Source organism: Paenibacillus sp. RS8 (genome assembly GCF_041956825.1).
In the GTDB taxonomy this organism is placed as follows: Bacteria; Bacillota; Bacilli; order Paenibacillales; family Paenibacillaceae; genus Paenibacillus_AQ.
In genome coordinates this window covers 5,064,782-5,122,452 of sequence record NZ_CP168131.1, presented here as the reverse complement: position 1 = coordinate 5,122,452, position 57,671 = coordinate 5,064,782, and the positions used below count along the sequence as shown (strand labels likewise).

Here is a 57,671-nt window from a genome sequence, read left to right as displayed (position 1 = left end):
CAAAACGAAGTGTCCAGAATTGTTCTCGGAGCATAATATCTGCGATAGTTACGTCAGACATCCGTTCTTTATCAATATATGTGCCATTCGCGTCAATCCGGATCTTCTTTAATAATCCGTATTGATTTACATTTCGATGCCACCATTCTGGAGTATAAATGCCTCGCGCAGCTCTTCCGAAGTCTGCTGGGCTGGTCCAGGTTCCAAGTGACACACCGTTGAAAAGGAATTCAATATCCGACGGACAATCATCTCTCAAGCCTGGCGCTTCAGAAGCGATTTCCATTGAAATTTCAATAGCCTCGGGAGTTTGATCAGGAAACAGATAGTTAGGTGTTTTGTACTCGACGTAACCTCTCCCGAACCACAAAATACCGGCGTTGACCCGCTCAGGATCGAGAAAGTAGCGAGGGTCATCCCAAACCCCAATTTCTTGTTCTTGGGTACCAAGCCCACAGGTAGGATGGACATTAAACGAGGTATAATGACCGACTGATAAGGTCTGCTCTCTGATCCTCGGGGATTGACTAGCAATTGGCAGATCAATTTCAACTCTTTTTTGTTTAAGGAAACACATTTTGTGCGTTCCTCCGTTTAGGCGTACCCTGTGACTGCCGGTCAGACCGGCTTGTTCCAGCTTTCGGATATGCATGGTGACTATGGAGGGGCTAAGCTCTAGCTTAGCCGCGATCTCCTTTACATTCATTTCATTATCAGCGATGAGGCTCATAATTCTCCATCTGACTTCACTTGCAAGTGCTTCATACAAAGCTATGAATTTTGTTTCGCCGTTCGCTTTAATCATTATCATAATCCCCTGACTATAATTATTGAAATTATATATATATTAATTTAATAAATTTAGTGTACCTCATTAACCCCGATTTATTGAAAACACTTGAGTAATAGTGTTTAATTTTCTTAGTAGTTAATCAGTTTGAATTCTTATATATATGAATTTATTAATGAGGTGGAGAATTGAAATACAATAATCCGGTTATTAAAGGCTTCTATCCTGATCCGAGCGTTTGCAAAGTTAACGACACTTATTATTTGATCTGCAGTTCCTTTCAGTATTTTCCCGGTGTACCGATTTTGAGAGCAAAGATCTGGTGAATTGGACGCAAATCGGTCATTGCTTAACCCGGAAAAGCCAGATTCAACTGGAAACTGTGGGTAGCTCTGGTGGTGTATTCGCTCCCACCCTGCGTTACAATAATGGCCGATTCTACATGACGACTACGAATGACACTATGCGCCAAAACTTCTATGTATGGACTGACAATATTTACGGCGAATGGTCTGATCCGATTAGTGTCGATCAAGGCGGAATTGATCCGGATTTGTATTTTGAAGATGGTAAAACCTATTTCATGAGCAATGGAATAGACGATTATGATGTGAGTGGTATTGTTCAATGTGAAATCGAAATTGAAACCGGGCAGAAGCTGACACCAAGCCGTACAATCTGGCAAGGATCCGGCGGACGTTATTTGGAGAGTCCTCATTTATATAAAATAAATGGACGATATTATCTTCTAGCAGCTGAGGGTGGAACCGAATATGGTCACATGGAAACATATGCAAGGGGTGATTCTCCAACTGGCCCATTCACTGCCTATGCACATAACCCCGTATTGACTAATCGCAATTTGGGCGGTTACGAGCTCCAGGGCGTTGGCCACGGAGATCTGGTGCAAGACCATGAAGGAAATTGGTGGCTCTTTCATCTTGGATTCCGGCAGACTGGTCAGTATCTAACGTATCACCATTTGGGACGAGAGGTTTTTCTAACTCCGATTACCTTTGGCGAGGAGGGATGGTTTACAGCAGGGCATGAAGGTACCACTCTTATGAGTTTCGAGACTGATCGTATCGCGGACAGAATCATTCAGCAGGAGAAAAAAGACTTTACGTTCGAGAACACAGAATGGCATCTGGACTGGTGTTACCTGCGACATCCAATGACAGAAAGTTATCAGTTAGATACTGATAAAGTAAAGCTTAAAGGTACTGAAGTTACATTAGATATCCCGGCCTCCCCGACATTTATTGGTATTCGTCAAAAAGATTTTAACGCAGATATTTCGTGCGAAGTCAGCCTTACGAGCGGTGAGGCTGGAATTACGCTTTACATGGACGAAAATCATCATTATGATTTGGCCTTGCGTAAGCATCTAGAGGGTTACGAGATCATAGAACGGCTGAATATCGGAGATATCAAATCAATTGAAAAAATATTAAATATAGGCCAATGCAACCATGCCTCATTAGTCATTAAAAGCACCCCAACGCATTATCACTTCTACATGCAGGTAGACGCTACTGAGACCTTACTTGGTTCTGCGCAAACCAGATATCTCTCCTCAGAAATAGCTGGAGGGTTCACAGGTGTGCTGATTGGTTTGTACGCCACTGGAGATAGCCAAGATTCTAATGCGACATTCACAAAATTTAGCTGTAGTTATTCTTAAATTTCACTTTGAGCGATCTTATAATGACACTGGCAAGAACACCTAAAGATGATTGAAAAATGAATAAAAGTGGCAGTCACGAAGGCTGCTTTCCCCCGATTGACTGCCACTTCCTAATTAATATCCCATATCCTTTAATATTTTGGATAACGTGCTCAGACGCTCACCGATCATTTCATCATCATCGCTCAGCGCTTGACTGAACAGTTTAATATCTTCATTAATTCGCTCATTGTCCGTACAGATTCCTACGGTCATGGCATCCCCTTGCAAGCCAATTCGATCAATTATAGGCTGCTCAGTGTCATATAAATTCTCATATCGATACGCTTCCCGAAAATGTTCCAAAGACCGACAAATCAGAATGGACAAATCAAGAACACGATGGAGAGGGAGCTCCTCCGATTGTCTGGACCATTTTTCTCCAGTATATCTCCATACCTTAGCCGATATATCGACTTTTCCTCTATCGTTCCACTGGGCCAATCCAAGAGAAAGACCTTTTGCATCCGTATTTCCTGCCAATCGGCCGTCAACCTGCTCATAATTTTCCGATACAACAACAGGTTTATGTTTTAAAGTTGTAGGTATTTTCATATTATTTTCTTCCTCCAGTTACTATTTTACTAATTTACTAAACGACGGTTTCATCTTAGCTTGGATTTACTAGTTAGTCAATTCGTGGTTTATTATATCCTCTATCTCCGTATGGCTGTAACTTCTCTAACCATGGTTTTAGAATTTTCTTCCGTTCCCAGCGCATATCAGTTACCTTATCTATTTCCTTCTGTTCCAGTACCTCATACGTGAACGCATCGGCACCAAATTCTTTCCAATCCTTCTGGAGCTGGGCATTTGCAAATCTCCCTGAATCCAGCTGCATTTGCAGGGTAAGCCATTTGTTTTTCAAATTAGGATAGCTGTCGATAAAGATTTTGCCGTTGATTTGGTTTTTGATTTGAGCAACACCCATATAAATCTTAATTTGTTTGTACTCCTCGATCAGCTCTTTGCGTTTATTCATATCCATTTCATTCTCTCCTTATCGTAGTTATTGAATATTCATGGAATGATTATGCTCACTCTTACTTCTTTTCTTAACAACAATGGGAAGCAGAAAAAGCGCACCGATAACCACAAAAACACCACTCGTCATAAATACACCCATTAGGGAGAACGTATCCTTTAGGTAGCCGGAAATGAACATGCCAACGACCATCATTCCCATAAAAATAGGCATTATCGCTCCCGAAACCCGTCCAATAAAAGCGCCTTCGCTATTCCGCACAAGAAGTGTTTGAATCCCCCCTTGAATACAAGGATAAAACAAACCACTGATCACTAAAAAAATAATCGTCAGCCATATTTCCTTAGACGTACCCATTCCAACCGTACAGACGGCATTGACGAGCAAGCCTATCAACAGCAGTAGCTGTGGTCTTACTTTTTTGGCTATCGCGATTATGGCAGCTCCGCCTACTAACATGGATGCTCCATTAGCCATCACGAGCCACTGCAGAAATTGTTTGTCCTTATCCAAATTTTCGATGACTAGGAAGATTTGAAGCGGCTGAGTTAGTCCTGATGCCAATCCCACAGCCGAGAAAGTTAAACTAAGTGTTCTTAAGGGTTTACTCGAACCAATATAACGTAAGCCAGCCGTTAACTCATTGATGAACCCGCTGGCTTTTCCAGACTTCGGTTCCTCTTCATCCCGTGGAAGGGACGACAATATAAGCGAGGATCCCAGAAACATTACGGCTGTCAGAATTAGAGATACTTTAATTCCAAACATTATAAAAATAAACGTACCGATAACGGGTCCCAAAACTGTAAAGACAGCGACAAGTGTTTGGGACATAGCCATAACCCCCTGCAGTTGTTCAGCTGGTACATGTCTCTTATACAGTTTCATGGCCGAAGGCTGAGAAAATTGAGATAAACTTGCTGACACGAATGATCCGATGAGAAGTGCAACCCATCCGCCATTCATAACCGAAATCAGCACTACCCCGACGGACAAGCCAGATAACAAATCGCTCCATACCATGGTTCTCTTCGGTCGCCATCGGTCAGCAAAGGTCCCTCCAATCAGACCAAATATAAAGATCGGTGCAAATTCAGCAACCGATATCAAAGATACATCTACCGGATTATTATTTGTCAATTCAGAAACATAAAGAAGGACGGCATAATTCCGTATCCATATTCCGAGCTGCAACAACATACGGGAGAGAATAACTGTCCGAACATAACAATTGGAAAACATTTTTATACCCCTTATCCTTTACAGATTTTCACACCTTTTCGAAACTTCCTGACATGACAACCGGTTTATACTTTAACGTTGTGGTTATTTTCATTGCCTCACTCCAATTACTAATTTACTGATTTTATAATTTACTAATTCACTAAATCACTGCTTCAGTTTAAACAGGATATTATCGTTCGTCAAGTCGTTTTCGATATTCGATTTAAGTTTTTAAGGAACGTCACTTGCCTAAATCTAAAAAAGGAAACCCAAAGTCGTTAAAAATGACTGGGTTTCCTTCTCCATAGGAGCACTTTAATCTATTTTTCAAAAAATTCTTTAGCATATTCTACAACACCATGGACATCTGAAAGACCGCCATCTACAAGCTCAACGGCCATGAAATTATCGTCAGAAACTTCAAAGGGTGCCTCTATTCCATATTGACTAGCCTTTGTATAACCAAACTTCGGATAATACTTATCATGACCTAAAACAACAGCGCCCTTATAGCCAAGCTGTTTTGCGATTCTGTGCCCTTCAGTAATGAGCAGCTTCCCTATACCCTTGCTTTGCATTTCTGGTAATACAGCAACAGGTGCTAGCGCAATCAGAGTCTGGTCCCCCACTTTTATCTCTGTAAAAAGAATATGTCCTACGATTTCATTATCGTATTCAGCTACAAGTGACAACTCCGGAATAAACTTCGCTGATGTTCTAAGTCTATTTATTAAGTTGTGTTCATCATGGTCTGAGTAATCTGCCTTCTCAAATGCTTTTTGGACTACATGGTACACTTCGTTATTATCTTCAATTTTTTCTTGTCTAATGATTATGTCCATGAATTAACCTCCTCATAGTAATGACAAAGAAAAAAGTGAATACAGTCAATAGACTATATCCACTCCTATGCTTGAATTAGATGTATAAAGCATACTTTAAGAGAAAGAGCATGTCAAAAAAAGCATCCACTGGGACTTTTATTTGTATACTTGTGAGATTATTTCTGGCTAGCAAGGAATTCGTTAAGCTGTTTTTGCTTCTCAGCGATGACTTTGTCGAGGCCGGCTGATTTTTGGGCTACGATATATTTAGGCAACTCTTTGTCCAGATCGACCGACCCCGTCTCAAGCATTTTTTGATATTCTCTTAAAACGTTTGCAAGTGCCCCCACCTCTGATTTGACTGGTTCGCTGTCAAATGTGAAGCCAAGGGCCGGTGACGATTTGGCGCCTTCATTGAATTTTTTGAATTGCTCCCACTTGTCTGTTGCCTCTGAGTTCCAGACATAGTTCAGGAATTGATTACCCAGCTCCCAAGCAACACCTGGCGCGTACTGTCCTGATTTGTCAGTAGTTATCTAATTTCATGTATTTACTCTTACACTTCGATTCCTATACTGCTTTGGTGTTACACCCACATGCTTCTTGAATACTTTGATGAAATGCGCTTGGTCATAAAAAGTAAGTCGCGAACCAATCGATGAGATTATATCATTTGAAAGATCTAACAGTTTTTTGGCTTATTCTATACGTTCTCTTTGAATGAAATTCATCAGAGTCAACCCTAACTCTTCTTGAAGAGCTGTGATAAATAGTTTGGATTGAGTCTGGACACATCCGATAGCTGCTGTAATGTAATTTCTTCAAACAGATGAAAATAGATGTTATGTAATATAACACGAAGTAAAAAATAAGGCCGCATGTCAGAACCAAGGTTCAACAAACGGTCCTATGCAGCCACACAATAAAAGAGTTACTTTATAAACTTCTAGCCTCCATTCATTACGCCAGTATATTACCGGCTTATCGCCCTGCCATTCAACTGGAAGCCACACATAAGTATACTTGCTCGTATTATCAAAATGCCTTTTAAGCTTTCCCGGTAAGAGTATCGATTCTTTAGGTGATTTATTATTAACATTATTAAATATCAATTCCAAACGCGTTTTTATATCTCATAAATAAATGTTCCGCAGGTTACAATATGTGTTTCACCATTTGCTAGTTACAGTTCCATATATGCTGACATATTTCGCAATGGCATAAATTAAAGTACCTCCAGGTACAGGTTGAATAATAAAGGAATTTTCTCCAGATATACGTATGCCTCCAACTGTATCGAATAACCATTCACACACTGAACCCGGGGAGTAATGATTACGGATTGCTTCTCCATTCACCGACGTGGCCAAACATGTGGGCTATAGTCGACCCTATCTGTCACGAAAAGTTAAAAAGAAACTGGGCTTTGATTTAAGTGTTTTTATTAAACAGTGCAAGCTAGAAGAAGACAAAGATTAGCTGGCATTCTCCGACAAAAGGATTAGTGAAATAAGCACATACCTATGTTTCTCCAGTCAAAGTCATTTCCAGAAATCGTTTAAAGATAAATATGGGATTACACCGCTAATGTACCGGAAATCAGAGCTTCATCAGACCAAAAAGAGTAGAAGACAGATCAATCTGTCTTCTACTCTTTTGAATGCTGATTAACTGCAGCGTTACATTTAGTATTTTATTTCAGGTATATGCTATCCTAAATATCCTTTAACTAAGCCAAGCGGCAGTGGTTTGGGTTGCTCGCAGCTGGTGACCAGCTCCGCATACCGTTTAGAATCAGAACTTGTATGGAACGCATGCATAATCTCAAGTACATGATTGGCGAGTTCTCCGTTTGCACGCGGTGTTTCCCCTGTGTCGATGCAACGGGCCATGTCAGCTACGCCAATGCCTCTACTATTATCTGCATAGTTATAGATAAGCGGAATCTCCTGGAATTCCGGGCTGTGTGCCGGGCGTAGAAGGATCGGCCCTCCAAAGTTATTAGGGTCTGGTACGATCAAAGTTCCTTGCGATCCGTAGATCTCGATTCTCGGCAATGTGCTATGCCAAGTATCGAAGCTGGTGATTATCGTTGCCACAGCACCACTGTCAAACTCAATTGTTCCGGCAACATGTGTAGGCACCTCTACATCAATGACTTTACCAAACTTCTTTTCGCTAGTAATTGTTCTTTGGGCAAAGGAAGTTTTAGTGATGCCGCATACTGTCTTTGCTGGGCCCAGCAGAGACACTAGGGCAGTTAGATAGTAGGGCCCCATGTCAAACATCGGTCCGCCACCGGTTTTATAATAAAATTCCGGATCTGGATGCCAGCTTTCATGTCCATGACAGAGCATAAAGGCTGTTGCTGCCACCGGTTGTCCGATATAGCCGTCCGCAATCAGCTTGCTGCAGGTTTGCAGTCCACCTCCGAGGAAAGTGTCTGGCGCGCAGCCGAGGAACAGATTCTTTTCCTTCGCCAGGCGAACTAGCTCGGTGCCATTTTCAAGGGAAAGGGATAATGGCTTTTCCACATACACATGCTTACCGGCTAACAAGGCTTGTTTACACACATCAAAATGAAAATTAGGCGTTGTCAGATTAACAACAATTTCAACCTCTTCCGAAGCAAGTAATTGCTCTGTCGTCCACACATGAGGAACTCCATATTTCTCCGCTGCCTGCTCTGCTCTTTCTTTATCCAAGTCGGAGCAAGCATACACCTCAGTATTAACAAAGGTACCGTTCAAATTTTCAAAATAAATGCTGCTGATGTTTCCGCAGCCGACTATACCTACCTTCACTTTGCGCAAGATCATTCCCACCTTATCTCAGTTTTAGTTAGCCGCCCATAAAAAACCTTTTCGCATCAGTTCCTTGGCTTCCGGAATATCGAAAACATCGGCATGATGCCCAAGTGAATTATAGAAAACCTTGCCTTTTCCCCATTTCTTTGTATATACAACGGGCATTGTGATGACACCATTCGCTGAATGCTCACCCTCACTCATTACAAACGTAGTTGTTGCTAAAACATCTACCGCCGGATCCACATGTAAATAGTATTGCTCCGATTTCACCTTAAAGTCTTGGATGCCCTCCACAATGGCGCTTGAGCCAGAGTGTACTATATTGACTTCGTACTCTACCCCATCGTTAAATGGATGCGCCACCCACTGAGATCCGGTCAAAAATTGCCAATCTGTATTGTTACGGAAGGAGTCGCACATCCCTCCATGACAACCGGCAATTCCTACGCCAGAAGCTACAGCCTTCAGAACGGAAGATACCTGATCATTGCTGATTTCTCCCATGGTCCACACCGGTACAATAAGACTTAAGTCGGCAAGCTTTTCTGCATTGTTGAAGCTATCTAGTGTATCAGACACTTCAACCTCAAAACCCTCAGCTTCAAGTATGCCAGCGAATATCGCAGCTACTTCATTAGGTTCATGCCCATCCCATCCACCTTTTACAATCAATGCCTTCTTCGTCATGCTGCAATCTCCTTTTTATATGAAATCTAGCTTACTTCCATCTGATGAAATTGTAATCCAGATTGGAGATATCTGCTCGCCATTTCACTTGTGTGAATGGTCATTTTTTGCTAAGTTTTAAAGGTGAACATTCAATTCAATTCAAATCGCATGAACAGGAGATCCTATGAAAGCTTTTCACGAAAATAGAACCTATCATTCGAATTTTCCTTTCACAGTAATAGTGTCTGATAATATAGATTTCCTAGCCCACTGGCATAATGATCTTGAATTAGTCTATGTATTCGAGGGCTCCATTCGGATGGGAATCAATTCGGAAACGCGGGTCTTGGAAGCTGGTGACATGGCTATATGTAGCAGCGGAGACATCCATTACTATGAGAGCAAGGACGGCAGTTCTAAGATAATGATGGTTATTTTTAATCCTTCTTTAATCGGTTTTCCTGGAGGGTGGCCCCTAAATGTGAGACTGACCTCTCCTTTTATTGATAAGTGCTTAGTCATTAGAGAAGATGAAGTAGCTATCAACAACCGGCTTTCTGCCATTATGCAGGAGCTTATGCGCGAATATAATCAGAAACTTGAATATCATGAACAGTTAATCATTGGCTTGTTGCACGAATGGAGTGGACTCATTTTACGGCATGTCCCTTTGGATAAAATAAATCCACAGAAAGACAAAAGGCGTATTACTAACATGAAGGTTATGCAGGAGGTTCTTGAATATCTCGACGTCAACTATATGCATTCCATCACACTTGCTGACGCTGCACGCCAAGCCAATATGAGCCTCTTTTATTTCTCACGCTTCTTTAAGAGCATTTCAGGTATGAGCTATATTGTGTACCTCAGCAACATCCGGGTTAATCAGGCAGAACAACTGCTGCTGACCACAGACAAATCCATTCTGGAGATCGCACTGGAATGTGGTTTCACTAATATCCGTACCTTCAACAGAGTATTTAAACAAATTAAACAGCGGACTCCAAGTGAATTGCGTTAAATCATTTATTGCGTAAAAAAGCCTATGATCCTTTGGCTCTGATCATAGGCTTAATTTAATTTGTTTACCTAAAGGTATTATCCGTTGATGGTTAAGTACAAATAGTACGGCTTATGGCTATCAATAACTACTGGGCTCCTACGATGGGATGCGGAACATACAGTTCTTCTAGGAATAATATTTCTTCAGGAGATAATTTCACCGATAGCGCATCTACTGAATCTTCGAGCTGAGCGATTTTCGTTGAACCAACAATAGGCGCAGCTACAGAAGCTTTTTGCAGCAGCCATGCAAGTGCGATATGTGTACGCGGAACACCGCGTTTCTCTGCCAATGAGGCTACTCGCTCAACAATCAACCGATCTACATCAGCGGTTGAATCATACTTGGATTTTTGAATGAGATCGGTTTCGGATCTACGCGTTGCTTCCGACCAATCTCGAATCAATCTTCCTGATGCTAGAGGACTGTAAGGAGTTACCGCAATTTTTTGATCCTGACAGAGCGGCATCATTTCTCTTTCCTCTTCGCGGTAGATGAGATTAAGGTGATTTTGCATGGATACAAAACGAGTCCAGCCATTCTTCTCGGCCACATGTAATGCTTTTTGAAATTGCCAAGCATACATGGCAGAGGCACCGATATATCTGGCTTTTCCAGACTTCACCACATCATGCAACGCTTCCATGGTTTCTTCAATGGGTGTGTTGTAATCCCAGCGGTGTATGATATAGAGATCCACATAATCGGTCCCAAGTCTTTTCAAACTGTTATCTATTTCGCTCATAATAGCTTTTCGGGAAAGCCCACCACCATTTGGACCTGGACGCATCTGCCCCCAGACCTTCGTGGCAAGAACAATTTCCTCCCGATTCGCATAGTCCTTAAGCGCACGTCCGATAATTTCTTCACTAGAACCACTTGCATAAATATTAGCCGTATCAAAAAAGTTGATGCCGAGCTCTAGCGCTCTTTTAATAATAGGACGGCTGTTCTCCTCATCAAGCACCCATTGATGCCCTCCAGGCAACACCTCTCCAAAGCTCATACAACCAAGGCAAATCCGTGAGATGTCCATTCCCGTATTTCCAAATTTAATATATTCCACAGAGCATGCCTCCATTTCTAAGATTCTATAAGATTCAATTTCTAAAGTGCCTCAAACCATTCATCATTGACAGCTTCAAACCATTCCGTTTCCCCTGGCGTCATGGCCAAATGCACGAACCAGCTATCCTTTGTCGCACCGTGCCAATGTCTTACATTAGGTGGAATGTTGACCACATCACCTGTTTTGAGCAATTGGGCAGGCTTCCCTTCTTCCTGATACCACCCATTTCCTCCGGTGACTAACAGAACTTGACCAACCCGATGCGCATGCCAGTTATTTCGGGCGCCTGGAGCAAAAGTTACATTACCAATCGCGGTATTAAGCGGCGCTGGATCTGTAAACACCATTTGCAAATAAGCGTCACCCGTAAAGTTTGCTTTAACTTTTTCCCCTAATGGAAAAATAGTACTGTTGCTGAGCTGTTCATTTTTCATCATAAATTCCTACTTTCTGTCTATTATTATTGTTGAAAAAATCAAGTGCTACGTCCCTCTTATTCACCCACTGGAAAGTCAGTTGAAGCTGCTTGATCGGTCTGCGACTCGTAGTCAGCAACACGGGCTTTCAGTGTCGAAATCGTGCTTGCCAGTGCTTGAGATCCGAGTACCATTCGAATCGGTGCTGGTTCTAGTTCGACACTTTCAATGATGCGGGTAGCCATCCGCACAGGATCTCCAGGAGCTAAACTTTTAGAAGCATCCAACATGTTCAAAAAGCTATGTGCCGGATTCCCTTCGTATTCTGGCATTAGATCCGCAACCTGTGCGCTACCATATCGGAACTCAGTACGGGCGCCTCCTGGCTCTACCAATGTAATACCAATATTATAAGCAGCAACCTCCTGAGCCACTGACTCACAAAAGCCCTCAATGCCAAATTTGGTTGCATGATACAAAGAATTACCGGGAAAGGCTACCTGACCACCATAAGAAGAGATTTGAATAATGCGGCCACCACCCTGTGTACGCATATGCGGGAGAGCTGAGCGGATCAGCTGGATGGATCCCGTTAGATTGGTAGCAATAATATGATCAACTTCGGCATCAGAGAGTTCTTCAGCAGCCCCGAATAGACCATAGCCAGCATTACTTATGATAACGTCGATACTTCCAAGCTTTTCAAAAGAATCATCGACAAGATTACGAATAGCAGGAACATCGGTCACATCTAGAATCTCGCAACAGAAGGTTTCAGGATACTTCTTTATGAGGTCGGCGACCTTATCTTTGTTACGAACAGTGCCAATAACCTTGTCATCCTTCTCAAGAAGTTGTTTGGTCATCTCATAACCAAAACCACTACTGACACCTGTAATTAGCCATGTACGATTGTTCATAATCAATCCCTCCTAAACTTCTTATTCCGATTTAGCTGCTGCTTCATTCACACACCGCAGAGCATTTAGACTACGCGGATAACCTATGAAAGGGATGCATTGAGATATAATTTTGTAGCCTGGAAACATTCTTTCATGATACGTCTTTGCTGCATCTGTTAATCCCATTATCTAACCCTCCTATTAAACACTTTTCTCATCAAAATAAACGATTACTAGATAAACATATTGATATCACTTTTTAGATAACGAGTATTTAATACGCATAATTACAATAATGATCACATGTCTATTATTATAATCTGATTAAACTTGGTGCCAATTGTTAATTTGACGCGATTTGTATAGTAATAAACAAAACCGTCGAATTTGTTTATTTTCTGCTACGTATTTGCATATCTTTTATTAATTTAAGTGAATAAATTCAAACAGATATCCCATTTGATGAGTTTGTTATAGTATGTTATATAAAGAATTCTTACTCTATTTTTGATTTATAAAGAAAGTTCGGTGAGCAAATTGCCTAAAGTTGATCGAAGAATCCTTAAAACACAGGAAGCCTTGAAGACAGCTGTAATTGACCTAATGTCCGTGAAAAAATTTGATGATATAACCCTTCAGGAACTCTCAGATAAAGCAAATGTGAGTCGTGGTACCATTTACCTTCACTACATGGATAAATATGATCTACTTGATAAACTTATCGAGAACCATATCAATGAACTTCGTGAGAAATGTGAAGCAGCATCTGATTTGGATTTTGTGACGGGATCTGTGATTTGGACGGAATATTTTGAGAGTAACTATGCATTTTTCTCCATGATGTTGGCTAGTAAAGGAGCACCTTTCTTCCGGAGTCGCTTTCTAGAATTTCTAATCGAAGAGTTTAAAGACGAAGTGGATATCACAAAAGGTAAAAACGAAGGCTTAAATAAAGATCTAGTCGTACAATTTGTAGCTTCTTCTTATGTGGGTGTCGTTGAATGGTGGTTTAAGAATGAAAGACCTGTAACTTATCTAGAATTAGCAGCGCAACTGGGAGCCTTGTTGGAAAGAAATTGTACAAATAACCCCTCATCCTAATGGATGAAGGGTGAACTTGAAAAAAAGTATCTTCCTTAGAAACCATATTTAGCTTCTTCAGCCTCTCGAATTTTGGCATAAGTCTCAGAGAGCACATAGGTATCTTCCACTAAGCGATCTATACGGAATAGCACATCATCATTTACTATTTCTTTTCGATAAAAATCCTTCTCTTCTATAAATACATACGTTTGAACAATTTGCGCTTTCATATAGGCCAATATCGGTTTCAATTGCTGCTCAGCTACCAGATAGTGACGTGCAGAACCTGCCGTGACGAGCATACTTACAACCTTGTGTTGAAATGCTTTTTCGGGTGCTAAATCGAATATATTCTTTAGTGTTGCTGGGATGGAAGCTTGAAATATAGGCGTTCCGATTACGATAACATCTGCTTCCATGATTGTTTGAATTACGTACTTGGTGTCCCCTTCGTATTCCAGATAATTGCGACCATCACTGAACTGAACATCATACTCCGCCAGATCTAGAAGCGTAACTACTGCATCTTGGTATTTTTCATGAAACGAATTTACTGTGTAATTCATAGCGATTCTGGTTTTCGAGCCTATCTTTGACCCTGATAATGCTACGATTTTCATATTTTTGACCTCCCGGAATTTATTTTTTTGCCGTATATTTTTTAATAGCTGGTAGAATTTCAGAACCGATTAAATCTATGTTTTTCATTAAATTTTCAAAAGGTACGCCACCAAAATCCATTTGTGCGATATATCGTTGATGGCCGAAAAGTTCATGTTGATATAGAATTTTCTCAATGATTTCCTGTGGGCTGCCAATATTCATAACATCGCGGGGATCGGCTCCTTGAGCAAACGCTTGTTTAGGAAAACCACGTCCATTGGTTAATTTCATTCCTTCGTTTATATAAGGATAATAGGCTCTTTGTGCCTTTTGTGTCGTTTCATCCGCGTAAAAGAATCCAGCAGTCGCTACAGGCAGCTTCGACGGATCGAATCCGTTCTGGCTTGCGGCTTCACGATAAGCATCAATGGATCTTTTAAACAAGACTGCAGGACCCCCTAAATGGGCCAAAAACATAGGAACACCTGCAATGCCTGCTTTAATCGCACTGGCAGAAGTTCCCCCTACAGCTCTCCATATCGGTAAGTTTCCCTCAGGACGGGGGAGGATTCTTGCATTTTTGAGAGGGTTACGAAATTCTCCCTTCCAATTCATAACTTCGTTTTCATTTATCTTTAATAACAAGTCGAATTTTTCTTCAAATAATTCCTCATAATTATTAAGATCATAGCCCAATAATTCATATAACCCCACTCTAGAGGCACGGCCAGCTATTATTTCAGCTCGACCATTTGAAATCAAATCAATTGTAGCGAAATCTTCGTACACCCTAACCGGATCAGAGGTACTTATAATCGTTGATGAGCTACCTAGTTTCATTTTCTTAGTAGCCTGTGCAATTGCTGACAGCACAACGGTATGCGCCTGAGTAGCAAAATACTCTTGATGACTCTCTCCTACACTAAAAAAATCAATTCCTGCTTGCTCCGCTAATTGAGCCAAGTCAATAATTTCACGTATGCGTTGTTTGGCAGATATTCGGCTCCCAGTTTCAGGGTTCGCTAGATGATCACCTAATGTATAAAGTCCAAACTCTAAGCCGTTGTCTGTATTGATCCGATATTGTTCCATGATTATCCTCATTTCTATAAGAAGCTAGAATTTATTTATGATTTATTCATTAAATATAATTAAGTAAGTCACTATATTAAGTATAGTTAAATGCTTGCATAATGTCAAACTAATGATCCTGTTCCATTGCGCACTATTGCCGAACGAATCGGGATCTCCGTTGATTGGGATGTAGCAACTAGAACAGCGATCATTACCACGGATGATGTCTTTCGTGCTGAACTCGAATCTCCTGAGGAGGCTGTACTCTTACATATCGAAGAGGAAGATGGCGTAGAATCGCTTACGTTGAAATACGTCGATCGTTTAAAAAACGGGAGTTTGGACTGGAGTTTGGATTTAGGCATGGTGGATGATGGAGACGACGTCCAAGTGAAGAGGAGCGGACAACTCGTTAGTGTCGGTCTGTTCTAATAAGTTCTTAAGAAGCAATTCAGTCATTTTGAGGTAAGTTACAAAGTTCATGATAAGAAAGTAACTCACACCTATGATATCGCGGGTAAATAAGGCATGTTTTTTGACATTCCTGAGGAAGTGACAAGCGGGGAGATAACTTTCTTTGGGAAAAACGGTTACACATTCGAAACGTATTTCTGGTGAGTTGACAAGCTTAAACAAACGTAAAAGGTACCCAAGTTGGGTACCTTTTACGTTTTTTCACTGATGGCCGAGCCATTATGTTGTATTGCGAGTCTAACCAGTATACTCGCACCATGACCTAGCATCGCTTCATCGATATTAAACTGTGGCTGATGGATAGAATGGAGAATTCCCTTCTCCTTATTGCCGCAACCAATAAAGGCGAAGGCACCAGGAACTTTTTCAAGATACCAACCAAAATCCTCACCAGCCAGACTTGGCTGCTCCAGAAGTATTACCTGATCCTCTCCTAGAACTGCACGGGCTGCATGAAGCACCTGCTGCACCGCTTCCGCATTATTCACTACTGCAATTCCCTCACGTAGCTCCAGCTTGTATTTCCCTCCGTAAGACTCAGCTATAGCTGAAGCATGACGTTGTAAACCATTTGTAATTGCAGCTACCGTCGTCTTGGTAAATGCTCTGAACGTTCCTGTCAGTACACTGTGTTCAGCGATCACATTAACAGCAGTACCAGCCTGCAACGTTCCGAAGGCCAACACCGCCGCCTCCTGCGGATCGATTCGATTAGCCATCATTCCGTTAATCTCTCCTATATATCGTGCCGCCATCTGGATCGCATCTACAGCTCTGTGCGGAGCACTATGATGACCGGATGTCCCCTGAAATTCCACCTTAAAGTGGCTGGATGCTGCCATGGCATCATGAGGGGGAATGCCAAGCATTCCGACTGGAAGCTCTGGCATGACATGTAGCGCGTAGGCATAGTCGACACCTTCCAGCAAGTTATCCTCAATGAGATCGCGGCCACCCGAGAGTAATCTTCCATCAAGAGGACTCTTGACAGCGCCTTCCTCAGCTGGTTGAAAGACGAAAATGATCGTGCCAATCAATCGTTCGCGGAAGGCTGCCAGGGTTCGGGCAGCCCCCAACAGCATAGCGGTATGGGCATCATGGCCACAGGCGTGCATGATGCCGTCATTGACTGACTTGTAAGGCAACTCATTGCACTCTTGTATCGGCAGGGCATCCATATCTGCCCTTAGAAGAAGAGTGGGCCCACTATTGCCATTGTCTGCTAAGCCTTGCAGAAGGCCGACCACTCCCATTCCGAAATGTTTGCCGACATTTCTCCGTACTGTGATCCCCCACTCCTCCAACAATTCTGCTACTTTATTAGAAGTGCGGACGACATCATACAGTAGCTCCGGATGGGCATGCAAATCACGACGGTATTCAATCATTTCATCCTGCAGCTGGCCGGCGTAATGCATCATCTCCGCAATATTCGAGTTTTGGTGGATTGCGAATACTGGATCAACCGTCAAATTTGCCCTGCTGGCTGAGAAGCTTTGGAATAGCGGTTCTCCGGCAACGGAATGCCGAGATTTCCACGTAGCGTGTCACTTTCATATTCAGTGCGGAACAAACCCCGCTCCTGGAGAATCGGAACTACCCGATCGATGAATTCCTCCAGTCCGTTAGGGACAGCAGCCGCAATCATAAATCCATCTGCCCCGCCACTCTCAAACCAAGCTTGAATCTGATCAGCTACTTGCTCTGGTGTGCCAATGAAGCTGCTGCGTGGGGTAGCCGATTGCAAGGCGACCTGTCGAAGCGTCAAGCCTCTCTCCTTCGCATCCTTTTTGATTTTATCCGTGCCGCTTTGGAAGCTATTGCGCCCCAACTCGCCAAGCTCAGGGAATGGCTCATCCAGCGGATATTGCGAGAAATCATGATGCTCGAAGAATCTGCCTAAGTAGTTCAGTGCATTCTCAATCGTTACAAGGCCAGCAACCTCCTGGTATTTGCGCTCTGCCTCCTCCGGTGTGTCACCGATGATTGGAGCGATTCCAGGGAAGATCAGCACCTCATCCGGATTCCGGTCAAACGAAGCTACCCGTGTCTTGACATCGTTATAGAATGCTTGGGCATCTTCTAGCGTTTCGTGTCCAGTGAAGATAGCATCTGCTTCCTTGGAGGCGTAATTCTTACCGACTTCCGAGGATCCTGCCTGAAATACGACAGGCTGCCCCTGTTTCGAACGAGCAATATTCAGCGGTCCCTTCACAGAGAAGAACTCTCCTTGATGGTCCAGGGCATGCATTTTTTGCGGATCAAAGAATACACCTGATTCCTTGTCTCGTACAAACGCATCATCTTCCCAAGAATCCCATAGTCCGCGTGTCACCTGCAAATATTCGGTGGCAATGCGGTAGCGCTTGCCATGGTCAGGATGCTCTTTTTTGCTGTAATTTGACGCAGAACCTTCCAGAGGTGAAGTCACCACATTCCAGCCGGCCCGGCCGCCGCTGATTACATCCAGTGAACCGAATTGACGCGCTACGGTAAATGGTTCACTGTACGAGGTAGACAACGTACCAACTAAACCGATGTTAGTGCTGACGGCTGCGAGTGCGCTAAGAATGGTCAGCGGCTCAAACCGGTTAAGGAAATGAGGAATGGACTTTTCATTAATGTACAGACCGTCTGCGATGAAGATCAGATCCAACTTGCCTTCTTCTGCCTTCTGTACCCACTCTTTGTATAATTCAAAGTTTACACTGGCATCAGGTTTGGCATCTGGATGGCGCCACATCGACGTGCTGCCTCCTACCCCATGCAGCAGTGCACCCAGCTTCAGTTGTCTTGGTTTGGTCATGTTCATTCCTCCTAAAAGTTTTGTTTTAAATACAGACTATAGAACTGAAAGTACTTCACTAAGCTCATTGCACAAACGATGCATTAGCTGCGCCCTGTTTGATTCGCTCGATCTGGCCAAGATGTCTCTCCACATGTGCAGTGAAGCCGTGCACGATATCGGAAATTTTCACGGTCTCCCCCTTGAAATTAATTCCGCTTTTCTCCCAATCTTCTTCCCTAAGGCGTTCAAACAAAAGACTGTTATAGTAAAGCAGACTGCGGAACAGCTCCAGATTGTCGGAAGCATTTCCGCTGTTGGCGTACTGACCGCTAACCCAAGCATTCTGATTGAAGACTGGAAGCTGTGCAGTCGTAGCAGCGAGAATATCACGAATGCGGAACGAAACTACGATGCTGTGATCAGCCAAATGAGTCAGCACCTCAGTCACACTCCAACTGGCGGGTGCCGCCTTCCATTTCAGTTGCTCCTCCGTTAACCCGGCGGTCGACTTTACTAATTGATGGTACGTCCTTAAAAAATCACTGATTTGAACTCTGCTCATTAAATCCCCTCCAATATACGATCTGTTTGAGAATGATCCGGTGGTGCAAAACGAGATAACGAAAAAGGCTTGATATTATGACCGGTGACTCCACTGATGGCCAAGTCGGCCAGTATTTCACCTACAACACTAGAAAATTTAAAACCATGCCCCGAAAACCCTCCAGCTACCAGCACATTGGAGTGAAGCGGATGGCGGTCTATAACGAAATCTTCATCAGGCGTATGTTCATATTTGCATACAGAACCTTTTAGCAATCGGCCAGCTGCACCCGGCATATATGACTCCAGCACCTTGCGGAGGTCACCCTCATCGCTGGCTTCACTGCCAAACGGGGCAAGCTGTGTACCCGGCTTCCATTCCAGCCCTGTATCGTGCCGGCCGATCTTCAGACCAGCGCCATCAATACTGGGAAATCCGTAATAGCCACCTTCCTCTGCTCCTAACGTAAAGCCAGGAAAATTACCCGCAGCAAAAGCAGGGGAGCTCTCAAACCAGCCCACAACTTTGCGGATTGCTTTAATCGGCAAATGTACAAAAGGTGCCAACGCACCAAACCAAGCTCCGGCACTAAGGATAGCTGCCGCTCCGTGATAATCGCCATTTGTCGTGTGAATCGTAATGCTGCCTTCGCGAGCGGTAATATTCACAACTGGAGTGTTCGTCAACAGTTCCGCACCATGTCCAAGGGCAAGCTGGCGGTAGGCGGAAATACAGCGTTCGCTGTACAAATACCCGGCATCTGGTTCATACATTGCCGCGAATGATTCCGGTATGTTCAGTGCCGGCCAGCGCCGCCGGATCTCTTCGGCATCCAGATGCTGGACCTGCACCTTCCGTTTCTTCGCTTCTTCGAGACGGCCGTTGAAGGAATATACTGTGCTATCTGCGAGATTCAACACGCCTGAGCGGACAAGCAGTTCTGTTCCGCTCAACTGTTCCGCTTCTTTCCATAGTGTATCTGCCCGCAAAGCTAAATCAATGTAGGCGGGATCACCGCTGTAAGCATGTCGGATCAGCCGGGATTCCCCGTGATGGCTACCCTGTGTATGAGGTGGATCGAAGGCATCCACTAGTAGCGTCTTCACTCCGCGCCTCGCAAGATTGTAACCAGCGCTCATGCCCATCGAGCCTGCGCCTACGATAATTACATCGTAGCTTTTATGTTCAGCTATAATTCTGCACCTCCACCGGAATTGTAGTTCTCAAAGGAACGTACAGCCGCATCTGCAAGGAATTGTGCTGCCACAGGGAGTGCCTGTTCATCCAGATTGAAGGCTGGATGATGCCATTCTTGGCTCCCTTCAGTACCAATAAAGACGAACAATCCCGGTACCACGCGCTGATAGAAAGCAAAATCCTCTCCAGCCAGTGAAAGCTCTGGTTTGACCGCTCGATAGCCAAGAGCTTCAGCGGACTCTACTCCTAAAGCCGCTAAGGTGGTGTCGTTGATAACCGGAGGCGGCCCTTCTATCCAACGGACAGTGGCTTTTGCTCCAAGAGCAGCTGCCACACCAGTCGCCACTTCCCGAAAACGGTCAAGTACTTTGCTGCGCACCGTTTCATCAAAGGTACGGATTGTACCCTCAAGCACAGCTTTTTCGGGGATAATGTTCCATGAATTTCCGCTGTGAATTTGCGTCACACTGACCACCGCACTCTGCAGTGGACTGACATTGCGACTTACTATGGATTGTAATGCAGTCACAATATGCGAAGCAGCTACAATCGGGTCTATCCCAGCTTCTGGAACAGCAGCATGAGAACTGCCACCCTGCACTTCAATCACGAACCCATCAGCCGCTGCCATTAAAGGGCCCGCCGTAATACCGATCGTTCCTACAGGCAGTTCCGGCTTGTTATGCAACCCGATTACTGCCCGGACTTCTTTTAGCGCCCCGCTAGCAATGATTCGCTGTGCCCCTTGCGCCTTCTCCTCGGCCGGTTGAAACAACAGGCGTACCGTTCCCTGCAATTGATGTTCTTGCTGCTTCAATTGATAGGCAGCACCGATCAAAGCTGCGGTATGGAAATCATGTCCGCAGGCATGCATTTTGCCGGGATACACCGAAGCAAAGGCCGCTCCGGTTTCCTCCTGGATCGGCAAGGCATCAATATCGGCGCGCAGCGCGATGACCGAACCGGGCTGAGCGCCCCCAATTTCTGCGATCACTCCGGTAGATAGCCCGTAATCTACGACCCTGATTCCTGCCCGCTCCAACAGGGAAATAATATATTTTGTTGTCTCATATTCTTCATTGGACAGTTCCGGGTGCCGATGCAGATGACGGCGTATCCCGATTAATTCTTCTCCAAGCGCTTCCGCACTCAGCTCTATTGCTTTGCTTGTCATATACAGTCACCCTCCTTTACACGATCTTTTGTGTGACGCTGATCCGCCCGCTTATGCTTCTGCCGGCACTTCAGCGATAGCTTCGCTCAGCAGTTCAAAGGAACGGAGTCGTTTATCAAATGGCTGCACATTCGTCGTTATGATAAACTCCTCGACACCGGATGCTTCCGAAAGTCCCAACAGCTGTTCACGCACAGATGCCTTTGTTCCTTTGGTAATCTCCGGTTCCAGCTCTTCAATTGTGTAGGCTTCATTACTCTGCCGGGCAAATTCTTCCGCCTGTTCCTGAGTCCCAACAGTTAGCTTCTTTCCGCTTGCCAGCTGAATCCGAATCAACTTATGCGCGCCTGCCAGTTCTTTCGCTTCCTCTTCAGTATTAGCCACCACTAGTGCTAAAGCGATAATTGCTTGCGGTTGTCTGCCCTGTGAAGAAACAAAACCGCTGCGGTAAGCACGAATAGCATCAAGCGCTACTGTCTTATCGCTATTAATAAATAAGGAGAACACATAAGGCAATCCAAGTTCAGCAGCAATCTCTGCACTGCCTACACTCGCGCCAAGCACATATAGCTCAGGTGGAGTACCAGGAAGGGGACCTGCCTTCAACCCTGCCAGCGGATGGTTTTCTTCAAGCCGGTTATGTACATACTTCTCCAGCTCGATGATTTTGTCCGTTAGGCTAGGGGATTCAGCCCTTCCTAGCTGAAGTGCCTGAGTACTGCGCGGGAGACCGCCGGGAGCACGTCCCACACCAAGATCCACTCGGCCAGGAGCCAGCGTAGCTAGAACATTAAAGTTCTCCGCCACTTTATACGGGCTGTAATGCTGGAGCATAATGCCACCTGATCCAATACGAATGCGGTCTGTTTTGGCTAGCAGATGTGAGATGAGTACTTCAGGGGAAGAACCAGCTACCTGCTCGGAGTCATGGTGCTCGGAAACCCAGAATCGTTGGAATCCAAGCTCCTCGGATAGTTGTGCCAGCTTAATGGTATGCTGGAATGCTTCCTCTGGCGTTTCTCCCGGATAGATCGGACTTTGATCGAGTACGCTGATTGTAATAGCCATTGTTTTGCCTCCTATATAGAATAGTTAAATTCAGGTGTGATCCGCTTTAGGAACTGCTTCGTTCTTTCTTCACGCGGATGGTTGAACAACTCTGTCGGCGTTCCTTCTTCAACAATGACGCCTCCGTCCATAAAAACCACATGATTTGCCACATCACGAGCAAACCCCATTTCATGGGTAACTACAATCATTGTTATGCCTTCCTTGGCAATTTTTCGGATAACAGCCAGCACCTCACCCACTAGCTCAGGGTCCAGCGCCGAAGTTGGTTCGTCGAACAATATAACCTCTGGCTCAAGCGCCAAGGCTCGAGCAATCCCTACACGCTGCTGCTGACCCCCGGACAGCTGACTCGGGTAAGCGTCCAGCTTACTGGCAAGACCTACCTTTTCAAGCAGCGCTATGCTCCGTTTTCTCGCTTCATCCTTCGGAATCTTTTTGACAATTAGCAGCCCTTCCATCACGTTCTCCAGTGCGGTTTTATGACGGAACAAATTGTACTGCTGAAATACCATTGCCGTTTTTTGCCTAAGCTGATGAATCTCCTTTTTACGAGCATGTTTGCAGTCTACTTTGAAATCGCCGATAGCGATCTCTCCGCTGCTTGGCTTCTCCAGATAATTCACACAGCGTAAGAGAGTCGTTTTGCCTGAGCCACTGGGACCGAGAATGACAACAACCTCTCCCTTCGTCACCGTTAAATCTATATTGTTTAACACCTGATTCCGACCAAATGACTTCGAAATTTGTGCAAGTTTGATCATGCTACTCCACCTCGATTGTACAGATTGATCCTTCTCTCAATGACCGACGTTACGCGTTCGATCAGAAACGTTAGTGCCCAGAAGATCAGCGCTGCCGCCAGATAAGCCTCGAAAAACTTCCAGTTCGTCGAAGCCACTATCTGTGCCTTTGCATTGATATCCACCACCGAAACCGTAAAAGCTAGGGTAGATCCGTGCAGCATACCGATTACTGAATTCGAAAGATTAGGCAGACTTGCCGCCAGCGCTTGAGGAAAAACAATCCGCTTCAGTGCTTGGGGAGTAGTCATACCGATAGAGTGGGCCGCTTCTAGCTGACCACGATCCACAGCGAGCAGACCGGAACGGACGACCTCTGACATATAAGCTCCAGCAGTAATCGAGAACGAAATATATGCAAAACCGATCATTGGAATCGAAACCGACCTAAAGCTCCAGCCGAAATGCGCCGCCAGACCATCAATCAATACAGGAAGCCCAAAATATATAAGCAGCAGATGCGTCAGCATTGGTGTCCCTCGGATGAAAGTTACATAACCAACAGCCAACGGGTAGAGCAGTGGAACTCTGTATAGCCGGATTAAGGCTACAGCTACGCCAATCACAAAACCAATTAACACAGAGACACAGGTGATATATAAGGTCGTAGGAATTGCACTCAGAATTTGCATCAGAGCGGTCCATATAAACGATGGGTCTAGTTTCATAATCCGGTGCCTCCTTTGCCCGTTCCTAATTCTGCAATAATGCGACGGTAAGACCAGCTTCTGTTGATTTTGAACAAATTTTTCTCCGGTGTATTCCGTTTCTCATGCCTCAGCAGATGGTGTTCTGCTACAAGCAGCAGCTTCTCAATCGTAAAGCTGATGATCAGATAGATAAGCGCAAGCGCGATATACGTTTCAATAAAATGCTGTGTTAGGCTGCCAAGCGTCTGAGCTTTACCTGACATTTCCATCACCCCGAGGGTAAAAGCTAATGACGTATCTTTCAGTAGTGCAATTACTAGATTAGAGAATACAGGAACAGCTATACCTAGCGCTTGGGGAAGCACGATTCGTGTAAAAGCTTGAAACCCTGTCATCCCCGCAGCATATGCAGCCTCCACCTGCCCCTTATCCACCGCCATCACAGAAGCCCTAATCATTTCGGACATGTATGCTCCCGTATGCAGACCGTAGGTTAGAATCACAAAGACAAGTACAGGAGTTCGGGTCATATCCACATGGACCAGCTTCATGATTTCAGGCAGACCATAATAAAACAAGAAGAGCTGGATAAGAATCGGAGTTCCCCGAAAAAAAGAAATATAGATTTCGGAGAGGGTCTTTAACACAGGCACTTTATAAAGTCTTGGCAGAGCTACGAGAAAGCCGACAATAATTCCTGTCAGTAGAAAACAGGCGACAATCAGAAGCGTGGTGCTTAAAGTCCCTAGTAACTTAGGCAAAAACGAAAATACAAAACTGATATCAAACTGTGCGCCCATATATTCCCTCCCTTCCCGTGCTCACCGGCTCAATCATTTAACCGAATCCGCAGTAACATCCGCACCCAGCCATTCCGTGCTCAGCTTACCCAGTGTTCCGTTTGTCTTCAGCTCTTTAATCGCACTGTCAATCGCATCTGACAGCTTTTGTGAATCGGCATCATCCTTACGGAAAACATAGAGAATGTCCGCGGAGGACAGCTCGTCGCCCGTAGCTTTTAGCTGACTCTGCGGATCAATGATCGGTAGGACAAAATCTGCAGCCAGCGTAGCGTCCACACGTCCAGTACTAATCTGTGCGACGGTATCATTTGCTGCACCGTTCTGATACACAATATTAATTGCATTGTCATGCTCTTTATTGTAGTTCTCCAGAATTTGCGCTTGTGCGCTTGTCGCACCGACTAACACCTTTTTTCCTTTAAGATCTTCGAGTGATTGGATCGAATCATTATCCTTCGCCACTACGATGCGGTTTCTCCAGTGGGCATAGGCTTCTTTGTTAAAAGAATATTTCAATTCCCTCTCTGGATTTTTCTCCATGACATGGGCGACAAGGTCGATTTTTTTAGTTTCCAGACTCAGCAGCAAATTACTGAAATCCATGGTTTGAAACTCAAATTCATATTCTGGCAGCTGCTTATCGATTTCTTTGAGCAGTTCTACATCAAAGCCTGTAAGCTTGCCGTTCTCATCTATGAAGCAGACCTTCGGAAAAGCAGTACCCGTACCTACGATGATTTTAGTTACCTTTTCCGAAGTATTAGCTGGTGTTGCGGCATCCGCCACATTTCCGTTCTTACTGCTGTTCGTGCTGCTATTTCCGCAACCGGCAATCGCCAGTGTCAATAACGATGCAATTACTAGTGAAATGGACTTTTTCATTGTTCTATCCCCTTTGAATGAATTGTGGTTTATCTATAAGTGTTTTTTTCATCAGATACATAATGCCGTCACCATTCTGCTGGTCCAGCTCCAGAAACCGTTCATACCCCCGGCGTTCATACATTTGAACTAACCATGGGTGCTTCTTCGCCGTTGCCAGCGTGACCGCAGCCGAACCCAATTGTCCAGCAATAATGTGCTCTTCCACCCAATCCAAAAGCTTTCCACCATAACCTCTGTTACTGTAATCCGGATGAGCAGCAAACCATTTAATAAAAGGAAGTGGGCTAATCTTCTTAATCTCTTCTTCTTTTGAAAGTGTTATCGTTGCAACGATCGTTCCATCAACTTCAAGCACATAACACTCATTCGTAGCAATATTGTCTTCAATAAGTGCCAAGTCAGCTGTAGCCGCCGGCCAATGCAGCCCGAGCTCACGAATCAGCTCATAAGCACGGTATGTAACCTCTAGCAAATTCTCCGCATCTTTCAGTTCTGCCAGCCTGTATGTCTCACTCATCGCAAGCTCTCCATCCTTTCGAATTTAAATTTATAATTCCTATCGAAATAGTCGTGATTATATGCAATTAACTTTATCACTGCATTTGCCGATGCGCTAATAGAGTTTTTTAATACATCTATACAATTAGTCGATTTCCCGTTTTACCAATCCCGAGTTCAAGTAGAGTTTCTATGAATTCAGCGTTCTCACCATTAAGTGAAATCAGGCTGGTTCGTAAGGAGATGCCTTCCGTCTCCGCAATATCCACCCGTACTAACGTCCCTGCCGATACCTCTTCCTGTACACTGAGTGCCGGAAGAAAACATATGCCTGCTTTTTTCAACACCAGCTTCTTGGCCGTCTCCAGGTTATCCACCTGATATTCAATCTTCGGCGGCTGTTCCATGCTCTCAAATACACGATGCAGCCGCATCCAATCTAAAGACCCACATTCAAAAAAAACTAACGTCTCCTGGCGAATATCTTCCAGCGATGTACGTTGTGCCTTTGCTAAGCGATGCCCCTTCTCTACATACAGCGAAATGGGGTCTTCGCAGAAAGGAAAGGCTTGAATGGCTGGATTTACGACCTTCCGAATAAAAGCCAGATCTAGCTCTTTCGATTTCAGTTTATCAATCAACACTTCCGTAGAAGCTGTCATCAGCTTGATCGTGATATGCGGATACTTACGCTTCAAATGAAGCATTAGATGGGGCATCAGATAATTGGACACCGAGACAGTACTGCCAATCCTCAGCTCATTCGGAATATGCCCCTTGGCCTGAACCTGATGTTTACCGTTCTGATAGATCTGGAGAATCTGCTGGGCATAGGGAAGAAATTGCTTCCCTTTATCCGTTAGGCTAATCTGCTTACCCAACCGATCAAACACTCTGCAATCCAATTCCCTTTCGAGCGATTGAATCCGTGCCGTAACTGTCGGCTGAGAAATATATAGGACTTCGGCCGCTTTATTGAAGCTTCCATAATGGTTGATGTAGACAAAAGCCTCAATATTTTCAATGTTCATCCCTATTCCCCCTAAATTCCTGTTTAACTTTACTATTCCGATGAAAAAACAATGAAATATAGCGTTGCTTTCCTATAGATTTTGTTTATATCTTATTCACGCCCCCATTTTTTGTCAACTTAAATTCCGTGTAAAATAATCGGATTTTAAAAAATCCGACGCATAATAAATACATAAGTTCAAAGTTTGAACTGAAGAAGCGTTAACGAATCCCTTTGTAATCGACTGTTATGTTTATTTCATATAAAGCTTTTCTATTCATTTATCAAAATTATAAAATACCACTTATATAACTCGGAATTATCGTATATAATGACTCCATTCGTATGAACTATACATTTAATTGAAAGGGGATCGCGAGAATATGTCACAAAAGATTATTATCCGTGAAGCTGAGAATCATGATCGTGATGCCATCGCTGAAGTGATACTGGACGCTTACCACCAATATTCAAAGATCATGCCCGAACCATTATGGCTGGAATACCGGAAATCGCTTCTTGATTCCGTCCATGGAGATGCCCCAATTGTGCGAATCATTGCTGAGCTCAATGAGCAAATCGTTGGTAGCGCACTATTGTTCTCTTCCTCGGAAACGGCATACGGTAAGCCAGAGCTAGGCATTCACTCCCCTATCCTGCGCCTGCTTGCCGTATCCCCCTCAGCACGCGGCCTCGGCGTTGCGACCCATCTGATTCACGAAGCTGCAAAGAGATCCCGCGAGTTGGGTGCCGCCACTTTAAATCTGCATACCTCAGAAATGATGGCTTCAGCAATCAAGCTCTACTATCGCTTAGGCTTCAAACGGGCGTATGAGACCGATCTTATGAACGGCGAAACCCTGGTACAGGGTTTCCAACTAGACCTACTACCTTTAGTTCGTACTACAGCAGGATAAATATAGACTCTGAGTGAGTTCATACTAACTCATTGCGTGCTTGCGTTTCCTTCGAAACGCTTTTCACTTGCAGCTAATCAATGACGAAGATTAATATGTCTTGAAATAATAAAAAAGCTTCGGGAAGCTTCCCGAGGCTTTTTTATTTTCCTTTTTTGTAGGTGATTTCTTTAGAACTTACAGTGATATTCCCCTCATTATCGGCATCATCCATTCGTTGATCTGTAGTAACGGTTGCACTGGAGGGAATTGATGAATAGCTGGCACCCCTCTGCTTCTTTTTTACATCATAGAGATAATAAGAAACATTCTTAACCTTCAGCCCTATAGTATCCTTGTACAAAAGTTCTACTGAATAGGATTTTATCACAGCTACATTAGCGTCCATCCATCCTACAACTTCAACCGCTGCATCTTCTTGGTCGCTATCAGTCTTAATAGAGCTGATGGGAAGCCCATCCTGATTATAAAAATTAATTTTTTGTGGAGCTATTTTCAAATAATCGATATCGATGTCATGGATTCGGTTTTGGTTGATCTCTGCTGTATCCATCCAAGCAATCGTGCCGGCCGGGTTCCACTTTATTTTCTCAGAAGGTATATATTGCTCTTGTGGTAACGGTACAGTACGTAGCGAAGCTCCTTTATTATCGTAAAAGGTTAACTGCCCACTCTCATCATCATGTACAAATCTCTTAAAGGTTGGTGAAAGAAATAGGGATGGCGCCCCAGTCGTCGAATGAGGGATTACGCGATATTTCAGAAGATGGACATCGTCCTTTCCTTTCTTCAGATCAAAGATCCATACATTACCGAGGTAACTCTGCATAAACAATTTTTGCTCATCAGCTTTCCATTGAAATTTATATATGTAATCATAATCATCAGAAAGCGGCCAAAAGTCCTCCCGAAGTCGTTCGATGGTTCCAGTAACAACATTATATGAGGACAAATGATATTTCCCAGCTTCTTTCGTCAGATCCGATTCCAGAAATAATAGATGATCCTCGTCCAACGGGATTAGCATATTATAGTTGTACATAAAGGCATTGTTCCAACGATTATTGGAATCGTTCAGCTCATCACTCCATTTCACCTTAACTTCATCCGTAGCAGGATCATGGGCTAGCAAAGCATTGATTGCATTGTGGTCGCCATAGAAAAAATGAATGGTGTGATATGTGATTCCCTGCAGTTCAACTACTGCTCCACCGTTTAATATATAGTTATTTTCGGATATGCCTATTGGTTTAGCCACCAGATCTCCATTTGAGCTCCGTACTGCATTAAACTCCAGCCCCTTAAATGTTGAAGCCATGAACGTAATCTTTTTTAACTCGGCAGTTGATTCCTTAGTAAGGCTGTAACCTGTGCTCGTTTCGTTCACATTCATTAACATGCCTTGCTCACTTGATTCGTTAATCCATAAATGAAAGGCATATTTATGATTATCTGAAATTAGAACAATATCGTAGTTAGGAGTTGCGGTATTTAAAATCCCTGGTATTTGTACAGCGTTACGGATGGCTCGGACGAAAATTTCTATGGTTTCATGATCTATGTATTCTTCCTTTATGTTAGCATTCACAGAACCATGTGCTAGAGAGTTCGCTATTGTAATTCGCTTTATATCCTCATCGATTTTTAGATTATTGGTTTCTGTTTGTTGATCATTTGTTTGAAATAAGTGAAGCAATACTGCTTTTTCTGTTTCCGGCAATTTGTAATGTCCATTTTGTCCTGATTTGGTGAAAAGACCTTGATTCTCGCCCTTAATCCAGAATGAGAACTTTTCGTTTTCTTTATTTTTCATTTCAACAATAGCTTCATAATCAGGTGCTGCAATATCAAGCTTGGCGCTGTCATACTCAGCAGTATGTATAGCTTTGAATTGTTTTATTAACTTGCTGTCCGTTAGGGTCATCGATTCACCGCTATCGCTCAGGATTGTTATGGAATGAACAGAGCTTATATCGATCAGCATTTGATTCGCTTTATCCTTATTCCCTGTATTTATACATCCAACAATGATTACTGAAATGACTGCTAAAAGGGCTAGTAGATTTATCCTTTTCATATAGGCTCCCCCTTCGTATTCTCTCTTCTTTAACGCCAAATAGAGGATAAAGTTGCAAAAAATGAGATTTAGCACCTATTAAAAGTATTATCTAGATCAAACCTAGCCTGTAGCAATTGGATCAGATACTTAAAAAGCCACCGTACAGGCCTGTCTCCTGTAAGGCAGCTCTCTTTTATCCTAACGATTGGATGAACGATTTAATCTTTATTACTACCACATTCAGACCCGAAAGCCCTTTAAAAAATTCACAGCCTGGCGGATATCTTCCTCTGGATTAGTGCCAACTTCCCGTTCTATGGTCAGGAATCCTGTATAACCGATGTCATTCAGCGCTTGCAGATAGTTGTTCCAGTCAACAGAACCTGCTCCAAGTGGAACTTCACGGAACGCCGAGCCGGTCTCGGCCATTTCAGCCATCTTCTCATGGTCTAATGCGGGTGCTTCATAACCATATTGACCGTAAACATCGCGCGGATCGATATCGGCAAGTTTGAGACCATCTTTAGCATGGGTGTGCACAATGTAGTCTTTTAGTGTATGAACACCTTGCACGGGATCATCACCAGTCACCATCACCATGTTGGCCGGGTCAAAATTAACAGAAACCCCTTTGGAACCCAAACCGTCGAGGAACGTCTTCAGACGCGCAGCGGGTTCTGGCCCAGTCTCAATCGCAAAGTAAGAATTCATCTCATGCGCGTATCTGCTTAGTTCCTCACAGGCGATGTGCATGGTTTCATAAATTTTACTGGTGTGGTCCGAGGGAACAATACCGATATGTGTAGTAACTATATCTGTACCTAGCTCCTTGGCCAGCTCCATAATGCGTTTGGACTTTTCGATTTTGGCTCGGTTCTGTGCAGGGTCTTGAAATCCATGTCCGCCTAAATCTCCAACGAGGGCAGAAATTTCGAGACCCAGTGAAGCGATGTATTCCTTCCATTCACGGCGGGCTGAAGGAGAAAGATTAGCGGGATCAAATTCACCTTGCACCGCATAAATCTGAACTCCATCAGCCCCTGCTTCTTTTGCCTTGCGCAATCCCTCTTTTACTCCGACCTGAAAACTGTCTACGATAACGCCGATTTTGTTAGTGATAATTGGTTTAACCATGGCAATAATCCTCCTTAAAATGAATTAGATTTGGTTCCAAACCCGCTTGATGTATTCCAACCCAAGTCTTGTTCCCTTGCGGCACTCTTCCATTCCCTCGAATTCTACAGAGATATATCCGTCGTAACCGCTTCCCTTAACGGTTCGAATGACACTAGGCATATCGATGTCTCCTTGGCCAACGATGGCACCCCTCAACCAGTTCCCACCGGAGGACTGGAACCAACCTTCGCCAGGCTGGCGATCCTGCGGACGAATATAGAAATCTTTGAAATGTACCATCGAAGCAAGCTTAATATTGTTAGTCACAGCAATAAGCGGATCCTCATCTGCGCACAGGAAGTTACCAATGTCGAGTGTTGTACGGAAGTTATCTCTTCCTACTGCGTGAACCAACGCCTGTACACGATCGCTGTGCTGAATAAAGTATCCATGATTCTCCACGCTGGTCGTAATGCCCAAACCTGCGGCATAATCGGCAATTTCTCGGCAGGCTTCAGCCAAACGTGGAAGCTCTTCCAAAAAGTGCGTAATTGAGAGATCTTCTGACGAAGCTACATCATGCCGCATCTTCTTAATACCTAATGCCGCACAGACATCTACTTCCCGTTTTACCCGTTCGACTTCCCGCTGTCTTTCCGCTGTCTCCAGCCCGGCAAAGTTCGCCCCGATAGCATAATTAGACAACTCTAGTCCACGACCTGCTGCCGTTCGTACAATCTGATCAATTAGCTCAGGATTCTCAACCAAATTGATGCCCAAGGGTACAATCTCCGCATGCTCCGCGCCCAGATCGGCGATCGTCTCAATGACTCCTTCAATCGTGAGCTCACCCGTTGAAAAAGCTGAATGCAAACTGTAGGTACTAATTCCTAGCTTCATAGTTTCACCTCTTCGCCTTTGGCAGCGGATTCATAGATCGCGCCGAGAATCTTCATGATTGTAACGCCGTCCTGTACAGGACTAATCGGTGTAGAGCCGTTGCTGATGTTGTTCGCAAAGTGGTTAATCTCATTCTGGAATGCACTGTTGAACTCAAACCCCTTATGATCGGTCTGCGGATAGGTATTGATAATCGTATCCGACAGTTCTTTGACGAGGACTATCTCAGGATCAATTTCAAATCCGCCCTTCTCACCGTACAGGCGCACCGAACGCTCGTCCTCTTTGGCATGCAGTGTAAAGCTGACATCGACCATCAGCGAAGCTCCATTCTCAAAACGAATCAGTGCATTTGCCAAATCTTCCACCGTATTGTTCGCTGCGTCGTAATCAGCGGCTTTATAAAAAGAAAGATTCTTGATATTAGAACGATTGCCGAGCTTCCGGTAGGTATTGGCACTTACTGATACTGGGTTCGGACGGCCCATCAAATACCAGCATAGATCGATCACATGGACGCCGATATCGATCAGAGGTCCGCCGCCGGAACGTTCAATATCACTGAACCAGCCGCCGGGATTGCCAAGTCTCCGGAACGTCGTAGCCTTCGCATAGTAGATTTCGCCGAATTCTCCTTGTTCCACCAATGTCTGAAGTAGCTGGGCATTAGAGTCATAACGTCTTACAAAGCCTACTTGCAAGATCTTTCCGCTCTTTTCCACTGCCTTCTGAACCTGAAGTGCTTCTTCGACCGTGCGACAAAGCGGTTTCTCTACAAGCACATGCTTGCCTGCCTCAAGGGCCGCAATGCTGATCTCAGCATGAGAGTTGTTCCATGTACAGATACTGACTGCATCTATTTCGGTATTAGCCAGCAATTCACGGTAATCTGTGTATACTTTTTCGACGTTATACTCAGTAGCAACTGCACGTGCACGCTCTTCATTCAGGTCACAAACCGCATATATGGTCGTCTGCGGATTATCCCGATAAGCACTTAAGTGCATACCGGAGATAGAGCCCGTACCTATTACACCGATTTTGAGTATATTCATCAACACTCGCTCCTTTATTTTGCATTGGGTATGATTCGTATTATAATGATTTCAACCCTAAACACCATGCAGAGCCTTGCGGTTTCATTTGTACAATTGTGCTATAGGAGGTGCAGTCCATATATGCTCGACTATGATAAACATCTACAAGAATCCATGGATATGCCAGATCCCGAGTTTCCGATTAAAGTACATACTCAGCGCTTCAACCAAGAGGGAGTTGTACTGTTCTCACATCATTGGCATGAGCATCTGGAATTTCTATTTATTGAAAGCGGTGAGGCAGTATTTGAATGCGGACGGACACCAATCAGGGTCAGGGCTGGTGACTTAGTTGCCGTGAACAGCAATGAGCTGCATTATGGAGTTAGCGCTTCTTCTGATTTATTGTATTATGCAATTATTGCAGATACTTCTTTGCTGCATAGTGCGGTAAGCGACGCTGCCGAGACCAAGTTCATCGCCCCCATTCAGCAGAACCAGCTGCTGTTACGTAACCATATTCGGGGGGATCAGAACATTACAGACTGTGCACTGGCGATTATTCGAGAACTGGAACTTCGCGAATTTGGGTATGAGCTGGCTGTCAAGTCGGAGCTATACCGTCTGCTAACGCTGCTATTGCGCAGACATATCGTCACCGTACTCTCACAGGCTGAGCAAGAAAGACGCAGTAAAACCGTCGAACGCTTCGCACCTGTATTACGTTATATCGATACCCATTACCAGGAACCGATTCAAGTTGACGAACTTGCGGCACTAACAGGGTTAAGCCGCTTCCATTTCAGTCGTCTCTTCAAGGAATTAACTGGGCATACGATATCGGAATATATAAACGCTATCCGTTTAGACCGTGCAGATTATTTGCTAAGGCATACCCAGTTAACAATTTCTGAAATCGCTACCACTTCTGGCTTCAGCGACATCTACTATTTCAGCCGAACCTTCAAAAAGCATAGAAAAGTAACCCCTAGCAAGGTGAGAGGGTTCTAGTTAGCATGTTTGCCCCTATTCTCACATTTTCTCTGCTCACAGAAGATTGCAATTGGTCCCTTCTTATAGATCCATACCACAAGAGAAACTATCTTCCATCTTATGGGTATAATTAACATAAAGCTCTATAGGAGGGGAAATCATTGAGAAAAATAATAAAACTGACTGTATTAGTACTTTGCATAATGATTTTACCGGGAACAATGATTTATGCCGCATCAAACCAATCAGAAGTTTCATTCTATTTCAATAACGCGATTCAAAAACAGGCAGCAATATTATCCGAGGGAGATATCCTCTTACCTGCTGAACAGCTTTCTAAAAATTTGTTTGCTTTAATTACTTTGGACGAAACAAGTAAAAAGGTTCGAATCTACAAGCCAAATGTGAATATGGTATTGCTTGATAACAATGGAGAGATCTTTGGTAAGGTAAAAAGTCCTGCCCGCTTTGCTTTTTCAACTTTATTACAAGTGGATCATTTGAAGACAGAAATATCAGATATAAAACTTACGATCACCGATCCTACGGATAAAACAGAAACCATAGATAATCAACAAATTAAGAAAAGTGAAGAAAACTTTTGGTTCAAAACCAACGAGTTTACATATTCCTTTAATGCAAAAGGCACCTATACTATTCAAGTGTTTTTTAAAGATGTGGATTCAAAAATATGGTTTCCTGTTTCCGAAATCGATGTATTTGGAATATGAATTCCCGATAGATGAATTAGGGTTTCCTTACTTCTTATTATTCTTAATCACTTCGTTAAAACGGTCAGGAAAATTGGTATGTACCCCGTCTACGCCCCAAATCACGGCTTTGTCCATATTGACTTGATAATTCACTGTATATGGAAATACCTTTAGCCCAGCATTTTTCACCTGTGCAACATAGGATGAATTTATTCTTTGAAAGTTAGGACTTATGCCAACTGCATACGTTTTTACTCGGTTGATATAAGATTCTGGTATTTTATAAACCGGAATATTATACCAAACAATTTGATAAAGAGGAATCTCCGGGTTAATGGAATGCAATCTACGTAAACTCGTCTCACTAAATGAATGTACGGAAACATGATCTGACAGATTATATTTTTCAATTTGTTCGTTTAAGATGGTTTCGATGTTCGGATTCAAAGCGGGTTCTTTAATTTCAATCATATAGTCCACATCTTTTCCAAACGTTTCAAATACCTCTTCTAAAGTCGGAATACGTAATCCAGCATATTGATCCCTAGCAAACATGGGATACTGTTCGTTAAACCATGAGCCGGCGTCTAATTTCGAAAGCTCCTCCAAGGTGAAATTTTTAACATAACCCGTTCCATTCGTCGTGCGATTAATCGTTTCATCGTGAATAACTACAGGAACACGATCCTTAGTTAACTGTATGTCTAACTCGATATAATCGGTCCCCATATTCATGGCAAGTTCAAATGCAGGTATAGTATTCTCAGGCGCATATCCTGAAGCGCCACGGTGAGCAATGGTATATACTTTGTCCGCTGGCTCAAGAATTTCCTTCACTTTCGTACGAATCCACGGAGAATAGGCATACATGGAGGTACACAATAAAATCAACAGAAAGATGTGAATAAATATAAAGTACATTTTAGAATCTTGAATCCTTTGCATAAAGCTTCCCTCTTCTTTATAAAAAAATTAGTGTATATTACTTGATGTCCATTTTGCCAAAAAAATAACCCATAACACCTTTCTTCCATATTCTATATGAAAACGAAAAAAGGTGGATACAGATGACCGAAATACAAATAGCTGCTGTAGGAGACCTTATGGTCAAGCGTTACATTATTTCTGATGCTAAACAATCGGACGGAACCTATTCGTTCACTCCCCTGTTCGCAAAAGTAACTCCTTATCTAAGACAGGCGGATCTAACCATCGGTAATCTCGAAACCACCTTTCCAGGAAACGGACGAGAATGTCGAAAAAGTCTACGATCTGGCGGTCCAACATTCAAGTGCCCGGACGAATTAGCACCGGCGCTAAAAGAAGCTGGATTTGATGTATTAGTAACAGCGAACAATCACTGTATGGATTATGGTGCCTCGGGTCTGATTCGGACATTACGAGTATTAGACCGTAGTGGAATCGATCATACCGGTACATCAAGATCTGTACAAGAATCAAAGCGTACGCTAATCAAAAACGTTAGTGGGATTACAATTGGAATCCTCTCTTACACTGCAGGAACCAATAGAATCCCTGTACCTATTCAACAGCCATGGTTAGTCAATCGGATAGAAACCAATAAAATACTTAGAGAAATTCGAGATTTAAAAAAGAAAGTCGATCTGGTCTTACTTTATATGCATTTTGGAAAAGAATATCAGTACACACCTAATAAGAGGCAAAAGCAACTGGCAAGCCTCTTTCTTAAGAATGGTGCAAACATCGTTTTGGGATCTCACCCACACGTGCTGCAACCGATATCCGTTCAGGGGAAAAAGAAATTCGTTAGTTATTCCCTAGGTAATTTTGTTTCGACTAAGCTTAAGAATAATCCATTTACACAAAGCGGAATCATTCTTACGCTCACCATTAAAAAGGACAATAATGGTAACACGAGTATAACGGACATAAATTACATCCCAACTTGCGTCGATCGAAGGATAACAAAAGGCGGTAAACAAATTTCTGAGGTCATTCCCATCCATGATACGTTAAAGAACACAGATTTAATAACGGAACGGAGAAATCGCTTAAATCGTATGTTGAAGCATACTATAGATATTTTAAAGTGGCCATAAAGACGACAACTCACAATCATTTAGTCATTCCAACTAATAAGGTATGTACCCAAAAACGAACTTAATCGCTCGAGCATCGGATATGAAGTTAATGAATTGACTAAGACCACTCCATCTTTGATGACGGGTTCGGATAAATATAGTTTATTCAGAACAAAACTGTATTGATTGGAAGCATCGTTTTCTGCTTTACGACTGACCTTTATTTCTTGTGAATGGTAAAACAAGCGATTAGCCTCTTCTTTTGTCTGTTCACAGCTTAATAATAAAGTCTCTAGCCTGGAATCCGTCATCTCACTGATAGCCTCGACAGCTACAACGTTATGATCGATTAGTTTAGAAACTAAATGTTTTAGAATAACATTCGGCCCGATATTAACTTCCGAACAATGAAACTTTGCTTCAGAAATAATAAATTGTAATAATAACTCAGCAGTATCAACATCCGTCGAAATATAGTTGCCCTCTAATTCTAATTTAGGTAATAGCTGAGCAGGTGATTGTAGAAGCCCCGTGATTTGTGCACTCCTCACCCATGAATCCAGATGATCCAAATGGATCTTATTATCTTTATTTCGTAGGGGACTTATTGTATTACCCTCAATTAAATCTAATATCACACACGGTTCAAAATTATCTTTTGAAAGGATATCACTTATCTCAGGGGAATATAGCAACTCATTTGTTCTTTTATGGTGATCAATACCCTCTATCTGTTCTAAAACATGGCTGAAGGGGCTATGTCCAATATCGTGTAATAGCGCAGCAATCCTTAGTTCATACCAATCCGGACAATAGTAGGCAACTAAAGAAAATACTCCAAGAGTGTGCTGTAACCGGGTGGCGACATGTTGTGTATTGATGTAGCTGCATCCGCTATGATGAATAAAATGCAGTCTGCGTACCGGGAACGAATTTAATAAATAGGATTCTGTTTCCGTTAATGGGTCTGTCAATAATTTTGTGTAAACTCTTTTAAGCACAGATTCCCCCGAGGGGGAAGTCGCGAATTTAACGCAAGTGTTGACCGACCCGATCGGGGAAAAAGACCGACAGCTGGAGCAGCATTTGCCCCCAGTTTTGGACACGTCCTGTCCATTTCCGAGTGACGTCGACGGTGGCCAGATAGAGCATTTTTAGTAGCGCCTCATCTGTGGGAAAGATGCTTTTTCCCTTCGTCACTTTACGAAGCTGACGGTGGTAACTCTCAATCATATTGGTGGTGTAAATCAGTTTGCGGATCTCAGGCGGGTACTTGAAAAAGGTAGCGAGTTCGTCCCAATTGGTCCGCCAGGAACGGATAATGAGGGGATATTTCGCTCCCCAAACTTCCTCGAAACGGTCGAGTTCAAGCAAGGCACCTTCCTCGGTAGCTGCCTTGTAAATAGGCTTTAAGTCGGCTGTTACCTTCTTAATATCCTTGTACGACACGTACCGTGTGGAGCTGCGGATTTGGTGAATAATACACTTCTGGATTTCCGTTTGAGGATAGCAGGCGGCAATCGCTTGAGAGAATCCGGACAGGTTATCCACGCAGATAATGAGAATGTCCTGAACCCCGCGATTCTTCAGTTCATTCAGCACACTCAGCCAGAACTTGGAGGACTCATTCTCACCAATCCACATCCCCAGCACGTCTTTGTTTCCGTCCAGATCAATGCCAATGACCATGTAGGCAGCCTTATTGATAATGGCCCCATCTTGCTTGACTTTGAAGTGGATCGCATCCAAATAGACGACGGCATAGACCCCTTGCAGAGGCCGGTTCTGCCATTCTTTAATGAGAGGCACAATCTTGTTCGTGACATTGGAAATGAGCGTTGGAGATACCTCAATACCATACATCTGCCCTAAATGGTCCTGAATTTCTCGGGTGCTAATCCCTTTCGCATACAGCGCAATAATTTGTTCTTCGATGCCCGTTACATTCGACTGATGCTTCTTGACGACCAAGGGCTCAAACTCGCCCAACCGATCCCGAGGAATAGCGATTTCCTGCTCACCATACTCACTGACTACGGTTTTACGGCTCTTTCCGTTACGGCTGTTTGGCGTGAGCTTCGCTTTCACCTCATGCTTTCCATAGCCCAAATGAGTATCCATTTCGGCTTCCAGCATCTCCTGAATCGTCTCCGCAAACAGCTCTTTTAGAGCATTCTGCGCATCCTGTGCGCTTACCAAATTGTTTTCCTTAATAAATTCCCGTAACTGCTGTTTTGTCCAAAGTCCCATGTGTTCTCCCCAACCTTTCTCTTACTTCCATTTTAATGGGTTTGAGAGTTTACACAATATATTTTACAGACTCCCGTTAATCTGGTTTTAAGTCCCCACAAAGGTTCCCATAGTTCATCACTACCTGTTAATTGTGCAATGTATCGATCAGTATTTATATTACTCATACTTTCCGCCCTCACTTCACTAAAAGATTTTACCTCATTCATCGACAAGTTTCTTTACTTATTTTCATAGCAAATGCCATAGAAATGTTAAATAAGTACCCGCTCCCATTAAAAATCTAATGATATAGTTATCGTAGAATACATTTTTATAACATTGAAAGGATTCGTATTAACATGGCAGCACAAACAAAAAGGCAGTTAAATGATGGTCCGAAAATTCGAAAAGAAAAAGAAATTGTTGAAAAAATGATCCGTATATATTGTAAGAAAAAACATCATCAAAAAGGGTTATGCGAGGAATGTCAGGGCTTAAATGAATATGCAACAAAAAGATTATCTCTCTGTCAATTCGGGGAAGACAAAACAGCATGTGCAAAGTGCCCTATCCATTGTTACAAACAGGAGTATCGGCAAAGAATTAAAGAAGTTATGCGTTTCTCAGGTCCATGGATGTTACTCTACCATCCAGTTGAGTCGATTAGGCATATCCCACTACCAGGGAAGTTAAGAAAATAAGCATATAAATAAAAACAGCAGCAGTCAATGACTGTTGCTGTTTTTAATCCTATTCAATTGCCTGGTGCGTTCTCGTACTTATCTCATTGCTTTTGCCAGCTCTGTGAATATAACACCAAGCGCGTAGGCTCCCGCATCCGGATACCCAATGCTGCGTTCCCCCACCGTACCTGCTCTTCCCATACGGGCAACGACGTCCGAAGTCTTCTGGGCACCGAGAACTGCGGCTTCCGCAGCTTTGATTGCTGCCATTTTAATATCATCACCATGTTCTGCGCTTTGTGTCCAGGCATCCGCAAAAGGTACAAGCGCATCAATTAATGTCTTGTCGCCAACGACAGCACCTCTCCCGAAGGATCTTTCACCCGTATCCTGAATCCCTTTAACTACAGCTTGCATCATATTGGCAAAATCCTGGATGGACAACTCCTGCTTTTGCTGCGCAGTCTTGCTCGCTGCACGGAAGCCCGATCCCCAGATCGGTCCAGATGCTCCACCACAATGCTCCATAATGATCAAAGAACAAGCATCAAGGAAATCACCGATATTGCTGAGATGATGAGCTAAAATATCTTCCCATTCTACTTTCAACTGCTTAAAGCCCTTGGCTACGCTCATCCCAAAATCACCATCTCCGGCATGGGCATCTAGCTCACAGAAAGGCACCTCATTCTCAATAATGACCTCACTCATTTGATCAATCAAATAAACAATATTTTGCAAGGAGAACTGGTTGTTCTTAATTACCGCAGCTTCAGCATTCGTATTATTCTTGAAAGAAACCGTGCTGTCTGCTTTCTCTTCCTTGATGATCTCGGTATAATTCACGGGCTCAAATGAACCTTTAACCGACAATGCCGGTGTATCACACGGAGCAGACAACCATTTCTTCAGCGTCTCATCCAGCTTCATAATCGACACTGATGCGCCGGCCATATCGATGCTAGTCATATAGTTACCGACAAATACTTTAAACACTTTCTTATTCTTGGCCGTCAATTCACGGATCACAGAATTATTCAATAAATAAAGCTCTTGCAGTGGTGTTCCACCAAATCCATTGATTAGAACAGCAACTTCTTGCTGTGACTCATCGTTCATCTGCAAGTTGCTCAGCAAGGACGTAACCATTCGCTGCGCCAGTTCATCCGCTGACACGGCTTTTTCTCTGCGAATTCCAGGTTCACCGTGAATTCCTACACCGTATTCCATCTCATCCTCTTCGATATGAAACGTCGGAGTTCCTTTGGCAGGAACGGTGCAAGATGTAAAGGCGAAGCCGATGGTGCGAACATGGTCAATCGCATGTTGCGCCGCTTCTTTCACTTCCGTCAAGGACAGCCCTGCTTCTGCTGCAGCCCCAGCTATTTTATGAACGAGAACGGTTCCGGCAACCCCTCGTTTCCCTACAGTATACAGGCTGTCTTCAACAGCAATGTCATCGTCTACTTTGACATATTCCACTTGTATACCATCTTCACTTGCGAGATGAGCCGCATTTTTAAAGTTCATGATGTCACCGCTGTAGTTCTTAATAATCAGCAACGTACCCTTTTGGCTCGCAGAGCGGCGGATCGCTTGATAGACCTGAATCTGAGACGGAGAAGCAAACACATCACCGCACACGGCTGCATCCAACATACCATTACCTACAAACCCGGCATGGGCTGGTTCATGCCCGCTTCCACCACCGCTAATAAGCGTAACTTTATCGGCATTGATCTCTTTTTTAGAAATCACTTTAAATTTATCGTTGAAATCCAGCTCAGGATGCGCTAAGACAAGTCCGTTGCACATCTCCCGGACTAGCGTTTCCGGCTTGTTCATAATTTTCTTCATCTTAAAGCTCCTTACTTAGTTTATATTGACGGCCTAGTTGGTCAGCAGCCATAATCGCCGATGCTACCGCCTCCTCCGTAATTGGGAACGGCATAGAATGAATGGATTCCTCAGCAATACAAGCTTTTTTAGCAACCTCAAGAAGTTCTTCGTAAGTTACATGCTCTACTCCGATATCTTCTAAGCACACTGGAAGACCAATCGACAGACAGAAGTCCAATACTTCTCTTAATTCCGTACGGTCCGCATTTTCAAGCACCAATTGAGCAATTGTACTGAAGGCTACCTTCTCACCATGATAATAATGATGCGTACCCTCTAATGCTGTTAAACCATTATGAATCGCATGAATCGCTGCCAAGCCTCCACTTTCAAAGCCCAGTCCCGATAATAAAATATTCGTTTCAATGATATTCTCCAAGGCTGGTGTTACAATATTCAAATCGCAGGCCTGCTTTGCCTTGAAACCATTTTCAAGCAAAGTGTCATAGCACAGTCTGGCAAGACCTAGCGCTGTTATCGTTCCTTTAGCTTCCCCACAAACACCTTCACGAACCCCGCAAGGTAATCCCGCATTCACATTGGAGTAAGAATTCGCGGTAGCTCTTGCTTCGAAATAAGTGGACAGTGCATCTCCCATCCCAGCAACAAGAAATCTTGTTGGCGCTTTGGCAATGACTGTTGTATCGATCATGACTACACTTGGACTTTGCTTGAAATAAGCATAATCATCGAATTCGCCTTCTGGGGTATAGAGTACTGCAGAGTGGCTTGTGGGTGCATCCGTGGCTGCTAATGTCGGAACGATAATCAGCGCTTCTCCCTCTGCTACGCATTTTGCTGTATCGATCGCCTTACCTCCACCCAAACCAATCGTACATGCACATTGATGTTCCTTGGCTAGAGCCTGCAATCTTGCAACCTCTTGTCTTGAGCATTCCCCATGAAAGCCGCTTTCAACAAGCGTTATATTAAATTTCTGTTTAGTGGATTCCAATTTATCTTTCACACGTGTAACATCATCTGGATGTGCAATGAGCAGTGCAGAATCACCGAAGGTTTTTACAAAATAACCTAAATTCAAAAGTTCATTCTCACCTTGCACATATTTCGTCGGACTGATAAACGCTCTTCTCATTTTCATTCCTCCTAGGTTGTATATAGTTATTATTATAGATTGCTCTATTTCGATATGCATGAAACAATAAGGTCTAAATAAAGCGTTTTCTTATCATGTTTTTTTGTCCACTCTTTTAGAAATTGTATTATCTTGTCCTTTTGTGCATAAATTCGCTATAATGTTCATTATGTTTCTATAACTTTCCTAGGAGAATATCATGATGCCCAAATCTCGCTTTAATTTAGAAGAAATTATTGATTTGAAGAAATGGGAGAAATTGCAGGACTCCTTATCACTTGTTACTAAAATGGCCATCCTTACCGTTGATTATAAAGGTGTTCCTGTGACTAAGCACAGCTTCTGTCAGCCTTTCTGTCAAGGCGTGCGTCAGGATTCTAACCTCTCTCAGTACTGTCAAAAATGTGATGCTCGTGCCGGCATTGAAGCTGTTCGCCAGAACAAGCCTTATATTTACTTATGCCATTTCAACATTATCGATATTGCCATTCCAATTATTATTGACGATCAATATTTGGGTGCAATTATGGCCGGACAGCTTAAGCTTCGTGAACCTGACGTGTCACATCTGGAGCAGATTGTATCTAGGCCACCTAATGTTGAGGCGAACAAGAAGTTTAATTCGCTCAAAGAGGATTATGATGCACTCCCTGTCTTATCCTATGATGAAGTAACGAAGTGCGTTGATCTGCTGCTTCAGTTGAGCACCTATATCGTAGAAGAAGCCATTCAGAAACGTACCACAGTTGATTTGTACAAAAGAGTGCTGACCTCAAATATTGACACAACTGCTTCAGCAGAAACCTTTGACGAGACAGACCGTGCGTATCGCAAAATCCAATCTATCCAGCAAGAACTGTCAGGGGCGCTCATCGAGACCAAATTGAAAAATGGGGCTCAAAGGTTCGTCTCTACAAATTCAGTGCTTCAGCCTGCGTTCGATTACATCTATGCTCACAAAAATGAAAATTTCAGCCTAAAAGAAATGGCCAAGCTTTGTCATATCAGCCCTAGTTATTTCAGTCGCATATTTACAAAAGAAACAGGTGAGAACTTCTCCCTCTTCGTTGCCAGGCTCAAAATTGAATGGGCCAAGCAGTTGCTGGAAACCACTGACGCACCTATTAATCAAGTGAGCGATGATTTAGGATTTTGTGATACTGGTTATTTTATTAAAACATTCAAACGGTTCGAAAACCTCACCCCGGCTGTATACCGGAATATGTATATGAGTTGATCAGCAAAACAAACCCTCCGTTAATAAAATTAACGAAGGGTTAACTCCTCATTCCCACCAGTGTTTCATTTCACTGAATCCTACATCCCATAGCTTCACATTCCCTTTGAGGGTAATGGTTATTTCGCTTACGGTAACTAACGCTGTATTTATAAGCTCAGCTTGTGGACTATATTGTTCAGTCGATTGAAGCATTACGTTACCATCAACTGCAATAATGAGTTCACTATTAGAATCAACATGATCAGGGAAACCAAAGTTGTAATATAGCAACACCTCTTTTTTATCATCCAAAGTGTATTTGTATTCTTTAATTTCTTTACCCTCACTGCTATACAAGTTCAATTTTGGTATGATTTTTTCACCTGCAATAGTGAAGCTGGGAAGATCATGCGTGATGGGCATACTTCCAGTAAGTTGTTTCAGTGTTTGTAATCCCTGTATAGGTCTTTCACTTTTCTCTAGAGTTACATCAATGATCTCAGAGATTCCCATGATTCCAATCAATAGAACAACAACAGTTAAAGCCGATTTAATAAGTGATTTCCAAGTGATTTTTGAAATAAATCCTATCTTATAGACGCAAAATCCGATCATTGCTCCTAACGTATTGGAAATGACATCATCTACATCAAAGGAACCTAAAAAAGTTAAAGCTTGAAGAGTCTCCAACACAAAAATCGTTAAGATAAACAAACAAATAAACTTTTTAAAATGAGTACGATACAACAAGGGAAATAATACGCCAAAAGGAATAAAGGCAGCGATGTTCCCAAAGTTATAAATCCAAGAAAAGGATAGGTCAGTGAGATTGGGAAAACGAAGCGGAACACTTTCTGGAATCAACATAAACGTGTATCCATACTGGCTTGTTGCATGCTCTACTCTATTGAAAGCAAGAAACAAAAAATATAAGATCAAAAGCGTATACAAAATAGTTCCTATAACAAGAATTTTGCGCAATTTAACTCCCATAATCACTTCACAATTCCTTCCATATGTCGATGGAATCAGTATAGCTCTCCAAAGTGACTTTCCAGTGACACAGAAGGTGACGATTTAGTCATTCAAAGCTTATTTCAATAATAAGACATCACTTTATCAAAACAACCTCATATCGCAGGAGGTTAGATCAGGTCAAAAAAAGGGTGCCCCGGCAGCCTTTTCATAGCTTTTGGAACACCCCTTGACGTGATATATGAGAATTAAATATCAAATTTATGTTTAGCAAGCCCTTCTACGATTTCGGGATCGTTATGCGAAAAGAATACACTTTGTTTCGTATCTAACGCAGCTATTCTTTCCAAATCTTCTTGGTTTAATTTGAAGTCAAAAATATTAAAGTTTTCGATGATTCGTTCTTTATGAGTAGATTTTGGAATGGCAATCACGCCTCTTTGGGTTAACCAACGTAAAACTACTTGAGCAACGGATTTCTGATGTTTTTCAGCGATTGAAATTAATACTTCATTTTGAAAAAGATTGTTTCTTCCTTCTGCAAAAGGTCCCCAAGACTCAATCTGCACATTCTTCTCTTTCATATAATTCGCACTTTCGATTTGCTGCTGAAAAGGATGAGTTTCAATTTGGTTGATTGCTGGTGTGATTTCATTGTGGGCAATCAAATCAATCAGACGATCCATTTGAAAATTGCTGACTCCAATCGCCTTGATCTTCCCCTCACGGTACAATTCCTCCATAGCACGCCAGGAGCCATAAACATCACCAAATGGCTGATGAATTAAATATAAATCTACATAATCCATTTGTAATCTATCGAGCGATTTGGCAAATGCTTTCTTTGTATTTTCATACCCGGCATCTTGAATCCAAAGTTTTGTAGTAATAAATATTTCTTCTCTAGGTACATCACTGCGTTTGATAGCTCTACCAACTGCTTCTTCATTTTGGTAAGCTGCTGCAGTATCAATTAGGCGATATCCTGCCATAATAGCTTCATAAACGCTCTCTTCACATTCTCTAGCATCATTCATTTGATAGACACCAAAACCAAGGATAGGCATCTCTACACCATTGTTCAGCGTTACTGTTTGCATATGAAATCCTCCTATTTACATGTTCTGTGATTCAGATTACAATAATTAGCCTAACAGGTTCGAGTAACACGAAGTCAAGCGATGCAGATTTTTTTCGCATTCATTCTAAGGAGGAATTACAATGTATACTGTGAAGGAAGTTGCCAAGCTGCTTGGTCTGACTGAACATACCATTCGTTACTATACAGATAAGGGTTTAGTCCCAACGATACAACGGGACAAAAATAATATACGTCTTTTTGATGACGACTCTATTAATTGGCTTACAGGTGTAAAATATCTCAAACAATGTGGGATGTCAGTAGAAGACATTAAAAGCTATGTAGACTTGTGTTTACTAGGCGATTCTACCATTCATGAACGTTATCAGATCATAATGGAGTATAAAGCAGCAGCTGTAGCTCAGTTGGAAGAGGCCAAGCTTAAAGTCAAATATATGGAAGACAAAGCCAGTCATTATCTAGACATTATCAATCATGTAATCCCGGATGACACAAATCCTGCGAAATGGGCGGACACTTCTAAAGAACAAGTGACAGATGAACAACCCACCTATCGGGAAATTAGCTATTGCCCCAGGAAATAAACCTGTTGATGGGAAGCTTTATGAACAATTATAAAAAAATGCATCGGGTCTATGGACTCGATGCATTTTTCTTGTTCTAATGGCTGTCTTAACTACTGTTTAGCAGGATTAAAAAAGTAAATTCTCAGAAAAATCGTGAATAAACTCAATGCCAAAAATAACACTCCTCCTAAAACGATGTACTGTGTACCCATTCCTGATATAAATAATCCGCCTACTGCTGTACCTATGGTTATTCCTAAGTTACCACAGGACAGGAACAACCCATTAGCAAAATCAGGGGCCTCTGGAACTGCGGATGAAATCCAGTATTGACTGATCAGATTACCTATTGCATAGAACAAACCCCATAATAAAACTGTTATGATCATAGGTCCTGTGGACGAACCCGTTACTAATGATAATAGATAAATGATTCCTAATATAATTGGAAATGTTATGACTGTTCTTATCGTATTTTTAAAGAGTAATCTTCCCCCTGCAAAGTTTCCGACCAAGCTGGCCAAACCATATAACAATAACACTAAACTTAACGTCTTCCCTGAAATATGTGTGATGGTCTCCAAATACTCTGCGATATAACTATTAACACTAGCTGTTGCTGATCCAATAAGTACGACCGCAATAATGGCTAACCAAACCATCGGCTTTTTTAATACGCTTATTTGAGATCCGTATGAAAGCCTTTCTTTCACTGGCATAGAGGGTACAAATAATAACGTCGCTATGAATACTAGGGCGTTTACGATTGTAAAGAATAACATCGCCATATCTACAGAACTTTGACTAGCAATATAATTAGTGATGGGTACACCAAGAACCATCCCTCCTGTCACGCCGAACATGACTTTAGAAACAGCTTTTGGAGCTTCTTCCTTACTGACTGAAGTAGCAGCTACTGTCAAAGCCAACGAACAATAAACTGGATGAAAAAAGGCTGGAATCACACGAGCAATTAATAGCACATTAAAGTTTGATGTGAAAATGGAAATGATATTCCCAAGAATAAAAATACCAAGTACAAGCAACATAACTTTTTTCCGGTTTAAACTTGAGAATAATAACGGCATCGTAGGACCAGCAATCGAAACAGCAAGTGCAAAGAGACTAACTAACAGCCCTGCTTTGGACACTGAAACATGATAGTTATCTGCTATTTGAGGTAATATTCCTATTACCCCCATTTCAGTTGTTAGGATTCCGAAGACTCCAATAACTAGAATAAGTAAATACAAATGATTTTGTTTTGCCATATTAACCCCTTACCCATATATATTTTTTTATGCTCGAAAGTAAACGCTAGTGAATTATTACTCTCATGTGTATTATTATTGATGAGTTAAGTTTCTTCAATTAGCAAATATCCGTGATCCGTGTAATAATTCACACATTGCTTTGATCTGTTTATTATCTGCAAGAAAGTTTGGTGACTCTACGTGACAAAGGTTGATAGAAGAATTCTTAAATCTCAGGCAGCCATAAAAAAAGCAATGACTGAACTGATGTCTGAAAAAAAAATTCGATGCTATAACGCTAAAAGATATTTCTGACAGAGCGGATGTTAGTCGAAGAACAATCTATCTGCATTACGAGGATAAATATGATTTATTAGATAAGTTAATTGAGGAACATATCAATGAACTTAGAGAATCCTGCAGTTCAGAATCGGAAATAAGCTCAGCACATCATAAGTTGACCTGGTTTGAATATTTCGAACATAATTATTTTTTTTTTCAGCGATGTTATCTAGTAAAGGAGCTCCCTTCTTTCGGAGTCGGTTTCTTGAGTTTGTCATCGAGGATATCAAGAGTGAATGGGAGATGTCAGAGGGAAAAAAACAGGGGTTGTACGAAGACGTTATTCTTCAGTTTATTGCACCAGCGTATGTAGGGATCGTGGAATGGTGGTTTACAAACCAAATGCCTTATCCACCTGACGTTATGGAAAAACAATTGGAAATTTTATTGGATAATAACCTATCTTAAGTTTCTAAACCCAAAAGCCCAACTTCTCCGTAAACCAATAGAGAAGTTGGGCTTTTATTAATTATTATCTTCAAGATATTGATAAACGGCCATCATTTCTTGTTTGTTCAACTCACGAATACGATTGAAAATTGGAATATCTGCCACTGCTCCAATATTTGAGCCTTCAGACACAACATCACTTACATTGCCTGTTAGCCAGGTCTGAACATCAATACCTTCAACGATTTCCTTCCGGCCCTCATCATTAATTCCACTTGCATAACAACTAACACATGGAATCGTTAACTTATAAACGCCATCGTGGAGTCCATCTTCTGATATAACTTTCTTTCCTTTACAGAATGGACATGGTTGACTAGCTTTTATCTTATTAATTAAAGTGACCAATTTTTTGTAACCAAACGCTTCATAAACATAGGTCAGCTTTTTGTATTTTCCATTCGTGAAATACTTATCAATGATGTTTTCTCTGGTTTCGGTGATATTGTCAAAATCACAAATGGTGATTCGATTATTTATGCTAATGGATTCTATACTATTGCTAATTATTCCCCAGAAAGGCAAGGCATTTTGCAACACCATTTCATAGTGTGCAAAGCTTGCCAGCTCTAGTTCAAGCATTTTCAGAGCAACTTGTGTTTCCCTTGGTAAAAGAGAAACTTCCTCTGTCAGAAGCATATCGCCGCCGACAATGGCTTTCATTTTTTGGAGTGCCGCTAATTCACCAACAGTTCTAATCACTTGTTCGAGAGGTTGTCCAATGATCTCACGAATATCCGTGTCACCAAACTTTAGCTTCTTATGATGATTAAGTACGGTTCCTTGACAGATTGGACAGGTAATCATTATTTTAGATTGTTTGATATGCTCTTTAATAATAGCCTTCGATATCACCATGTAGTTCCCAATGATGTAATTAAAGCCTTCCCAAGTCCTCGTTGCTTTGCTTGCCTTATCATAAAATGACTTTTCCCAATACCCGTACCAAAAAGTATGCTTTTCTGCATCCGTCATCTCATTATAACTTTTGCTGAGATCATGTCCGAGTTCATTCTTAATCTCTTCAAAGATGAATTTTATTTTGGGGAATTGATAGAATTTTAGGATATCCATTGCATCTGGATGCAATAAGCCCTCCCAAAACGGTATATTTTTGTCCTGAAGGACAACTTCAAAATCAAACTTTTCAACGACTCGACGTCCCTTACAGCATGGACAATGATTGTCTTGATAATAGAAATCGAAGCTACTCGTATCTTTATTGGTGGGATGCGCCGTTACAATATGGTTAATCAAGCCACCAATCTCATACAGAAAAGTATATTGACTATATAAGTGGCGTTCTAGATCAATAGCGATGACAGGTGCAATGGTATCCGATTCGTATTCACCATAAATCAAACGCGCCATAGAGGATAAGCTTTTTAAGATGCCGCCTTTATAGATATTTTCAGCATTTTTAAAATAGGCAATTTGATCATCTTTTAAGTAGTTAACACCATTTTCTTGACGCAGTGTTGAAGAAATCTGCAATGGAGCGACAGTCGTTTCATTGTTGTGTTGACGATAATATTCTTCATGGCTGACAACATCGAGATGCTCCACGGGTTCAAGCTGTCTTTTGCCAAAATCAACGATAAAATCAGAGTTTTCCAGCATATACGAGTTATGTTCAATCATCATAATGGATACAGTTTCATCCTGAAGAATAACTCTAATGCTATCAATGAATTGATTTAGAATATTTTGTGATAACCCTTTGGAAGGCTCGTCAAAGATGAATAGCGTACTCGGATTTCTTGAACCCGCGAATAGCTCAGAAACTAAATGGACACATTGAAATTCACCTGTTGATAAAGACTGTGTTTTTCTTTCCAACGTCAAATAACCAAGGCCAAGCTTGATCAATAAACTTAAGCGTTTATGAGCAATGTCTTCATTTGGCAATTCATCAATAATATCTTCAATCGAGCGCTGAAAAATATCATCAATCTCTTCACTGTATTTAGTGAGTTTTCTTTTAATATCTAGAAAAGTTGCAACGGTCGACCGACTGGTAATCGATTGGTTTCGATCTTGCCCCACAATGACCAGCTTATCTTTGGGATATCGTGTAACAAAATCTTTGGACATACACTCATTGACCAGTGTAGACTTACCACATCCAGATTCACCAGTGAATGTTACAAGTCTATTACGGGGGATCTGAATTTCAGCCATTTGAACATTACGACAGTAAAGATCATGAAAATGATAGTATTCAGTGGGTGTAGCCTGATTTATCTCCCCATTGATCGGCGCAGGACGTGGTGATTCTTCAACGATTTTCCCGCCATATTTCCCACTACCTGGTCCGAAGAACAATTGATCGTCCATTATGTCTAATACCGTGTCCGAATGATCAATAAGCCAAATTTGATTCTTAAAACCTAATTGTTTAATCTGCTCTAATATTTTCAAAAGGGTTTGGTGATCCAGACCCACAGAGATTTCATCTATGATAATTACGGTGTTTTCACTGGTTGCCATAAATTCAGCTAAGTAAAGTCGTGTTAACTCTCCACCTGACAAAGTACCCATAATCCGATTTAAGGTTAAATAACCAATATTCATATGGATAATGTTTTTTAGAATGTTTTGTTTACCTTCACTAATGTTCAGCACTTCTGCTAGAGATAAAATGGTTTCGACACTTAAATCGTTGATATCAGAAATACTCATGTCTTGATTCAATAACTTCATTTTGTATTGTTCAGTTTCTTGATTATAGCGCTTCCCCTTACACTTTTTACATTCGACATTTTTAGTAGTTCCGCGACCTTTACAATCTGGACACCAGCCTAGTTCATTATTAAATGAAAAAACCTCTGGTGATAGGTTATATTGTTCAGCAATCGCAACACGAATCTCTGTAAACACACCCGTATGTGTGCCAATAGTTGATCGAGGATTAGAAGAAATGGATGATCTCCCTAGAAAAAGTACAAGCGGCATTTCTTCCATCTGAATCGCACTGAAATTAGTTTCCATAATGTTAGGGAATAAATACTGATATTCTGCCTTTGGCAATAAAGAAACGAGACGCTTCTTGGATTCTTCACCGATGGTTTGACAAAAAGTAGTTTTACCAGAACCGGACAAACCAGCAATCCCTAGGGATTGATCTACTGGTAGTACTGCATCTAACTTATTAATATTGTTCGCAATTAATCGGTTTATTTTCATAGTGGTATCATCTCATCTCCATTCTCTTCATGTAGTATTGCCATGATTTATCCCATTAAAAAGGGCACTTTCCATGTTTCAGAAAAGCGCCCTATTCTTGAAATTACAGTTCTGCTAATACTTTTTCAAGCTGACTGCCCATATTCGCCCAAGCATATTTAGCACCCTCGATAGCGCCTTGGCGAGCTTTGGTCTCCTCACTAAATCCAGATTGAGCAAGGTGCAGATGAACTTTACCATCTTCCTCTTTGCTCAAAGTCCAAGTAACTGTTGTACCTTCTCCAGCACTATGCCAAGTATAGGATAATGTATGTGGCTCGTCTACTACGAGAACCTCGCAATCAACAATACCATCCCACCATTCATTTGGCTCTGCACGAAATTGAAATTTATGCCCTACGACTGGCTTAAAGTCATTGCTCCAAATCCATTTCGCAAGTGTATCTGAATCCGTCAGAGCGTTCCATACCTTCTCGATGGAGCTAGTAAATTGATAATCTAAGGATACATCCGGTTTCATTATTCTTCCTCCAATAAAAGTTTTAGTTTATCGATTCTTTCTTTCCAGAAGCCTTCGTAAAAAGATACCCAATCCCGAATTTCTTTCAATGGATTGGCATTCAAACGATACCTCGTTTCTCTACCAACCTTTCGAGCAACTACAAGATTAGCATCTTTAAGAATAGACAAGTGCTTAGAAACTGCAGTACGACCCATTTCAAAATGAATCGTGATTTCATGTAGGGGTATTTCATCAACATCAGCCAGGATTTGAAGTAATTTTCGCCTTGTTGGATCTGCAACTGCGTCATATACATCTCTCACTTGACTATTATCGTTCAAAACCACCCCCACCTTTTCCGTAATATTACCTGTAGTGTAACTGATTATACTTCATCAGCACGTAATTGGACACCATTTGGTGTCTATTTGATTATAGGACACCAAATGGTGTCGTGTCAAGATTCCTATTCCTTCCATTTTTACTTATCTGATTAAGATTCGATATCCCAAAGAGGATGATATTTTTATGCCACAATGTTTTGTTAGATTCAATCCATGAAGGAAAGAGAACGATCTTTCAATTTACCCTTAAACGCTATAAATAGATTAGACACACAAATAAGCGGATACCTCCATCATGGGGTACCCGCTTCTAATTATTTACGTTTCAATTTTAAAGCCTTTCGAGAACGATTTTTTCGTTTCTGCGCTGCTCTTCTGCATTTATCGCATTTATGAGTTTTCGTACATTTTTTACATCTCTTTATTTTGTGAGGTTTACGGATGTTTTTACATGAATCACATTTATGATCTTTACCGCACTTTTGGCATTCTTCGCCTTTCTGAATATGAATAACGAATGTCGAGGAATTATTGGTTGGTACCGGATCTGGTGTTGATGCACTCACTGTTGCCGTATTAGAGATCATATCCTCTGCGAAAGAGCTTATTTTCCCTCTAATTATAACCGTGACTGATGATCCGTTAGCCAGTGTTCCTAATGCGTAAGAACCGCTCCAAGGTGAATAGTTCAATCCACCATTCGTAGAGAACTCGACATTTCTAAGCATACTTGAAACAATATCTGTTAAAGTTACATTTTCTGCATTCGAAGGTCCTGCATTAGATACTACTAATGTATAGCTGATCAACTGACCCGGGCAAGCTCGGTCCGCACATCCAAATTTGACAATGGATACATTCGCTGTTCCGATAATATTGACCGTAACCGTTGATGTATTATTAGCAGGATTTAGATCCGTTGTTGTGGTACTTACGATTGCCGTATTGGATACTGGTCCACTAGAGAAAGTGTTCACGATGCCTCTAATTAATATCGTAATGGAAGCGCCATTTGACAATGCGCCTATACTCAAGGAACCACCCCAAGGAGCAAAGGTCGTTCCTCCATTCGTAGAAAATTCTACGTTTGAAAGCACATTAGACACCGCATCAATTAAAGTTACATTCTCAGCGTTGGACGGTCCAGTGTTAGACACGACAACGGTATACGTGAGGGGTTGACCGGGAGCTACGGGATTTGGACTCGCTGTTTTTACAACTGAAAGATCCGCCGAAATGTTGATTGGAGTACTGATTGTTGATGTGTTATTCGATAGATTTAACTCTGATGAATTCGCAGTCGATATTTTAACGAAGGAGAGCTCGGAAGATGCATTCACCGGAATAACGATGGTTGACGTGTTGTTCGTTGGATCCGGGTCTGGTGTTGTCGAGCCAACGGTTGCGGTATTGGTAATTGTATCCACCGCTTCGTTGATAACTGTCCCTCGAATGATTATTGTAAGTCCAAAGCTGTTTCCCAATGTGCCGATCGTATAGGAACCCGACCATGGATTAAAGGTCCTTCCTCCATCGATTGAAAACTCTACGTTAATAAGCTGATTTGGTACACTATTTGTAACTACCACATTATCAGCATCAGAAGGGCCTTCATTCGTTACCAGCAAGTTATAGGTGAGCAATTGTCCTGGAATAACGGTACTCGAGCTCGATGTTTTAACGATAGAAAGATCCGATGATGCATTCACTGGGGCACCGGTCCTTGACGTGTTGTTCGTTGAATCTGGATCTGGTGCAGATAAACTTACGATCACCGTATTCGTAATGTTTCCTGTAGCAGACTCTTCAGAGCGTTCTGGGTTAATGATTTTACTAGGAACAGCATCTATTAACATAACCCCCTCGGTATCCGATGGGTCGTCATTAGTAACGCTCACAGTATTGAACAGATCCGGGTCAGCTTCTTTGATATTCGGCGAATCTGCAGAAGGATTTACTGTCCTCCCCTCCGTTAAGGTAACATTTTCCCTATTAGAAGGTTCTGCAATGGTCGTAAAAATAGTGGGAGTAATTACTTGACCTGTAGTGACTGGAGAAGTGATTGCTGTTTTCTCAACGGTAAGATCAGCCGAATTGATAATCGGAGTAACAGATGTCGAAGTGTTATTAGACAATTCAGGATCGGGTGTTGTGGAGTTAATCGCTGCTGTATTAATAATCGTTCCAACAGATGAATGAGATACTATTCCTTGAAGTATTATTATAACTGTATTCCCGTTGATTAATGTTCCTATGTTATAAGAACCGTCCCACGGATCAAAGGTAACGCCTCCATCTACAGAGAATTCTGGATTCGTCATTTGACTAGGTACGGCATCGATTAACATTACATTCTCTGCTAATGATGGTCCTTCATTTGACACAACGATCGAATATGTCAATAAATCTCCTGGGACGGCAAGTGTTGGATCTGCTAATTCGATTACGGACACATCTGCTGATTGATTCACCGTTGCAAAGGAAGTTGATGTGTTATTTATTGGATCCGGGGCTTCAGTAGTACTGCTTATGATTGCCGTGTTGATAATCGTCCCCACTGCAGTATCGCTAACCGTCCCGCGTATCAGAACTGGAATGGATTCATTTGCTGGCAATGTTCCCAAGCCTATGCTTCCAGTCCATGCTAGGAAAGTTGCTCCCCCGTTTAGACTGTATTCTGGATTAAGGACTTCCGGTGGAATCAGATCGGTTAACAAAACATTTAAAGCGGCATCCGGTCCGTTATTTATAACTTTAATGTAGTACTCCAGCTCTTGACCCGGAAAAACAGGAATAGGAGTATTCGATTTGTCTACCAATAAATCTGCTATGTTATTAACCTCAAGAATATGATCTTCTACCTCTCCGTCAGATGCCGCTCCCAAGCTTCTTGTATCCACTGCTGTCGGAGATATATTTTGGTTCACTAGCGTATCCGTCGTAAATTTGAGTCTGACAAAAGTTTGCGTAGGCGCCAGAATTACTCCAGGGGGTAATGTAAAGGTTAACGGTACAATTTGTATTCCGGGCCGGGAAGATACCACCTGAACCGGAGCCGCTTCATTCCCTTGAAAGATGCCGTTTGTGTTAAAGTCTAGCCATCCGTATAAGTTAGCTGTACTTCCGATTGTATTGGTCACTGTTGCAAGAAGTGTGTAACTGGTGGCACTTACTGAAAGTGTTGTGAGAGGAACTGAAAGTCCATCGATCTGAATCCCCTTCGATATATCGTCACCCGTTACAGTAGAATTCTGATCCGCGTCGAGCTCTGATGTTATTTGTGTCCCGAGAACAAGTCCATTTCCTGATACAGTATCTGAAGTGTCACTAAAGTCCAAATTAATAACAGCTTGAGGACATAAGGTAGCATCATTAAATGAAGTAGTTGCCGTGTTAGAGAATAGGGTTGCCGTAGCCGTGTTGCCAACGATGGTGTAGCGATAGATATTACCCGTACTATTAGAAATCGCATAAATATTATGGTTAAAATCGATCGCCGCTGCTCCGAACGGTCCAGCGTTACGTGGGGTTGTCGTTATATTTGTAATCGCACCCGTAGCAGGATTTACTCTTTCCATCACACCTGTTGGTGTGATGCCATATAGACGACTATCTGAGCTATTATAAACCCAGCCGCTGACATTTAGAGCCGAGCTCAAGGGAACGCCAAAGTTACCGGTTTGCTCGGAAAATTCATTGACTGGGTTTACCAGCTTCAAATAAGTAGAAGCGTTTGGCCGGAGATCAATTACATAAAATCGAGATTCTTTATTAACAAAAATATAAAAGAAACCATTCAAATCAAAGGTTCCCGTGGTATAGCTGTCCGAGGGAAATCCGGGTGGCAGTGGAAATAATGAAGTGACGTTTCCACTGTTATCTACTCGAACGAGATTATTATTAAGCTGATCATATCCATAAATATAGTTATCCAGTGGATTATATCCGATTGCATTTATATCTACAGGTGGACTAACCGTTCCTTGAATAACGGTTGCACCTGTTACAACATTGAGGTAATACCAAACGGAAGGTCTTCCTGCAAATTGAATCATTGTTGTATTACAGCTTAAGGGATTATTTGTAGTATCATGGCTAAAGTTCTGATTGGCTAAAGTTGCATTATTGCTGATTTGAGACTTTGTAACGGTTAAGGTCAGTTTTCTTGGCCCATTTGACATTGTAAATCCACTTGGCTGCGAAAAAGTAGTTGGCGGACAAGTAACACCCGAATCTGTAACCGTCTCATAAACGAAATAACTTCCCGCAACGGTAATCGGAAAACTATAAACTCCATTGACATTCGTTAGCGTAGAAACACAAGTTCCACTCGAATTACTATATAGAACAACACTAACATTCGGAATCCCGGGTTCACCAGGATTAAACTGCCCATTATGATTTAAATCATTAAACACTGTTCCAGTAATGGTTGCAGCCATATAGCTTAATCTCCTTCCTCAACTGAACATTTTCAATTGCATACTTAAATGACCTACATCTATTATTGAAAATTTAGTAACCATTTTGTTCGTATTAGTAATACGCAAATGACTATTAGTGGGTGAGGGCTAACGCACAATCTGGGTAATTGTACTTTACTCTAAAACAAAGGCATCGAATCTGTGGATTCGATGCCTTTGTTTTAACTTGTTAGAAATCTTTATTTTTTTTATTAAGCATAATCAAATCTTCTTAAGTTTAGTAAAGCGGCAACACATCTTGTGTAAGCCCGGAAAAAAGTTCTCCGGATTGATCAAAGAAGAGATCAGGCAATTGATAGTAAGCATCTCCCATAGATACGACTTTTAATTCAGGAATGATATACATGCCCATATAGGTTCCATCGTTAAGATTGAACTTTAGCTGATACGATTTTCCTTGGGACTG

57 protein-coding genes and 2 pseudogenes (2 of these 59 running past the window's edge) are annotated in these 57,671 nt (G+C 42.3%); 14 read left to right on the top strand and 45 right to left on the bottom strand.

The features are described from left to right. Positions 1-805: the 5' portion of a transcriptional regulator gene (locus ACDZ28_RS24295; RefSeq protein ID WP_076120897.1), read on the bottom strand. 104 nt of this gene lie to the left of the window's left edge; 805 of the gene's 909 nt are visible here — the first part of the coding sequence; it begins with the start codon at positions 803-805; its stop codon lies off the left edge, out of view. Between the two features lie 173 nt (positions 806-978). Between ACDZ28_RS24295 and ACDZ28_RS24290 the strand changes: the two are divergent. Beyond that, a pseudogene (locus ACDZ28_RS24290) lies at positions 979-1,766 on the top strand (glycoside hydrolase family 43 protein); the annotation flags it as partial. Positions 1,767-1,853: 87 nt separating this feature from the next. After that, positions 1,854-2,474: a hypothetical protein gene (locus ACDZ28_RS24285; RefSeq protein ID WP_375105409.1), complete on the top strand. Its 621-nt coding sequence runs from the start codon at positions 1,854-1,856 to the stop codon at positions 2,472-2,474. A 117-nt stretch (positions 2,475-2,591) separates the two neighbouring features. Here ACDZ28_RS24285 and ACDZ28_RS24280 read toward each other — a convergent pair whose 3' ends face one another. The 7 genes from ACDZ28_RS24280 to ACDZ28_RS24250 form a co-directional block, all read right to left on the bottom strand. Further along, positions 2,592-3,071: a DUF6530 family protein gene (locus ACDZ28_RS24280; RefSeq protein WP_042127831.1), complete on the bottom strand. Its 480-nt coding sequence runs from the start codon at positions 3,069-3,071 to the stop codon at positions 2,592-2,594. A 73-nt stretch (positions 3,072-3,144) separates the two neighbouring features. Continuing rightward, positions 3,145-3,504 carry a GIY-YIG nuclease family protein gene (locus ACDZ28_RS24275; RefSeq protein WP_375102970.1) on the bottom strand — a complete coding sequence of 120 codons (360 nt, stop codon included), beginning with the start codon at positions 3,502-3,504 and terminating at the stop codon, positions 3,145-3,147. A 21-nt stretch (positions 3,505-3,525) separates the two neighbouring features. Continuing rightward, positions 3,526-4,743 (bottom strand): MFS transporter, encoded by a 1,218-nt coding sequence (locus tag ACDZ28_RS24270; protein WP_375102969.1) that lies wholly within the window; start codon positions 4,741-4,743, stop codon positions 3,526-3,528. A 302-nt stretch (positions 4,744-5,045) separates the two neighbouring features. Beyond that, entirely contained in the window at positions 5,046-5,567 is a 522-nt protein-coding gene (locus ACDZ28_RS24265) for an N-acetyltransferase (RefSeq protein ID WP_341112937.1), read from the bottom strand. Positions 5,568-5,725: 158 nt separating this feature from the next. After that, complete coding sequence (locus tag ACDZ28_RS24260; protein WP_375105408.1) at positions 5,726-6,022, bottom strand: DUF3502 domain-containing protein; 297 nt, start codon at positions 6,020-6,022, stop codon at positions 5,726-5,728. A gap of 69 nt (positions 6,023-6,091) precedes the next feature. After that, the gene (locus tag ACDZ28_RS24255) at positions 6,092-6,238 is read right to left on the bottom strand and encodes a helix-turn-helix domain-containing protein (RefSeq protein ID WP_375105407.1); all 147 of its coding nucleotides are present in this window, start codon (positions 6,236-6,238) and stop codon (positions 6,092-6,094) included. A gap of 480 nt (positions 6,239-6,718) precedes the next feature. Beyond that, positions 6,719-6,907, bottom strand: coding sequence for an alpha-L-rhamnosidase C-terminal domain-containing protein (locus ACDZ28_RS24250; protein ID WP_375102968.1), 189 nt, complete (start codon positions 6,905-6,907; stop codon positions 6,719-6,721). A 121-nt stretch (positions 6,908-7,028) separates the two neighbouring features. Here ACDZ28_RS24250 and ACDZ28_RS24245 point away from each other — a divergent pair, with 121 nt between their 5' ends. Then, complete coding sequence (locus tag ACDZ28_RS24245) at positions 7,029-7,220, top strand: helix-turn-helix domain-containing protein (protein WP_375105406.1); 192 nt, start codon at positions 7,029-7,031, stop codon at positions 7,218-7,220. A gap of 38 nt (positions 7,221-7,258) precedes the next feature. On the opposite strand, the gene ACDZ28_RS24240 is transcribed toward ACDZ28_RS24245, so the two are convergent. Both ACDZ28_RS24240 and ACDZ28_RS24235 read right to left on the bottom strand, forming a co-directional pair. Continuing rightward, complete coding sequence (locus ACDZ28_RS24240) at positions 7,259-8,362, bottom strand: Gfo/Idh/MocA family protein (protein WP_375102967.1); 1,104 nt, start codon at positions 8,360-8,362, stop codon at positions 7,259-7,261. 24 nt (positions 8,363-8,386) lie between these two features. After that, positions 8,387-9,046: a ThuA domain-containing protein gene (locus tag ACDZ28_RS24235; RefSeq protein ID WP_375102966.1), complete on the bottom strand. Its 660-nt coding sequence runs from the start codon at positions 9,044-9,046 to the stop codon at positions 8,387-8,389. Positions 9,047-9,269: 223 nt separating this feature from the next. Here ACDZ28_RS24235 and ACDZ28_RS24230 point away from each other — a divergent pair, with 223 nt between their 5' ends. After that, positions 9,270-10,049, top strand: a complete 780-nt coding sequence (locus tag ACDZ28_RS24230; protein ID WP_375102965.1) for a helix-turn-helix domain-containing protein — start codon at positions 9,270-9,272, stop codon at positions 10,047-10,049. A 127-nt stretch (positions 10,050-10,176) separates the two neighbouring features. Here the strand turns inward: ACDZ28_RS24230 and ACDZ28_RS24225 are convergent, their stop codons facing one another. Genes ACDZ28_RS24225 through ACDZ28_RS24210 form a run of 4 tightly spaced genes read right to left on the bottom strand, consistent with a single transcriptional unit; the run spans position 10,177 to position 12,664 of the window. Then, positions 10,177-11,157 (bottom strand): aldo/keto reductase, encoded by a 981-nt coding sequence (locus ACDZ28_RS24225; protein WP_375102964.1) that lies wholly within the window; start codon positions 11,155-11,157, stop codon positions 10,177-10,179. A 41-nt stretch (positions 11,158-11,198) separates the two neighbouring features. Further along, on the bottom strand, positions 11,199-11,594 hold the full coding sequence (locus ACDZ28_RS24220) for a cupin domain-containing protein (RefSeq protein WP_076120921.1): 396 nt from the start codon (positions 11,592-11,594) through the stop codon (positions 11,199-11,201). Positions 11,595-11,653: 59 nt separating this feature from the next. Then, positions 11,654-12,496 carry an SDR family oxidoreductase gene (locus ACDZ28_RS24215; protein ID WP_375102963.1) on the bottom strand — a complete coding sequence of 281 codons (843 nt, stop codon included), beginning with the start codon at positions 12,494-12,496 and terminating at the stop codon, positions 11,654-11,656. 21 nt (positions 12,497-12,517) lie between these two features. After that, entirely contained in the window at positions 12,518-12,664 is a 147-nt protein-coding gene (locus ACDZ28_RS24210; protein WP_375102962.1) for a hypothetical protein, read from the bottom strand. A gap of 351 nt (positions 12,665-13,015) precedes the next feature. Between ACDZ28_RS24210 and ACDZ28_RS24205 the strand changes: the two genes are divergently transcribed. Further along, positions 13,016-13,579 carry a TetR/AcrR family transcriptional regulator gene (locus ACDZ28_RS24205; RefSeq protein ID WP_375105405.1) on the top strand — a complete coding sequence of 188 codons (564 nt, stop codon included), beginning with the start codon at positions 13,016-13,018 and terminating at the stop codon, positions 13,577-13,579. Positions 13,580-13,614: 35 nt separating this feature from the next. Here ACDZ28_RS24205 and ACDZ28_RS24200 read toward each other — a convergent pair whose 3' ends face one another. Then, on the bottom strand, positions 13,615-14,181 hold the full coding sequence (locus ACDZ28_RS24200) for an NADPH-dependent FMN reductase (protein ID WP_375102961.1): 567 nt from the start codon (positions 14,179-14,181) through the stop codon (positions 13,615-13,617). A gap of 19 nt (positions 14,182-14,200) precedes the next feature. Next, the gene (locus ACDZ28_RS24195) at positions 14,201-15,256 is read right to left on the bottom strand and encodes an LLM class flavin-dependent oxidoreductase (protein WP_375102960.1); all 1,056 of its coding nucleotides are present in this window, start codon (positions 15,254-15,256) and stop codon (positions 14,201-14,203) included. Between the two features lie 126 nt (positions 15,257-15,382). On the opposite strand from ACDZ28_RS24195, the gene ACDZ28_RS24190 reads away from it, so the two are divergent. Further along, complete coding sequence (locus ACDZ28_RS24190; RefSeq protein WP_076120889.1) at positions 15,383-15,670, top strand: hypothetical protein; 288 nt, start codon at positions 15,383-15,385, stop codon at positions 15,668-15,670. A 233-nt stretch (positions 15,671-15,903) separates the two neighbouring features. Here ACDZ28_RS24190 and ACDZ28_RS24185 read toward each other — a convergent pair whose 3' ends face one another. From ACDZ28_RS24185 to ACDZ28_RS24130, 12 genes are all read right to left on the bottom strand, one after another. Continuing rightward, on the bottom strand, positions 15,904-17,184 hold the full coding sequence (locus ACDZ28_RS24185) for a M20 family metallopeptidase (protein ID WP_249923620.1): 1,281 nt from the start codon (positions 17,182-17,184) through the stop codon (positions 15,904-15,906). After that, positions 17,181-18,518 (bottom strand): LLM class flavin-dependent oxidoreductase, encoded by a 1,338-nt coding sequence (locus tag ACDZ28_RS24180; RefSeq protein WP_042127812.1) that lies wholly within the window; start codon positions 18,516-18,518, stop codon positions 17,181-17,183. The genes ACDZ28_RS24185 and ACDZ28_RS24180 overlap by 4 nt, the downstream gene beginning before the upstream one ends. Before the next feature lie 64 nt (positions 18,519-18,582). Beyond that, positions 18,583-19,062 (bottom strand): DinB family protein, encoded by a 480-nt coding sequence (locus ACDZ28_RS24175; RefSeq protein WP_042127810.1) that lies wholly within the window; start codon positions 19,060-19,062, stop codon positions 18,583-18,585. After that, on the bottom strand, positions 19,062-20,189 hold the full coding sequence (solA, locus tag ACDZ28_RS24170) for an N-methyl-L-tryptophan oxidase (protein WP_042127807.1): 1,128 nt from the start codon (positions 20,187-20,189) through the stop codon (positions 19,062-19,064). The genes ACDZ28_RS24175 and solA overlap by 1 nt, the downstream gene beginning before the upstream one ends. 44 nt (positions 20,190-20,233) lie before the next feature. Further along, positions 20,234-21,415, bottom strand: a complete 1,182-nt coding sequence (locus tag ACDZ28_RS24165; protein ID WP_375102959.1) for an amidohydrolase — start codon at positions 21,413-21,415, stop codon at positions 20,234-20,236. A 51-nt stretch (positions 21,416-21,466) separates the two neighbouring features. Further along, positions 21,467-22,483 (bottom strand): LLM class flavin-dependent oxidoreductase, encoded by a 1,017-nt coding sequence (locus ACDZ28_RS24160; protein ID WP_339291178.1) that lies wholly within the window; start codon positions 22,481-22,483, stop codon positions 21,467-21,469. A gap of 11 nt (positions 22,484-22,494) precedes the next feature. Next, a complete protein-coding gene (locus ACDZ28_RS24155) occupies positions 22,495-23,247 on the bottom strand; it encodes an amino acid ABC transporter ATP-binding protein (protein ID WP_339291176.1) in 753 nt (250 codons plus the stop codon). Continuing rightward, complete coding sequence (locus tag ACDZ28_RS24150) at positions 23,244-23,954, bottom strand: amino acid ABC transporter permease (RefSeq protein WP_076120885.1); 711 nt, start codon at positions 23,952-23,954, stop codon at positions 23,244-23,246. Before ACDZ28_RS24150 ends, ACDZ28_RS24155 begins: the two co-directional genes overlap by 4 nt. Continuing rightward, positions 23,951-24,736, bottom strand: a complete 786-nt coding sequence (locus ACDZ28_RS24145; protein ID WP_375102958.1) for an amino acid ABC transporter permease — start codon at positions 24,734-24,736, stop codon at positions 23,951-23,953. The genes ACDZ28_RS24150 and ACDZ28_RS24145 overlap by 4 nt, the downstream gene beginning before the upstream one ends. 33 nt (positions 24,737-24,769) lie before the next feature. Further along, complete coding sequence (locus ACDZ28_RS24140) at positions 24,770-25,621, bottom strand: transporter substrate-binding domain-containing protein (RefSeq protein WP_076120883.1); 852 nt, start codon at positions 25,619-25,621, stop codon at positions 24,770-24,772. A gap of 4 nt (positions 25,622-25,625) precedes the next feature. Further along, complete coding sequence (locus ACDZ28_RS24135; RefSeq protein WP_076120882.1) at positions 25,626-26,141, bottom strand: GNAT family N-acetyltransferase; 516 nt, start codon at positions 26,139-26,141, stop codon at positions 25,626-25,628. A 118-nt stretch (positions 26,142-26,259) separates the two neighbouring features. Further along, the gene (locus ACDZ28_RS24130) at positions 26,260-27,153 is read right to left on the bottom strand and encodes a LysR family transcriptional regulator (protein WP_076120881.1); all 894 of its coding nucleotides are present in this window, start codon (positions 27,151-27,153) and stop codon (positions 26,260-26,262) included. A gap of 364 nt (positions 27,154-27,517) precedes the next feature. Between ACDZ28_RS24130 and ACDZ28_RS24125 the strand changes: the two genes are divergently transcribed. Further along, positions 27,518-28,051 (top strand): GNAT family N-acetyltransferase, encoded by a 534-nt coding sequence (locus ACDZ28_RS24125; RefSeq protein WP_076120880.1) that lies wholly within the window; start codon positions 27,518-27,520, stop codon positions 28,049-28,051. A gap of 142 nt (positions 28,052-28,193) precedes the next feature. Here ACDZ28_RS24125 and ACDZ28_RS24120 read toward each other — a convergent pair whose 3' ends face one another. The 4 genes from ACDZ28_RS24120 to ACDZ28_RS24105 form a co-directional block, all read right to left on the bottom strand. Continuing rightward, positions 28,194-30,128 (bottom strand): hypothetical protein, encoded by a 1,935-nt coding sequence (locus ACDZ28_RS24120; RefSeq protein WP_076120879.1) that lies wholly within the window; start codon positions 30,126-30,128, stop codon positions 28,194-28,196. Positions 30,129-30,350: 222 nt separating this feature from the next. Further along, entirely contained in the window at positions 30,351-31,244 is an 894-nt protein-coding gene (locus ACDZ28_RS24115) for a sugar phosphate isomerase/epimerase (protein WP_076120878.1), read from the bottom strand. Positions 31,245-31,268: 24 nt separating this feature from the next. Further along, positions 31,269-32,126 (bottom strand): sugar phosphate isomerase/epimerase, encoded by an 858-nt coding sequence (locus tag ACDZ28_RS24110; protein ID WP_076120877.1) that lies wholly within the window; start codon positions 32,124-32,126, stop codon positions 31,269-31,271. Further along, the gene (locus ACDZ28_RS24105; RefSeq protein WP_076120876.1) at positions 32,123-33,181 is read right to left on the bottom strand and encodes a Gfo/Idh/MocA family protein; all 1,059 of its coding nucleotides are present in this window, start codon (positions 33,179-33,181) and stop codon (positions 32,123-32,125) included. Before ACDZ28_RS24105 ends, ACDZ28_RS24110 begins: the two co-directional genes overlap by 4 nt. Before the next feature lie 123 nt (positions 33,182-33,304). On the opposite strand from ACDZ28_RS24105, the gene ACDZ28_RS24100 reads away from it, so the two are divergent. Together ACDZ28_RS24100 and ACDZ28_RS24095 are read left to right on the top strand one after the other, a co-directional pair. Beyond that, positions 33,305-34,174, top strand: coding sequence for an AraC family transcriptional regulator (locus ACDZ28_RS24100; RefSeq protein ID WP_076120875.1), 870 nt, complete (start codon positions 33,305-33,307; stop codon positions 34,172-34,174). Positions 34,175-34,317: 143 nt separating this feature from the next. Continuing rightward, positions 34,318-34,887: a hypothetical protein gene (locus ACDZ28_RS24095; protein WP_375102957.1), complete on the top strand. Its 570-nt coding sequence runs from the start codon at positions 34,318-34,320 to the stop codon at positions 34,885-34,887. A gap of 27 nt (positions 34,888-34,914) precedes the next feature. Here the strand turns inward: ACDZ28_RS24095 and ACDZ28_RS24090 are convergent, their stop codons facing one another. Further along, positions 34,915-35,814: a glycerophosphodiester phosphodiesterase gene (locus tag ACDZ28_RS24090; protein WP_052414606.1), complete on the bottom strand. Its 900-nt coding sequence runs from the start codon at positions 35,812-35,814 to the stop codon at positions 34,915-34,917. 122 nt (positions 35,815-35,936) lie between these two features. Here ACDZ28_RS24090 and ACDZ28_RS24085 point away from each other — a divergent pair, with 122 nt between their 5' ends. Further along, positions 35,937-36,950, top strand: coding sequence for a CapA family protein (locus tag ACDZ28_RS24085; RefSeq protein ID WP_076120873.1), 1,014 nt, complete (start codon positions 35,937-35,939; stop codon positions 36,948-36,950). Between the two features lie 20 nt (positions 36,951-36,970). On the opposite strand, the gene ACDZ28_RS24080 is transcribed toward ACDZ28_RS24085, so the two are convergent. Together ACDZ28_RS24080 and ACDZ28_RS24075 are read right to left on the bottom strand one after the other, a co-directional pair. Further along, positions 36,971-37,906 carry an HD domain-containing protein gene (locus tag ACDZ28_RS24080; RefSeq protein WP_375102956.1) on the bottom strand — a complete coding sequence of 312 codons (936 nt, stop codon included), beginning with the start codon at positions 37,904-37,906 and terminating at the stop codon, positions 36,971-36,973. A gap of 55 nt (positions 37,907-37,961) precedes the next feature. Next, a complete protein-coding gene (locus ACDZ28_RS24075) occupies positions 37,962-39,182 on the bottom strand; it encodes an IS256 family transposase (protein ID WP_076119303.1) in 1,221 nt (406 codons plus the stop codon). Between the two features lie 341 nt (positions 39,183-39,523). On the opposite strand from ACDZ28_RS24075, the gene ACDZ28_RS24070 reads away from it, so the two are divergent. After that, entirely contained in the window at positions 39,524-39,865 is a 342-nt protein-coding gene (locus tag ACDZ28_RS24070; RefSeq protein WP_076120871.1) for a nitrous oxide-stimulated promoter family protein, read from the top strand. A gap of 78 nt (positions 39,866-39,943) precedes the next feature. On the opposite strand, the gene dhaK is transcribed toward ACDZ28_RS24070, so the two are convergent. Continuing rightward, a complete protein-coding gene (gene dhaK, locus ACDZ28_RS24065; protein WP_375102955.1) occupies positions 39,944-41,704 on the bottom strand; it encodes a dihydroxyacetone kinase subunit DhaK in 1,761 nt (586 codons plus the stop codon). Between the two features lies 1 nt (position 41,705). Next, a complete protein-coding gene (locus ACDZ28_RS24060) occupies positions 41,706-42,842 on the bottom strand; it encodes a glycerol dehydrogenase (RefSeq protein ID WP_375102954.1) in 1,137 nt (378 codons plus the stop codon). A 202-nt stretch (positions 42,843-43,044) separates the two neighbouring features. Here ACDZ28_RS24060 and ACDZ28_RS24055 point away from each other — a divergent pair, with 202 nt between their 5' ends. Continuing rightward, positions 43,045-44,079, top strand: a complete 1,035-nt coding sequence (locus ACDZ28_RS24055) for a PocR ligand-binding domain-containing protein (RefSeq protein ID WP_375105404.1) — start codon at positions 43,045-43,047, stop codon at positions 44,077-44,079. A 48-nt stretch (positions 44,080-44,127) separates the two neighbouring features. Here ACDZ28_RS24055 and ACDZ28_RS24050 read toward each other — a convergent pair whose 3' ends face one another. Together ACDZ28_RS24050 and ACDZ28_RS24045 are read right to left on the bottom strand one after the other, a co-directional pair. Next, positions 44,128-45,054: a VanZ family protein gene (locus ACDZ28_RS24050; RefSeq protein WP_375105403.1), complete on the bottom strand. Its 927-nt coding sequence runs from the start codon at positions 45,052-45,054 to the stop codon at positions 44,128-44,130. Between the two features lie 230 nt (positions 45,055-45,284). After that, positions 45,285-46,136: an aldo/keto reductase gene (locus tag ACDZ28_RS24045; RefSeq protein WP_375102953.1), complete on the bottom strand. Its 852-nt coding sequence runs from the start codon at positions 46,134-46,136 to the stop codon at positions 45,285-45,287. Between the two features lie 121 nt (positions 46,137-46,257). Here ACDZ28_RS24045 and ACDZ28_RS24040 point away from each other — a divergent pair, with 121 nt between their 5' ends. Beyond that, a complete protein-coding gene (locus ACDZ28_RS24040) occupies positions 46,258-46,722 on the top strand; it encodes a MerR family transcriptional regulator (RefSeq protein ID WP_375102952.1) in 465 nt (154 codons plus the stop codon). A 92-nt stretch (positions 46,723-46,814) separates the two neighbouring features. Here the strand turns inward: ACDZ28_RS24040 and ACDZ28_RS24035 are convergent, their stop codons facing one another. Further along, complete coding sequence (locus tag ACDZ28_RS24035; RefSeq protein WP_375102951.1) at positions 46,815-47,975, bottom strand: MFS transporter; 1,161 nt, start codon at positions 47,973-47,975, stop codon at positions 46,815-46,817. Between the two features lie 183 nt (positions 47,976-48,158). Between ACDZ28_RS24035 and ACDZ28_RS24030 the strand changes: the two are divergent. Next, positions 48,159-48,707: pseudogene (locus ACDZ28_RS24030) on the top strand (TetR/AcrR family transcriptional regulator). Between the two features lie 57 nt (positions 48,708-48,764). On the opposite strand, the gene ACDZ28_RS24025 reads toward ACDZ28_RS24030, so the two are convergent. The 5 genes from ACDZ28_RS24025 to ACDZ28_RS24005 all read right to left on the bottom strand — a co-directional run. Beyond that, on the bottom strand, positions 48,765-51,935 hold the full coding sequence (locus ACDZ28_RS24025; protein ID WP_375102950.1) for an ATP-binding cassette domain-containing protein: 3,171 nt from the start codon (positions 51,933-51,935) through the stop codon (positions 48,765-48,767). A 103-nt stretch (positions 51,936-52,038) separates the two neighbouring features. Beyond that, positions 52,039-52,455 carry an SRPBCC domain-containing protein gene (locus tag ACDZ28_RS24020; RefSeq protein WP_042127759.1) on the bottom strand — a complete coding sequence of 139 codons (417 nt, stop codon included), beginning with the start codon at positions 52,453-52,455 and terminating at the stop codon, positions 52,039-52,041. Then, positions 52,455-52,784 (bottom strand): ArsR/SmtB family transcription factor, encoded by a 330-nt coding sequence (locus tag ACDZ28_RS24015; protein WP_375102949.1) that lies wholly within the window; start codon positions 52,782-52,784, stop codon positions 52,455-52,457. Before ACDZ28_RS24015 ends, ACDZ28_RS24020 begins: the two co-directional genes overlap by 1 nt. Before the next feature lie 311 nt (positions 52,785-53,095). After that, on the bottom strand, positions 53,096-57,223 hold the full coding sequence (locus ACDZ28_RS24010; protein WP_375102948.1) for an SdrD B-like domain-containing protein: 4,128 nt from the start codon (positions 57,221-57,223) through the stop codon (positions 53,096-53,098). Between the two features lie 259 nt (positions 57,224-57,482). Further along, on the bottom strand, positions 57,483-57,671 hold the 3' portion of the coding sequence (locus tag ACDZ28_RS24005; RefSeq protein WP_375102947.1) for a hypothetical protein. Its footprint extends 720 nt past the window's final position; 189 of the gene's 909 nt are visible here — the last part of the coding sequence; its start codon lies off the right edge, out of view; the stop codon is at positions 57,483-57,485.

Bases quoted from the DNA above. Each gene is read 5' to 3' on its own strand.
- ACDZ28_RS24100 (WP_076120875.1), top strand. From the start codon at position 33,305: ATGCTCGACTATGATAAACATCTACAAGAATCCATGGATATGCCAGAT.
- ACDZ28_RS24060 (WP_375102954.1), bottom strand. From the start codon at position 42,842: ATGAGAAGAGCGTTTATCAGTCCGACGAAATATGTGCAAGGTGAGAAT.
- ACDZ28_RS24070 (WP_076120871.1), top strand. From the start codon at position 39,524: ATGGCAGCACAAACAAAAAGGCAGTTAAATGATGGTCCGAAAATTCGA.
- ACDZ28_RS24075 (WP_076119303.1), bottom strand. From the start codon at position 39,182: ATGGGACTTTGGACAAAACAGCAGTTACGGGAATTTATTAAGGAAAAC.
- ACDZ28_RS24120 (WP_076120879.1), bottom strand. From the start codon at position 30,128: ATGAAAAGGATAAATCTACTAGCCCTTTTAGCAGTCATTTCAGTAATC.
- ACDZ28_RS24200 (WP_375102961.1), bottom strand. From the start codon at position 14,181: ATGAAAATCGTAGCATTATCAGGGTCAAAGATAGGCTCGAAAACCAGA.
- ACDZ28_RS24195 (WP_375102960.1), bottom strand. From the start codon at position 15,256: ATGGAACAATATCGGATCAATACAGACAACGGCTTAGAGTTTGGACTT.
- ACDZ28_RS24125 (WP_076120880.1), top strand. From the start codon at position 27,518: ATGTCACAAAAGATTATTATCCGTGAAGCTGAGAATCATGATCGTGAT.
- ACDZ28_RS24275 (WP_375102970.1), bottom strand. From the start codon at position 3,504: ATGGATATGAATAAACGCAAAGAGCTGATCGAGGAGTACAAACAAATT.
- ACDZ28_RS24285 (WP_375105409.1), top strand. From the start codon at position 1,854: ATGAGTTTCGAGACTGATCGTATCGCGGACAGAATCATTCAGCAGGAG.
- ACDZ28_RS24270 (WP_375102969.1), bottom strand. From the start codon at position 4,743: ATGTTTTCCAATTGTTATGTTCGGACAGTTATTCTCTCCCGTATGTTG.
- ACDZ28_RS24215 (WP_375102963.1), bottom strand. From the start codon at position 12,496: ATGAACAATCGTACATGGCTAATTACAGGTGTCAGTAGTGGTTTTGGT.
- ACDZ28_RS24050 (WP_375105403.1), bottom strand. From the start codon at position 45,054: ATGGGAGTTAAATTGCGCAAAATTCTTGTTATAGGAACTATTTTGTAT.
- ACDZ28_RS24235 (WP_375102966.1), bottom strand. From the start codon at position 9,046: ATGACGAAGAAGGCATTGATTGTAAAAGGTGGATGGGATGGGCATGAA.
- ACDZ28_RS24025 (WP_375102950.1), bottom strand. From the start codon at position 51,935: ATGAAAATAAACCGATTAATTGCGAACAATATTAATAAGTTAGATGCA.
- ACDZ28_RS24145 (WP_375102958.1), bottom strand. From the start codon at position 24,736: ATGGGCGCACAGTTTGATATCAGTTTTGTATTTTCGTTTTTGCCTAAG.
- ACDZ28_RS24110 (WP_076120877.1), bottom strand. From the start codon at position 32,126: ATGAAGCTAGGAATTAGTACCTACAGTTTGCATTCAGCTTTTTCAACG.
- ACDZ28_RS24140 (WP_076120883.1), bottom strand. From the start codon at position 25,621: ATGAAAAAGTCCATTTCACTAGTAATTGCATCGTTATTGACACTGGCG.
- ACDZ28_RS24055 (WP_375105404.1), top strand. From the start codon at position 43,045: ATGCCCAAATCTCGCTTTAATTTAGAAGAAATTATTGATTTGAAGAAA.
- ACDZ28_RS24220 (WP_076120921.1), bottom strand. From the start codon at position 11,594: ATGAAAAATGAACAGCTCAGCAACAGTACTATTTTTCCATTAGGGGAA.
- ACDZ28_RS24280 (WP_042127831.1), bottom strand. From the start codon at position 3,071: ATGAAAATACCTACAACTTTAAAACATAAACCTGTTGTTGTATCGGAA.
- ACDZ28_RS24040 (WP_375102952.1), top strand. From the start codon at position 46,258: ATGTATACTGTGAAGGAAGTTGCCAAGCTGCTTGGTCTGACTGAACAT.
- ACDZ28_RS24165 (WP_375102959.1), bottom strand. From the start codon at position 21,415: ATGACAAGCAAAGCAATAGAGCTGAGTGCGGAAGCGCTTGGAGAAGAA.
- ACDZ28_RS24035 (WP_375102951.1), bottom strand. From the start codon at position 47,975: ATGGCAAAACAAAATCATTTGTATTTACTTATTCTAGTTATTGGAGTC.
- ACDZ28_RS24085 (WP_076120873.1), top strand. From the start codon at position 35,937: ATGACCGAAATACAAATAGCTGCTGTAGGAGACCTTATGGTCAAGCGT.
- ACDZ28_RS24155 (WP_339291176.1), bottom strand. From the start codon at position 23,247: ATGATCAAACTTGCACAAATTTCGAAGTCATTTGGTCGGAATCAGGTG.
- ACDZ28_RS24130 (WP_076120881.1), bottom strand. From the start codon at position 27,153: ATGAACATTGAAAATATTGAGGCTTTTGTCTACATCAACCATTATGGA.
- ACDZ28_RS24160 (WP_339291178.1), bottom strand. From the start codon at position 22,483: ATGGCTATTACAATCAGCGTACTCGATCAAAGTCCGATCTATCCGGGA.
- ACDZ28_RS24105 (WP_076120876.1), bottom strand. From the start codon at position 33,181: ATGAATATACTCAAAATCGGTGTAATAGGTACGGGCTCTATCTCCGGT.
- ACDZ28_RS24150 (WP_076120885.1), bottom strand. From the start codon at position 23,954: ATGAAACTAGACCCATCGTTTATATGGACCGCTCTGATGCAAATTCTG.
- ACDZ28_RS24210 (WP_375102962.1), bottom strand. From the start codon at position 12,664: ATGGGATTAACAGATGCAGCAAAGACGTATCATGAAAGAATGTTTCCA.
- dhaK (WP_375102955.1), bottom strand. From the start codon at position 41,704: ATGAAGAAAATTATGAACAAGCCGGAAACGCTAGTCCGGGAGATGTGC.
- ACDZ28_RS24115 (WP_076120878.1), bottom strand. From the start codon at position 31,244: ATGGTTAAACCAATTATCACTAACAAAATCGGCGTTATCGTAGACAGT.
- ACDZ28_RS24010 (WP_375102948.1), bottom strand. From the start codon at position 57,223: ATGGCTGCAACCATTACTGGAACAGTGTTTAATGATTTAAATCATAAT.
- ACDZ28_RS24090 (WP_052414606.1), bottom strand. From the start codon at position 35,814: ATGCAAAGGATTCAAGATTCTAAAATGTACTTTATATTTATTCACATC.
- ACDZ28_RS24175 (WP_042127810.1), bottom strand. From the start codon at position 19,062: ATGAGCAGAGTTCAAATCAGTGATTTTTTAAGGACGTACCATCAATTA.
- solA (WP_042127807.1), bottom strand. From the start codon at position 20,189: ATGGGCATGAGCGCTGGTTACAATCTTGCGAGGCGCGGAGTGAAGACG.
- ACDZ28_RS24265 (WP_341112937.1), bottom strand. From the start codon at position 5,567: ATGGACATAATCATTAGACAAGAAAAAATTGAAGATAATAACGAAGTG.
- ACDZ28_RS24045 (WP_375102953.1), bottom strand. From the start codon at position 46,136: ATGCAAACAGTAACGCTGAACAATGGTGTAGAGATGCCTATCCTTGGT.
- ACDZ28_RS24135 (WP_076120882.1), bottom strand. From the start codon at position 26,141: ATGAGTGAGACATACAGGCTGGCAGAACTGAAAGATGCGGAGAATTTG.
- ACDZ28_RS24020 (WP_042127759.1), bottom strand. From the start codon at position 52,455: ATGAAACCGGATGTATCCTTAGATTATCAATTTACTAGCTCCATCGAG.
- ACDZ28_RS24180 (WP_042127812.1), bottom strand. From the start codon at position 18,518: ATGACCAAACCAAGACAACTGAAGCTGGGTGCACTGCTGCATGGGGTA.